Source organism: Arthrobacter sp. SIMBA_036 (assembly GCF_046535135.1).
Lineage (GTDB): Bacteria > Actinomycetota > Actinomycetes > Actinomycetales > Micrococcaceae > Arthrobacter.
In genome coordinates, this window is sequence record NZ_JAWRXG010000001.1 from 341,685 (window position 1) to 399,355 (window position 57,671).

The window sequence follows — 57,671 nt, forward strand, 5'->3', positions numbered from 1 at the left end:
TTGCGGCAGGGCCGTATCGCGATGAGCTCGCGCAAGGCTTGCTGTCTTTCAAGCGGCTCGGACAGTGGCGATTGGCCGGCGTATTGGCCGGTTGCCTTAGCAAGGCGGTGCGTTCGGCAGTGGCCGCGCAGCCCGGTTATTACCTTGTACCCGTTCCCACCAGCGGCAAGGCGTATCGCAAACGTGGATTCAGCCCGGTTCACCTTATTCTCCTCAGCATTCGCATGCGGCACTTACTACCCGATTACCCCACGTTGCCCGCATTGAAAAAGGTGACGAACACCCATGCCGCTAGCACCCCCGCATGGTGGACACGGGGCATTGCAGATATGGCCCTTGCCGGAGCAACCGGCCAATCCGTGCGCAAGCGCGCAACCGGACAGAAGGGGTTGGGCCGGGGCGAACGTGCCCGCCGTGTCAGGGGGACGATTAAAGTTCGCTGGTTGTGGACCGGGCGGCTGGCGGGCAAGAGATGCCTCCTGATCGACGACGTTCTCACCACTGGAGCTACTCTGGCCGAGGCGGCGCGTGCGGTCACGGCGGCTGGTGGGGTTGTCTGCGGTGCAGTTGTCCTCGCAGCCACGAGGCCACCAGCTTACGACTCCACGCTTCCTCCGGCCACTTATTCGGTTCCGAGGGACTCAATCAAAAAATAAGGGTCTAAAGGATGAATAACTGGTGGCAATGAACTAACGTCGGGTGTGGGTACCGTGAACAGATGTACCTGTCGATAGCGGCTCGGAAAGGGGCTCGACTGTCCGCCAGACCAGCCCCCAACAGAGTCGTTGTCGTGTCACCTGAGTTATTTGGAGGGCACTATGGATTTCATGATCAGCGGACGAAATCTGACAGTTTCTGACCGCTTTCGGGAATATGCCGGCGAGAAGATCTCGAAGATTGAATCGCTCGGGGACAAGGTCCAGCGAGTTGACGCGAAGGTTTCCAAGGAAACCAATCCCCGGCAGGCGCCGGGCCAGCTCACCGTGGAAGTGACCGTCCTGGGCCGGGGCCCCGTTATCCGTGCTGAGGCAACCGCCGACGACAAGTTCGCTGCTTTCGATCTCGCGTACAACAAGCTTCTGGAAAGACTTCGTCGCGCCAAGGATCGGAAGAAAGTACATCATGGACGCCACACACCCAAGGCAGTGCGTGAGGCCACCGCAACGCTCGAGCCCGCCAGCACCACCGAGCCGATTTACGTCGAGGCCAGCAACCACCAGGAGGGGTCCTCTTCCGAACCCGATGAGCGTTCCCCCTATGAGATCGAGAACGACATTCCAGCGGGCGACTCGCCGGTCCTTATCCGTCGCAAAGTGTTTCCCGCAGCATCCCTGACGCTTGACGACGCCGTAGACAACATGGAACTCGTCGGCCACAATTTCTATCTGTTCATGGATAAGGAAACGAACGCACCCTCTGTGGTCTACAGGCGCAGTGGCTGGACCTACGGCGTGATTACGCTTGACTCCACCTGCGAGCCCGGTGAGGAAGCGGTCGAGGAAAAGATTCACGCTTACCGATCCGACGACCAAGCCGCAACCGCAGAATAAGGCAACCGCACACACGAAAGGGCTTCAATGGGCACACCGGTGAGCCTGTCCCAGGCTCGGCGGATAGCCTTGGCAGCCCAGGGATTAGCAAGAGTTCGGCCTACTGGCCCCGCAACCGCACGGGCAGTGGGCCGAACCTTTGCCCAACTCCACCTCGTCCAGATCGATTCCGTGAACGTACTGGCGAGGAGCCATTACCTGCCCTTTTTCTCCCGGTTGGGGGAGTACGATGCCGGGATTCTCCAGACCATGGCCAGCCGGAAGCCCCGCAGGATGATGGAGTACTGGGCGCACGAGGCGAGTTTCATTCGGCCGGAACATTTTCCCGACCTGCTCGTATGGCAGAAGCGATCGTGGGTGGGGGCCCATCACTTGGAACCCGCACTCCGACGGGACCTTGAGGAGCGTATCTTGGCGGTACTCGCCGTGGAAAGCCCTATGACTGCCTCCGAGCTCACTCAAAAACTGGGGCACGTGCCGGAAGCGGAGCGCGTCAATTGGGGCTGGAACTGGAACATCGTCAAGCGCGTCTTGGAGCACCTCTTCGAAGAGGGGCGCGTCTCTGCGGCCTCGCGGACACCGCAATTCGAACGAAAATATACGCTGACGTCAAGAGTTGTTCCGGAGGCGCTTTCGGATTTCGCCGGCGGGAACGCCGTCTTGGACCGGGACGCTTCACTCGATCGGCTGATGGAGGCAGCGGCGAGAGCCCACGGCATCGGAACCGTTCGATGCTTCTCCGACTACTTCCGGACCCCGCTCAAGGCCGGATCTGAATCGGTGCAACGTTTAGTGCAGGCCGGTCGACTGATACCAACGCCGGTCAATGGCTGGAACCGGGAAACATACATGCACGTGGAAGCGGCAAGGCCGCGGAAGGCCACAGGAAGGGCATTATTGAGCCCCTTCGATTCCCTGGTTTTTGAACGGCGGCGGCTTGAGGAGTTGTTCGGCTTCCATTACCGGCTCGAAATCTATACTCCTTCAGCCAAACGCAGGTTCGGTTACTACGTATTGCCCTTCCTTCTCGGGGAAAACATCGTCGCCCGGGTGGACCTGAAAGCCGAGAGGTCCGAAGGTCGCCTCTTGGTTCGCTCCGCGTTCGCTGAGCAGGGCGCGCCGGGGGACACCGCCGTCGAACTTGCAGCCGAACTGACGTTGATGGCGCGGTGGTTGGGGTTGTCCGACGTCGTGGTTTGGCCGGTGGGCGACCTCGCGCCGTCGCTGTCAGAAGCGGTAGCCCGCCAAGACGCATACGTTGTGTGAGGCTTCCTGCATCGGTGTCAGGAGGACGTGCCGTTCCTCAGTCCGCTCAGAGGGAAACCCGGCAACGTGGTGGTGGTCTCTCCCGTAGACTGAAACAGCCAGAATTCGGCAGCATGAGACTGGGAGCAATTTCACGTGGCATCAATAATCGAAAAACTTCTCCGCACGGGTGACAAAAAAACACTCAAGCAACTGCGGAACTATGCCGATTCCATCAATGCCCTGGAAGAGTCTTTCAAGTCGTTCACGGACGCCGAACTGCGCGAGGAAACGGACCGCCTCCGCGCCCGTCACCAAGACGGCGAAACTTTGGAAGCGCTTCTACCTGAAGCTTTCGCAACGGTGCGCGAGGCCTCTGCCCGCACGTTGGGCCTGCGGCATTTTGACGTCCAGCTCATGGGTGGCGCAGCGCTTCACCTGGGCAACATCGCCGAGATGAAGACCGGTGAAGGCAAGACCCTCGTAGCAACTGCCCCGGCTTACCTTAATGCCCTCACCGGCAAGGGCGTCCACGTTGTCACGGTGAACGACTACTTGGCCGAGTACCAGTCCGAGCTCATGGGCCGTGTTTACCGCTTCTTGGGCCTGACCAGCGGTTGCATCTTGTCCAACCAAGACCCGGCGTTGCGCCGTGAGCAGTATGCAGCGGACATCACTTACGGTACGAACAACGAATTCGGGTTCGACTATCTCCGCGACAACATGGCATGGGATGCCAGTGAGCTTGTACAGCGGGGCCACAACTTTGCCATCGTGGATGAGGTGGACTCCATCCTCATCGATGAAGCCCGAACCCCATTGATCATTTCCGGGCCTGCGCAAGGTGACACCAACCGCTGGTTCAGCGAGTTTGCCAAGGTGGTCCTTCGTCTCAAGCCCGAGGTTGACTACGAAGTTGACGAGAAGAAGCGCACGGTCGGTGTATTGGAGGCGGGCATCGAGAAGGTCGAGGACTACCTTGGTATCCAAAACCTTTATGAATCCGCAAATACTCCCCTCATTGGCTTCCTCAACAACGCCATCAAGGCCAAGGAACTGTTCAAGCGCGACAAGGACTACGTCATCCTTGACGGTGAGGTGCTGATTGTCGACGAACACACAGGCCGAATTCTCGCCGGACGGCGCTACAACGAAGGCATGCACCAAGCCATTGAGGCTAAAGAAAACGTCGAGATCAAGGCCGAAAACCAGACGCTTGCCACGGTGACCCTGCAGAACTACTTCCGCATGTACTCCAAGCTTGCCGGCATGACCGGTACGGCGGAAACAGAAGCCGCAGAGTTCATGAGCACCTACAAGCTCGGTGTTGTTGCCATCCCCACCAACCGCGATATGCAGCGAATCGATCAATCGGACCTTGTTTTCAAGAACGAAGTGGTTAAATTCGACGCCGTGGTGAAGGACATCGCCGAGCGACACGAAAAAGGCCAGCCCGTTCTTGTGGGCACTACCAGCGTGGAGAAGAGCGAGTATCTTTCCAAGCTGCTGTCCAAGGAAGGCATCCGACACGAGGTTTTGAACGCGAAGAACCACGCGCGTGAAGCATCCATCGTCGCCCAGGCGGGACGTAAAGGTGCAGTCACGGTGGCTACCAACATGGCTGGCCGCGGCACGGACATCATGTTGGGCGGCAACGCCGAGTTCACGGCCATCGCTGAGCTGGCCAAGCGTGGTTTGGATCCGGAGGAAAACTCCGAGGAGTACGAGGCCGCATGGCCTGAGGCCCTCTCCGCTGCGAAACAGGCTGTCAAGGACGAACACGAGGAAGTGCTGGACCTTGGCGGACTCTACGTCCTCGGTACGGAGCGCCACGAGTCGCGTCGCATCGATAACCAGTTGCGGGGACGTTCCGGGCGTCAGGGTGACCCAGGAGAATCCCGGTTCTACCTCTCTCTGACCGATGACCTCATGCGGTTGTTCAACTCCGGTGCTGCTGAACGCCTCATGAACAGCTCCGTGCCGGACGACGTCGCTCTGGAGTCCAAGCTGGTTTCCCGGGCGATTGCCTCGGCCCAGGGCCAGGTGGAGAGCCGCAACGCTGAGCAGCGCAAGAACGTTCTGAAGTACGATGACGTTCTTAATCGCCAGCGCGAGGCGATCTACGGAGACAGGCGTCGGATTCTTGAAGGGGATGACCTGCACGAAAAGGTTCAATTCTTCCTTGAAGACACCATCAATGCGCTCATTGATGCCGCGACGGCCGAAGGCAATGGCGACGACTGGGACTTCAACCAGCTGTGGTCCACTTTGAAGACGCTGTACCCTGCGACCGTCACTGCGCAGGACATCATCGAGGAGGCCGGGGGCAAGGCGAATGTCACCGCCGAGTTCCTGAAGGATGAGATCCTGTCCGACGCGAGGCTTGTTTACCAGGCCAGGGAAGAAGCCATCGGTTCCGAAAGCATGCGCGAGCTGGAGCGACGCGTCGTCTTGTCCGTGATTGGGCGCAAGTGGCAGGAACACCTGTATGAGATGGACTACCTGAAAGAGGGAATTGGCCTTCGGGCCATGGCCCAGCGTGACCCGTTGGTTGAATACCAGCGAGAAGGTTTCGTGATGTTCCAGAGCATGATGGAAGCGATCCGCGAGGAGAGCATCGGGTTCCTCTACAACCTCGAAGTCGAGGTCACTCCCGCCGAAGATGTGGTGGTAGCTGACGGCTCGGCGGCCGGTGGACACACCGAACATCACGATCCGCAGATCAAGGCCGCAGGCTTGCAGGCGCCCGAAAAGCCCGCCCAGTTGCAGTACACCGCACCAGCGGAGGACGGCGGAACGCAGACACGCATTGAGAGCCGTTCGTCCGGCCGCTCAGGGAACCCTGCGAAGGCAGCGAGCCAGGAGCAGCGGAAACCTGCAAAAAGGAAGCGGCGCTAAGTAGGTCAAGTACTTCCCTATATGCGCCCGACCCTATAGGCGCACGACGGAACAACCCCGGACAATTTGTCCGGGGTTGTTCCGTTTGGCGGCTAGCGGTCAGCCTATCTCCAGGGCGGTGACCCGCCACGTACCGTCCATGCGTTCCAGTCGCATGGCGACGGCGCGGGTCCGTTGCTCTTCTGCTACCACGATGCTGGCTTCACAGATAAGTTCAGATATATTGCATGCTCGCACGGAACGGACGGTGGGGCTTGCATGCAGGGTATTGCGCCCGCGATTGAGTTTCATGTGCTCACGTGTAAGGGCGGCACGATGTTGGAGCGACAAGTACGTATTCGGGTCAAGTGATCGCGACAGTTGTTGCACGGGCCGCGTTCCGGCCAGAACCTCCATGGCTGCCTGCGCAATGGTTCGGGCCACCAAGCGGACGTCGATGTCTTGCCCCGGGGAGCCGGAAACGGCGGCTGTACGTTTTATTCGCGAACGGTTAGCAGTTGCTGTGGTCACGGTCATACCTCTGGAATCACAACTTGAGCCGGACGCGGGGGTTCGCCTAGCTCGGTGGCTTCTGCTGGGAATGACTCTGGGATTGTTTTCGGGGATTGGACCTGGCCCCTGAGCGGGCTTGGTCCGGTGAGTCGGAAGATAGCGACGCTGTTGGCGCCTTGCTAAACGGTCAACCGTATGCGGGCGGCCGAAGTACTTGGCCTGGCAGCAGCACCGCCGGGTTGTCGCCGATGGTGGTGCGGTTGGCCGCGTACCATCTGGGCCAGGCCCGGGCGATGTCCACATCCGAGGCCATGGGTCCAAGCCTCGCAGCGACGATCGACCAAAGGGAGTCGCCGGCCTTGACGATCACCTCAAGGTCGTCCGTCGGGGCTCCGGACCGAGAGGCCTGTTTGCCTAAAAGACCAGGGTCAACCAAGGGTGCTTGAGGTTTCCAGCGTGGGTCATGAGCGTCGCTGGCAGAATCCACGGTTGCTGTGTCTGCCAGCTGTTCGTACGGGCCCCTGGCCCACGGCAGGGCAGGGGACTGGACCGGGTTCGAATGGCCCGCCTGCCATCCGGGATTTGGTGGGGCGGAGGATGCGTGAGCCGCCCCACCTCCGAGGAGGTCAAGGCTCATAAGGGCGACCGTGAGTCTCAGCATGAAGTTCGGGCTGAATTTGGCCACCACGGACGCGCCGTTGAGTCGTCCTGCCCGTTGTAAAGCTGAGGACACCAGTGCCAGCGACAAGGAAATGATCCACCAAGCCATGATCGCGGTGCCGGCACCGTACGCTGCAAAACCAAGCGCCCTGGAGAAATCCAGTTGCTGCTTATGGCTGACGGTGCTGAGCAATTGACCGAGGAGGACTTGTCCGACAAGGATCAAGAGTATTGCCAGGGCCAAGATGGACAGCGTAAGTGCTACATCGGTTTTTCTCTTACGCGCCATCCCGAAGCCCCCAAGCTTACATTTGATGAATTTTGATGCACTTTACTGCAATTGAGATCATTCTGACCACACCCGAGGTAGTTTGTCCAATCCTTACGCGTGCTGGGTGCAAAGGCTGGCGCACCTCCATCCTTGCACCTAGTCTGGCTTCATGAGATGGGACTCTCTCTTTGCGGATCTGGAATCACAGATGTGGGCTGACCGTGCACTGGCCATCGAGGCAGAGATTACTGACCGAGCGAGGGTGGAGGCCGCCGGAATTGAACTGGCCGACCGCCTGCGCGGCGCGGTCCTCTCGGAGGTAACGGTCGCCTTGAACGACGGCGGCGTTATCGCAGGGCGATTAGGGCACGTTGGAAGTGGTTGGCTGGTGCTGACCGAGGGCACCCGCCAGTGGCTCGTGCCGACGACGGCGGTCAGTTCCTACCGCGGGCTGGGGCGTCTCGCGCGTAAGCCACAAGCGCGCTTCGTTCAGCCGCTGGGGATAGGAAGCGCACTCAGAGTCTTGGCACAGAACCGAACGGACCTCACTATTCACCTGGCTGTGGCCGGAAGCGCTGGCCAACAAATCCACGGTGTCATCGACAGGGTTGGCCAAGACCATTTCGATGTTGCTGCCTATCCCGGCGGAGACGCACGGCGCTCCGGTAGGGTGATCTCCCTTGCCACAGTCCCTTTTGGAGCGCTCTCCGCCATCTCTTCCCGAGGTAATCAGCAGTTTTAGGCCGACCGATCGCGGCTTAGCCCTTGGCGGTCTTGGTCTTGGCCTCCTGAATTGCGCGGTTGGCTTCTGCATACCGGTCTTCGATGTACTGCTCGAGCATCTTTTCCTCAATGCGCCATTGGCCGCGCCCTCCTACCTGAATGGCTTTCAGTTCGCCGCTTCGAACGAGGGCGTATGCCTGGGGTGAGTTAATTTGGAGTTGTTCGGCGACGTCCGCCAGAGTCAAAAATCGGGGCATGGCTCTATTTTGCCACCCAAAAAGGCCGTTTGATGCACTTATCCACAGTTTTACCGCTTTTGTAGTCGTTCGGTTTGAAGAGACCGGGACCCTCAATGAAACTGATGGGGCAGGTCCACTGGACGAGTCGTCATTCTTTGGGGGAAGAAATAAATGGTTTCAAACTCACCCGTCGTAGCCAGCAGGCTGAAGAGGCCATCGTGGAAGGACCCACGCCTTCTGATGGGCATCCTTCTTGTCCTATTGGCCTTGGCTGGTGTGATTGCCCTAGTGGGGGCCGCTGACCACACCGCGCAGGTGTACATCGCGCGGGAAGACATTTCCGTCGGCCAAGTCATCACCGAGGCTGACCTGAGCGTAGCCAAGGTTCGCCTCAACGATGTCGCATCCAGCTACGTCAGCGTTGAGGATGGGTTGGCTTCCGGGAAGGTCGCCCTGCAAAGGATCGCCAAGAATCAGCTTCTCCCCAGGGCGAGCCTTGGGCAACCCGACGCATTGGACCGTAAGCCAGTCGCTATCACCATAGAGGAAACGCTTCCTTCACAGGCAGTGCCCGGGGCTCGGGTGGACGTCTGGGTCGCGATGCCGGGTGTGAAGAGCGCGTTCGACGAGCCTGAATTGTTGCTTCCGGGGGCTGAGATAGCGCAGGTGACCTCCGCTTCTGCCTCCCTTGGTGGGTCGAAGTCGACGGTGGTCCTGGTCCTGGTGACTGACGAACAGATGCCAAAGCTCCTCGGGGCGCAGGCGAACAAGGCCAAGGTGTCGGTGGTCTGGAATCCGTCAGGTTCCGTCCGATGAGTATTCCGGTCATAACGGTGGGCCCGCCCCACATCGATGTTGTCGGGGCACTTGAACGGTTACATGGCCCGGTGACCGTGGTTCGTCGCTGCTCAGAGCTTGCCGAGCTCATGGCTGCATGCCAAAGCGGACTCGCGTTGGCGGCGGTCGTAGCGGAGGGGTCGGAGGAGCTGACCGTCACGCTTGTTGACAGGCTAGGCGCTGTAGGTGTTTGCGTGGTTGCCCTCACAGACGATCCCCAGGAGGCCGGCCGCCTCCAGTCGATTGGCGCCGTGCCGGCTACCCCGGGTATCGAGCCCGAGGCGTTGGCGGAAAAGATCGCCGACGCCGTAGATCGGGTCGACGGGTCGGGGCGAGGGGCGGCGCATCGGGACGTCGGATTCGCGGACCCTGCTGCGGCCTTGCCGTTGCGGTCCGCCATCGAATCTACAGGTGCTGCCGAGGACCTGCCGGACGAATCAGGCCGAATCATTGCCGTGTGGGGACCGGCAGGCGCACCGGGAAGGACTACGGTCGCGGTTAATATTGCAGCGGAATTGGCGGCGGAGGGTAAGTCGGTAGTCCTCATTGACGCTGACAGCTACAGTGCCAGTGTGTCGTCAGTACTGGGGCTATTGGATGAATCTGCCGGCATCGCCCAGGCCTGCCGGCTGGCAGACCAGGGCCTCCTTGACGTAGATGCCCTGAAGGCCACCGCATCGGAGGTCCATATGCGCGCCGGCAATCTCAGGGTACTAACAGGGACCACGCGCGCTGACCGGTGGACTGAACTGCGGGCCGGGGCCCTCTCGGTCGTCCTACAGCGAGCTCGTCAGTTGGCGGAGATCGTCGTAGTGGATACGGGGTTTTGCTTGGAATCCGACGAAGAACTGAGCTTCGACACCATGGCGCCACGGCGGAACGCCGCAACTCTTCGAAGCCTGGAGCTTGCCGACGTCGTTTTCGCCGTGGGTGCAGCCGATTCCATTGGCATTCCCAGACTCGTCAGAGGGCTCGCCGAGCTCCGGACAGCCGTTCCGCAGGCCTCCCCGAGAGTCGTCCTGAATAAAACCAGCGCGCACTCCGTCGGGCGTGCGCCCAAGGAGCAGTTGCGGGATGCCTGGTCGCGGTACGGCCCCGATGTCGCAATAGATGCGTTCCTTCCCTTTGACATCGCAGTGTGCCAGGAAGCTCTGCTCCGAGGTTCTGTGCTTCTGGAGACGGCACCGGACTCAGCCCTGCGTCACGGCATCGCTCAACTCGTATGTGCGTCCGACCAGCGAAAAGCCAAATCCTTTGGCCGGTACACCAGAGCTCGGAGGTCCCTAAAGCGCTAGGCTCGGATTGTGGGCTGCAGAGTCGCAGCAATCAACTTGTGATGGAGGCGTTTGTCGATGTCGTCAGGATCCAGCGTGGAGGATCGGTCCGATGCAGCAGTTGTCCGTGAAGGGTTCTTCGGTGACTATTATGAGCATCTCGCAGAGGAGGACTCCCGCGGATACTCGCCCGAGCAGCTGATATCACGGGCGACACATCACCGGCAGGTTGCGCAGTCCCGCCGTCCCGGTCACGCGCTTGTGCAGATCGACAGCGAAGCGGACCGTAGCGTGGTGTACATCGTCACCGACGACATGCCGTTCTTGGTGGATTCCGTCAACGCCGAGCTAGTCCGTCAAGGCTGTGCCATCCGATTAGTGATGCACCCCTTGTTCGTAGTCAGCCGGGACCAGGCTTCCGGGGAACTCGGCAGTATCTCCAGGGTCCCGTCAAACGTGGGAATTTCCAGTGGTGATACTGCGGCACTTCCCAGCATCGCGCATCTTCTCGGCGACTCAACCAACGTCCCGCACATGGAGTCATGGATATCGGTCGAGATTGATCGGGTAAGCGATGAGGCCCGTGCGGAATTGATCGACGGTCTCCAGCGCGTCCTGGGCGATGTGCGTACCGCCGTCGAGGATTGGCCGAAGATGCGCAGCAAGGCGCTTGAGCTCGCTGAAGCGCTGGACAAGGTATCCCACCCAGAGCAGATTGCCGAGCTCCGCCAGGCGCAGGATCTTCTGCGCTGGCTGGACAAAGGTAACTTCACCTTTCTGGGATACCGGGAATACGACCTCGTTGATGTCGACGGCGAGGACGTCTTGGAACTCCGTGAGGACAGCGGCCTTGGGTTGCTTAGAACGGGCGACGACACCCGCCAGATCCAGCACCTCACGGACGCGGGTCGCAAACGTGCTCGTGAAAAGCGCGCTTTGGTCATCACAAAAGCGAACTCTCGATCCACCGTTCACCGGCCGGCCTATTTGGACTACATAGGTGTCAAGAGCTTCGACGCCTTGGGCAACGTGAACGGGGAACGCCGTTTCATTGGCTTGTTCGCCACGAGCGCCTATACCGGTTCAGTCCGAAGCATACCGATCGTCCGGGACAAAGTAGATGCCGTCCTCCGCAACGCCGGATTCCCTATCGATTCCCATTCAGGGAAGGACCTGCTCGGTATTCTGGAGACGTATCCGCGCGACGAGCTGTTCCAAATCGAGATTCCGGATCTGGCAGCAACCGCGACTGGAATTCAGCGCTTGCAGGAGCGTCGCCGCACCAAACTGTTCCTCCGGCCGGATATCTACGGACGCTTTATGTCCGCCGTCGTCTACCTGCCGCGTGACCGCTACACCACAAGCGTCCGCCTCCGGATTGAACAGGAGCTCCGCGAAACGTTCCAGGCGGAGAGCATCGACTATGAAGCTCGTATAACCGAGTCAGCATTGGCCCGCGTGTTCTTCCGAATCAGGTTGCCCCGTGCAGCGGAACTGGCAGAAGTGAACGTGCAGGAGCTTGAACATCGGTTGATGCGTGCTTCGCGGTCCTGGAGCGAAGGCATCGCGGAGGTTTTGCGGGAAAACCTTCCGAGTGAAACGGCGGAGGCTTTGTCCGGTCTTTGGGCCGAAGCGTTCCCCGCCGGGTATCGGGTTGACTACGAAGTTGAAGATGCCCTGCAAGATATAGAACGCTTTGAAAAGTATGGTGCGCAGGCAGTCCAGGAAGGTGTGAACCCGAGGGAACTGAAACCCGGTGTTCACGTCTACCTGCCCTCGGGTGCCGGTGAGGCACTGGAAGAAGACGCCCGCGTCAAGCTGTACCTGATGGAACCTAAAAGCCTCAGCCAAATCCTGCCCTACTTCCACAATCTCGGTTTGGAAGTGTTGGATGAGCGACCTTTCGAAATTGAAACCGCAGACCACCGGGACTTCTTCCTGTACGACCTGGGCCTGAAGTACCCGGCCGACGTCGACCCGCTCACCACAGGCGACCTGCTGGCCGATTCCTTTGGTGCTGCCGTTACGGGGATGGTGGAGTCGGATAAGTTTGATCAGCTGGTGCTTCGGGAAGCTATGCACTGGCGTCAGGTAGTGGTGCTCAGGGCGTACGCCAAATACATGCGCCAGATGGGCAACACGAACTCCTTTGGGTTCATCGCAGATACCCTTCTGGCTAACCCGGACGTTGCGCGCGGGCTCAACGCCCTCTTCGCTGCGCGCTTTGATCCCTCAATCGCGGAGGACCAGCGCCAAGAGAAGCAGGCGTCGGCACGGGCAGGGCTTTCGGAGTCAATCGAGCAAGTGGCCACCCTCGACGCGGACCGTGTCCTCAGGACCTTCGTCAACCTCATTGAATCGACGCTTCGCACCAACTACTACCAGGGCAAGGACTACGTCAGCTTCAAACTTGACCCGACCTCCATTGACGGGTTGCCCTTCCCGAGGCCGATGTACGAGATCTGGGTCTACTCCCCACGGGTCGAAGGCGTCCATCTCCGTTTCGGCAAGGTGGCTCGGGGCGGTCTCCGCTGGTCGGACCGGCGTGAGGATTTCCGGACCGAAATCCTCGGCTTGGTCAAAGCGCAGACTGTAAAGAACGCCGTCATTGTTCCCACGGGTGCCAAGGGTGGATTCTTTGCCAAGAAGTTGCCCAACCCGTCGGTCGACAGGGCGGCATGGATGGCTGAAGGTATCGAGAGTTACAAGACCTTCATCCGTGGTCTTCTGGATATAACGGATAACTTGGTTGCGTCGCCGGACGGCGAACGGCTCGTACCGCCGTCGAACGTGGTCCGCCACGACGGCGATGATTCCTACCTTGTGGTGGCAGCAGACAAGGGCACCGCTACGTTCTCAGACACAGCTAACGGGCTGGCGGCAGAATATGGGTTCTGGCTAGGCGATGCTTTTGCTTCGGGTGGATCGGTCGGATACGACCACAAGGCCATGGGAATCACGGCTCGTGGTGCCTGGGAATCGGTCAAGCGCCACTTCAGTGAATTGGACCTCGATACCCAGACTGAAGAGTTCACGGTTGTAGGCGTCGGCGACATGTCAGGCGACGTCTTTGGCAATGGCATGCTGCTTTCCAAGCACATCCGGCTTTTGGCAGCTTTCGACCACCGCCATATCTTCCTGGATCCTGCTCCGGATGCGGCGACGTCCTTCACTGAAAGGCAGAGGCTCTTTGAGCTGCCGCGATCCTCATGGGACGACTATGACCGATCGCTTATCAGCGAAGGGGGCGGGGTCTACCCTCGTCAGGCGAAAGCCATTCCAGTCTCGGACCAAGTACGGAAAGCGCTCGGACTGCCGGACGGGACCACCCAGCTCAGCCCTCCGGAGCTGCTCCGGGCGATCCTGCTTGCCCCCGCAGATTTGCTCTACAACGGCGGTATTGGCACTTACGTGAAGGCCAGTACCGAAACGCATGCGGTTGTCGGCGACAAAGCCAACGATGCGATCCGTGTCGATGGTCGGGACCTTCGCGTGAAAGTGGTTGGCGAAGGTGGCAACCTTGGACTCACCCAGCGCGGACGCATTGAGGCGGCATTGCAGGGGGTCATCCTCAACACCGACGCTATTGACAACTCGGCCGGTGTGGATTGCTCGGACCACGAGGTCAATATCAAGATCTTCATTGACCGCATGGTGGCTGCGGGCAAGCTTGAGCCGTCGGAGCGGGCTTCCTTCCTGGCCGATATGACCGACGAGGTTGGACGCCTTGTCCTGCAGGACAACATCGATCAAAACATCCTGCTTCTCAACGATCGCACGCGTGTTGCGGAATGGAGCCCGAGCTACGAACGGCTCATGGACTGGCTCGAAAAATCGGCTGACCTCAAACGTGAGCTTGAAGCGCTGCCCACTACTGCGACGCTTCGCGCGCGGCTGGAACAGGGGCAGGGCCTGACCTCCCCGGAGCTTTCGGTGCTTGCCGCTTACGCCAAGATCGAACTGGGATCTGCCCTCCGTGACAGCAATCTCGCCGACGATCCGTGGTTTGCGGAAACTATCCGGAACTACTTCCCGAAGCAACTGCGGGAACGGTTCGACGCCGAGCTGGACACCCACCCCTTGAGGCGGGAAATCATCGCCACCGTGGTAGCCAACGACATCATCAACCTCGGCGGAATCACGTTCGCGTTCAGGGCCATCGAAGAAACCTCAGCCAATGAAGTAGCTGTGGCCAAGGCGTTCATAGCACTGCGGGAAATCTACGAGCTCGACTCCATGGTGGCTGAGCTGAATGCACTACCGGCTTCGTTCCCAACCGAACACTGGAGCGAAATCCACCTTGATATCAGGCGGCTTCTAGACCGGGCCGTCCGCTGGGTGCTGGGCCAAGGCGTCACCTCCCAGCCGATTGCCGAGGTGGTAAACGCCTTCAAACCCATGATGACGCCCCTCCGGGCAAAGCTTCTCGAGTACCTGCGGGGCGAGGACAAGGTCAGGATCAGCGCGTGGCTGGAGCAGGCACGCAGTTGGGAACTGCCCGAACACCTGGCGCACAGGTGGGCGGAACTCTTCGAGAGCTACGCACTCCTGGACATTGCGCGGATTGCCCAAGGCGGGACCGGTGGCGTGGAAGACATCGCACACGTGTACTACACGGTCTTCAACCGTTTCCACGCAGACTCCTTGCTGGAGCGGATCAGCTCCTTGCCGCGCGATGATCGGTGGCAGGCACTGGCCCGTGCTGCACTCAGGGACGACCTCTACTCAACGGTCGCAGACATGACGACGTCGGTGCTGGAGTCGACAGAGCCGGGGAGTAACGCAGAGGACCGGCTGACGGCCTGGGAGGCACAGAACGCGGAGCAGCTCGGCCGCGCCAAGACAATGTTTGACGAGGTGAATGCCCTCGAGGCCGATGATATGGCATCACTGTCGGTAGCATTAAGGCTCTTGAGGTCAATCGTTCGACGCTAGGGACACTTCCCGGCGCCGCAAATGGAGGTGCAGTGGCAATCTTTACAGACCCCATCAGGGAACACGCTGATTTCGGGCCTGGCGATGCCGAATGGCTGCACCTCCTTGTGGGCGATTGGCAGATGGTGTCCGATCTGGCTTTTGCGGACCTGGCACTTTGGTTTCCCCACCCGGAGCTGGGCTATATTGCCCTCGCCCACGTTCGTCCGTCGACCTCTCATACGGTCTTCCATGCGGACTTCGTGGGTGAGGGCATTCGCTCCGATCTGCGGCCGCTCGTGGAAAAAGCATGGAACAGCCGCTCCATCGAGCGTTCCAGCGAAACCAACTGGAGCAGCGAGATGGCGCTCCGGGTTGAGGCGGTGCCCATGGTCCGCAACGGACGGACCCTGGCAGTCGTCACATCCCATATGGATCTGTCCAGTTCCCGCATGCCCTCCAGGCTAGAACTGACCTACCGGCAGTGCGCCTATGATCTGTTGCGCATGGGGACCTTGGGGTTGTGGCCGGACTTTGCCTCCCCGACGGGGTCGCGCCGGGGAGCGCCCCGTGTTGGTGATGGCCTGATCAGGCTCGATGCTGAGGGCGTCGTGCAGTATGCGAGCCCGAACGGCGTTTCAGCGTTCCGCCGGCTGGGCGAAGTCGAGTCGCTGGAAGGGCGCTCGCTCGCGGAAGTTACGGCGGGCCTACTCAAAGACCGGCGAATGGTGGACGAGACCCTGCCCTTGGTGGTGACTGGTCGAATGCCTTGGCGAAGTGAGATTGAGTCCAGGGGCGTCAGCCTTTCGCTGCGAGCCATTCCATTGCGGGACGAGCAGCATCGTTTCGGCGCCCTCGTCCTGTGCCGGGATGTCTCGGAACTACGGCGCAGGGAAATGGAGCTGGTTACCAAGGACGCCACCATCAGGGAGATCCATCACCGCGTTAAGAACAATCTCCAAACCGTGGCTGCACTCTTGCGGATGCAGTCACGCAGGATGGTCAGCGACGAAGCCAAGCAAGGACTGGAGCAGGCAATGCGCCGGGTGGCTACCATAGCGCTCGTCCATGAAACCTTGTCCCAAGGACTGACCCAAAGCGTCGATTTCGATGAGTTGATCGGGCGGCAGTTCCGCTTGTCGGCCGAAGTCGCCTCGCCCTCCCAGCATGTGCGAACAGAACGAGCAGGCAAATTCGGTGAGTTGCCCAGCGACTTCGCCACACCCCTTGCCCTCGTGATCAACGAACTGGTGACCAACGCCGTCGAGCATGGGTTGGAGGGGCGGACGGGAACAGTCTGGTTGCTGGCCGACCGCAGCGACGGTGAGGGCAATGACGAGTTGCTGACAGTGACCATCGCTGACGACGGCGTGGGACTTCCTGACGGGCCGTACAACGAGGGCTTGGGGTTGCAAATCGTCCGCACCCTTGTGACAAGTGAGCTCGGTGGGTCCATTAAGTGGTCGCACCGCGAGGGAGGCGGAACGGCCGTGGAGATCGTCCTCAACCTGGCGCGGCCGTAGCGCCGCGAGCGAGGTATGGAGCCGCGGCGAAGGCTCGACCGCATGGGCAAATATAAGGGCCGCGAACCGAATCGGTCCGCGGCCCTTATATTTGATATTTTGCTGAGCGTTTATGCCGAGGTGTGAGCTGGCCTCAAGAGGCCCGACGTGCTCGGGCGGCGCGACGCTTCAGGGCGCGGCGTTCGTCTTCGCTCATACCACCCCAGACGCCGGCGTCTTGTCCGGATTCCAGCGCCCATTGCAGGCACGTGTCAACTACGGGGCAGCGACGGCATACGCTTTTCGCTTCCTCGATCTGAAGAAGTGCTGGTCCGGTATTGCCGACTGGGAAGAAGAGCTCCGGGTCCTTGTCGAGGCAGGCTGCGCGATTACGCCAATCCATGCTGATCAGTCACTCCATTCGTGAGAACTAGGAAAGCCTTTTGTGAAAAACTTCACGAGAGGCTACAAAGGAAAGGGGCCCGCATGGGCCCCCTTGGTCGTCTGAGTCAAGCGTTTCATGTTAACGCCTTGTAAACAAGGGGTGTTGGTGGTTGAAATGCCCGAAATCCGTGAGCGATGCATCACATCAGTTGCCCAGGCCCTCACTGCTAGACGACTATGTCCGGTAGTGTGCCAGTGTGTCAAGACCTCCTGCAAACCCCGACCAACCGTCGTCGGATCCCGATAAAAGCGATTCGACCGGCTCCCGCGTGCCCGCCGCCGCTCGTCCTGCGGACCGAAGCCGTCGACCCCGTGGCGTGGTTTTTGCCGCCGTCGTGGTCGCCCTTGAAGCTACAGCGCTTCTTGCAGCTGCTGTTTGGTACGCGTTCGAATTGTTCAGTGGAGCGCCTGTACTGACATTTTGGGGAGCGGTTTTTACTTTAGCGTTGCTGCTGGCGTTCTCCGCCTGGTTGTTTGCCGTGGGCCACTTCCTGTTCCGAGGCTACCGTTGGACGCGCGCTGCCGCACTTGTGGCACAGCTATTCGTGCTCATCATCGGAGTGCCGACAATGACCGGCGGCCTGGTGCTGCAAGGCGCGGCTATGGCCATTCCCGCGTTGGCAGTTGTCGTTATTCTTTTCAGGAGGGACGTCATAGCTTATGCCTCTCAGACTGCCGGAGCGTCGGCCGCACTCTAGCCGGTGACAACGGATTACCGGATCAACGGGAAAGCCGGGAACCGTCCGGGGAACTGGCCGCGAGTGCAGCTTGAAATGGCGTGGCTGCAGCCGCCTCGATCAAGAAACCGCGGCCACGCGGCGCTGGATCGTCAACGATCAGCCTGACCCCTAACGGGTCTCCATCAAAGGCTGACTTCGGTGTCAGGACAATACCGGTGCCGCTCCCTTGTACCTCTCTTGCCAAGGGAAGCTGTCGCAACACTGTGGGTCCTGAGCTTGCCGCCATGACGATACCGCGGACATTCCCTGCCAGGGCAGTGATGGCACGTTGTCCACCAAGGTCCAAGAGGTCGGCGTCGTCTACAAGCAGCACGCTTTGTGGGTCTAAGAGCCCAGCCTCAGAAGCCTCTGCTGCCTGTATCCAAAATGCACTCAAGGGTGTTCCATGACTCGGGAACACCCATGTTTGGCGGGGATTAAGAACACGGAGCGTCTCCAGGATCGAAGTCTTTCCTGAACCCCGGGGCCCAAGTATGGCACTCACTCCGGACTCGGGGAGGGGGAGCGCAACGGGCAAGCACTCATCTCCACCGACTCCAATCCACAAGGGCGGAATTGCTCCCTCCGGCTGGGTAGTTTCTTTGAAGCGCTCCCTAAAGTCCTCCACGGTGAGGAACTCGGGGATCGGTCTGACGCGAAAAGGCGGATTCGTCGAGGTGGTTGAACCGTACGGCCACGGTCCTTCCTCGGGAGACGCACGGAACTGAGCGACCGCCCCTTGCTCGGGCGCAAGGCCGCCAAAGACGACGGCGCGTCCCGGTATGGACTCAACGCTTGGCAGCCGCGGCCAGTGGTACCTCGACTCCTCGCTCGAACCCAACGGAAAGTACGCACGGTTGCTGATCAGGCCCATGAATCTCGCGCTGACCAGTTCACGTTCACCCGAAATCAGAACCGTAATACCCAAGGAGATGCCGTCCCGGATGATGTCGTGCACAGTGCTCTCCGCCGACGCAAAGGGTCCGCCACGCAGTGCCGATACCCATGAGCACCATCCGGCAATGATCAGTACGAGCGGGGCCGTGTTTTGCGACGCGTGGGCCACCGTGCGTCGGCGGTCCATCTCCGCCGAGAGGAGCGTCAGAATACGCGCAGCCAACGGCATTTGGTGCAGACCTGCGACGGATCTGTTCGCCGGGAGGTCAGAACCGGCAGCCATACCCGTCGCGTCCAAGATATAGAGGTGTGGTTTTGGTTCCTGGGTAGCAACCATTGCCGCGGCTGCCATGAAGCAGGCCTGCATCCCGCTGGAAGCGCCTCCGATCATTGCGAGGTGACCGTGTCCACGTGGGGACCATAGCAGAGGCTCAACTCGCTGCCGCTTAGGCAAATCGAGCAGCCCTAGCGGTCCGACGACCCAGCTGCCATTTGGTTCTACTACATCACCGAGCCGGCGCGGTTGGCCGTCCAAAACGCCGCCCCATTCCACGATGTCGTCCCATTTCACCGTCTCGTGCCATTCCACGGATACGGGCAGCGGGGGCGGAACGGGTCGTCTCGCGTCAGCACGACCGAGTCGGCCCCAAGCCTCCTTGATAGCCGAAACGGCCGCATAGGTGCCGGAATCCGGCAGCATCTCTTCTTCGGCAGGCCCTCTCGACTGCTGCCGAGGTTGTTCCAGTGACTCGACGGCACTCTTGACTGCAGGTTCGCCCGATGTCAGCGGATTCAGCGGTGTTTCGTCTCCGATTTGAGCGGCCAACGACGCTGTTTGAAATTCCACGGGGCTGCTTGACGCTCTGGCCAGATAGGCCCGACCGGGGGATTCTACACTAATGAATGCGGCCGACTTGGCATTGATAATGTCTACTGATTCCATTTCTGTTTGTACGCGAAGAGCGATGCTTGATGTCACGTTTGCTCGGATATCGGCAGTCAAGGCACCTTGCGGTCTTTGGGTGGCCATCACTAAATGGATGCCGAGCGACCGGCCAACGGTTGCGACTCGCATGAGCTCGCGGAGAGCGCCGGGGGCCTCGTCCACAAGCATGCGAAATTCGTCAATGACAACAAAGAGGTGGGGGATTGATTCGTTGGAAGGGACCCTTGCCTGCTGATAGGCAGACAGATCGGATGCGCCGACCGCTTGGAACCTCTCCTCCCGATACCGGATCTCGGCCCGGAGGGAAACCAGCGCCCGATCCAGTTGATGTTCAGACAGATCGGTGAGCAAGCCAAGGCAATGGGGCAGCCCGGTCAGCGGACGCAAACCTGACCCGCCCTTAAAATCGAAAAACAAGAACGTAACGTGTTCTGGTGGATGGTTCAGAGCCAGCGATACCACCAAGGATCGAAGCAGCTCGGATTTTCCCGACCCCGTGGTCCCTGCTACCAAGAGATGAGGACCGTCCAAGCCGAAATCGAAATCCATGTGCCCTTCGATGCCCCATCCCAGAACTGCTTGGAGCCTTTTCTGCAGGCCCACGGCATCCCATCGTCGAAGAATGCTCCGCTGCCCATAGGAACGAAGCTCTACCAACGAACAGCGTCGGGGGATGCCGTCTTCGGCGGGGGACGGTACTTGGCTAGTTAAGCCCGATATCCGGCAGAATCCATCGAACACTTCGCCGGGGAGCAGATCCGGAATGAAAGCTTGGTGATGGCCACCGGCATCCAACGTGGCCGAGATACCTGACGTTGAGATTTCTATGACGGCCGGTCCTTCGGCGGATTGGACGTCGGAACTGCTTGGACTGCCGCCACGAATGACCCTCCACTTTGCTAAGTGTGCGCTGTCCAGAAGCGTTGCAAGCCCCTGGTTGTCCTCCAGGGAGGCGTCATCGAAAAGGATAAGATGCCCGCTTTCCCCGTTGCGCAGTCGGTGGAGGGTGGCCAGCGCCGCCGACGGGGAGGCGGCAAGGTACGTGCCGGGCAGGAATCGGGCGGGCAGCGGTAGCCGGTCCACGGGCCCAAGGAGAATGATCGGTGACAAGGCAGATGCCTGAAAACTAACAAGCTGCATCACGATGAACCGAATCATGGCGTCAACATGTTCCGAACGCCCTCGAAGGATGACTAACGGAAGCCGCGGGTCAAGGGTAAGTGCTGCGGATCCGATAGTTGGAGCTTGGAAGTGCCGAACACCCGGGACCAAGCAGACATTGGCCTGCGCATGCCGCACACCCAGCCGTACCCACACCGCGGATTCCTGAGCCACGCTTCCACGCAGAGCGCGACTCTGGTTGGCCGTTGTTCCCCTTCCACGCTGCGCGGGCATCGCACTCCCGGCTTTCCAACGGCCCCGCTCGGAGTGCAGTGCGACCAATATGCCCGCTGCAGATGGCGCCGTCCGCCGTCGTCGCTGGGTGTCATCCTTTACTCCCTCAGCCAACGCTGCCTTGAACTCCCGTCGGCTCTTTAGACCGGAGAACATAGGGATCAAAAGACTGGCAGCGGACATGGCAGAGAGCCCTAAGTACAGCCACATCCCCGACACGACTGCCAGCCCAATGCCCATGACCAGCGGCATTCCCGCAGCCAAGGTCACGGCGAGCACGTTGCGTGATGCCGGGGCATGGGCAACCTCGATTGGCGTTTCTACCGACTGGCCGGCCTCCTTGGGAAGCCCGGGGGTTGGCCCGTTGTCCGTGATGACACTAAAAAGGGTGCTACCGCACTGGAACGTAGTCTCAGGGGTAAGCCGTGCTTGCCCGGCAGGCTGTCCATTTACCAGCAACGGCGTCGACTTGTCGCGTCGAGTGATGGTTACCGAGGTGCTGGAGACGTCAATGACGGCATGCTCACGGGACATTCTTGGATCAGGTACGGTGATGTTGCCAATGCCCCTGCCCACCCGATACCTGCCCCGGTAAAGAGGAAAGACCATGCCGGCAGCGGGACCTGAGTGAACCAATAAAAGCAGGGGAGAAGACTTCGGGCTGTTCTCGTGCCCTGGCACAAATCCGTCCACCAGTACGGCACCTGCCACCAAGGGGGGACGCCCGACCGTGAGCAGGGAGATGTCTTCACCTGCAACGTAGATCCGCCCGCTACCTCGGGCTTCTTTCAACAGCGACTGGACGTCAGTTCCGGGCGTTCCGTCGGGGACGGATATAGACAATTCCTCAGGCTCATGAGCAGCTGAAGCTCCTGGTCCAACTACCAGCGTGCATTCCAAAGTCATCTGCCATTCCCTCCGTGCCCGTCGGCGTCCTGTCCTGACGCTATTGGTGCGATGAACGGATTTGTTTACCGTGCACGCTCTATGTGGACAACTTTCGTGATCACGCTTCCGTCGCCCCCGGGTGACTGGTCTCAGCTAAGATGAATCTCGTTGTCGCGTGTGCTCAATGAGGAAGGACCTTCACCGGTGATAGTGGTTGCAGAGAGTGCCGATGTTTCAGACCAGGCTGTAATTGGCGATGGGTCGAAGATTTGGCACCTGGCCCAGGTGCGCGAGCAGGCCGAATTGGGCGTCAACTGCATCGTGGGACGAGGCGCTTACGTTGGTACCGGGGTCAAGATGGGGGATAACTGCAAAGTTCAGAACTATGCCCTTGTCTATGAGCCAGCGGAACTGGAGGCTGGAGTCTTCATAGGCCCGGCTGTTGTCCTGACGAACGATACTTATCCCAGGGCCGTCGCTCCGGACGGCACCTTGAAAAGCGCGCACGATTGGGAACCCGTGGGGGTCACCATTCGGGAGGGTGCCTCGATAGGTGCCCGGGCCGTTTGCGTTGCACCCGTGACGATTGGACGGTGGGCCACAGTGGCCGCCGGAGCCGTCGTCGCGAAGGACGTTCCCGATTTTGCCCTGATGGTCGGCGTCCCGGCCAAACGTGTCGGTTGGGTCGGCAGGGCCGGTTTTCCTCTGAAGCGAGACGGCGACAACTGGGTCTGCCCCGAAACAGGCGCTACATATGTTGAACAGAACGAGACTCTCCGAGAGGTACAGGCATGAGCCCAGAATTCATACCCCCCGCTAAGCCCATTATCGGCGAGGAGGAACGCCAAGCCGTCGACGCCGTTTTGGCATCAGGCCAGCTCGCCCAAGGCACGGAAGTAGCATCCTTCGAACAGGAATTCTCGCAGGTTCTCCTTGACGGCCGCGGTGCCGTGGCCGTCAACTCCGGCACTTCGGGACTGCACCTTGGCCTGCTGGCAGCCGGGATCGGCCCCGGAGATGAAGTTATTGTTCCCTCGTTCACGTTTGCCGCGACAGCCAACTCCGTCGCACTGACCGGGGCGACCCCGGTATTCGCCGACGTCGATGCCGACTACTACACTCTCGATCCGGCTTCGGTCGAGTCGAAAATCACTGACCGTACCGCGGCAATCATGCCCGTTCACCTCTACGGCCATCCGTTCGACGTCGATGCCATTGGGGCGGTCGCTGCCAAGCACAACGTCAAGGTTTTTGAGGACGCTGCGCAGGCGCACGGTGCTGCCGTCAACGGCCGCAAGGTGGGTACGTTCGGTGACTTTGCCATGTTCAGCCTCTACCCCACGAAGAACATGACTTCGGGCGAGGGCGGCATGGTCAGCACTGGCTTGGCCGACGTCGAGCGTCGCTTGCGCCTGCTCCGCAACCAAGGCATGGAGCGCCAGTATGAAAACGAACTTGTTGGATTCAACTGCCGCATGACCAACATCCATGCAGCTATCGGTCGGGTGCAGTTGACCAAGGTCGAGGCGTGGACGAAGACCCGCCAGGAGAACGCGGCCTTTTTCGACGCCAACCTTGAAGGTGTCATCACTCCGAAGGTCGCCGAGGGCTACGAGCACGTCTACCACCAGTACACCATTCGCATTGGTGACGATCGCGACGGGTTCGCCAAGGCCCTGCGCGAGGAGTACATGGTCGGCTGCGGCGTTTATTACCCGATCCCCAATCACCGCCTCGCCCCATTCCAAACCTCGGACGATCTGCCCGTCACGGAGGACGCCGCCGCCAGTGTCCTCTCGATTCCAGTCCATCCGTCACTGAGCCAAGATGATCTAGAACGAATCGTTTCAGCGGTCAACGCAGTCGCGAAGGCAGGCAGCTAGTGGCGAATTTGCGTGCCGGACTCATCGGTCTGGGCATGATGGGCCGCCACCATGCCCGCGTTATCCGGGAGCTTGATGGGGTCGACCTGGTTGCCGTGGCGGATTCCTTCGGCGATCCACACAACGTCGCTGACGGGCTGGAGGTTTGCAGTTCCGTCGAACAGTTGATCGCGCAGGGCATCGACATGGCCGTGGCAGCCGTGCCGACGATCCTTCACGAAGAGGTTGCTTTGCAGTTGGCCGAAGCGGGCATCCATTGCCTCGTGGAAAAGCCGATCGCCAACGACTCGGAATCCGGTCGTCGTATCGCCGAAGCCTTCGACTCACGAGGCCTGATTGGAGCGGTGGGGCACATTGAGCGGTTCAACCCGTCTCTGCAGAGCCTCCGCGAACGGCTTGGTAATGGCGATCTGGGAGAGGTCTACCAAATCTCGACCCGTCGTCAAGGCCCTTTCCCCGCCCGGATCGCCGACGTCGGGGTCGTTAAGGATTTGGCGACGCACGACATTGATCTCACAGCGTGGTTGGCACAGAGCAACTTCGTCAACGTCGTTGCGCATACCACATGCAGGAGCGGCCGCGAACATGAGGACATGGTCACCGCTATCGGCCATCTCCGCAGTGGCGTGGTGACCAACCACATCGTGAACTGGTTGTCGCCTATGAAAGAGCGGACCACCGTGGTGCTTGGCGAGCGTGGGGCGTACATCGCGGACACCATTTCAGCGGATTTGACGTTCGTCGAGAACGGAACGTTCCAGACTGACTGGGACTCTGTCGCAGCGTTCAGGGGTGTGTCCGAAGGTTCTTCGACGAGGTTCGCGCTGGCCAAACGCGAACCCCTGAAGATGGAACACGAAGCCTTCCGGGACGCAGTCCTCGGAAAGTCCATGAACATCGTCACAATGGCAGAGGGCTTGGAGACACTTCGCGTCGCCGAGGCTGTTCTTCAGTCGGCGAGCACTGGGGCTGTCGTCACGCTCTAGTTGCAAAGTTTTGCACAAAACCGGGAGCGGGAGGCTTGGCCACGGGCCAGGCCTCCCGTTCCCTTTTCGGTTCCAAGTCACGCCGAGTCCGGGCCCCTCGAATCGGGGAACCGCTGGAACGTCGGGTAGCCTTGAGCAGTAGACGTGGGCATTTTGTGTGCCCGCACGCCAATACACAGGAGAGTTTGTGAACGCTGATCTCGTCGTCGTCGGCTCGGGTTTCTTCGGCCTGACCATCGCAGAACGCGCCGCTACCGAGTTGGGGCTGAAGGTCGCGGTGCTTGACCGCCGCCACCACATTGGAGGAAACGCCTACAGCGAAAACGAAGAGAAGACGGGAATTGAGGTCCACCGCTATGGTGCGCACCTCTTCCACACCTCGAACGAACGGGTTTGGGAATACGTCAACCGATTTACCCAGTTCACGAGCTACCAGCACAAGGTTTACACCAGCCACAAGGGCGAGGTGTACCCGATGCCCATCAACCTGGGCACCATCAACCAGTTCTTCCGCTCTGCCATGAGCCCGACCGAAGCCAAGGCCCTGATTGCCGAGCAGGCAGGCGAACTGGCGGGGACGGATCCCCAGAACCTGAATGACAAGGGGATTCAACTGATCGGCCGCCCCTTGTATGAGGCGTTTATCAAGCACTACACGGGGAAGCAGTGGCAAACGGATCCCAAGGATCTGCCGGCCGAGATCATCTCTCGCCTTCCGGTCCGCTACAACTACGACAACCGGTATTTCAACGACACGCACGAGGGACTGCCTGTTGACGGCTATACCGCGTGGATCGAACGCATGGCGGATCACCCAAACATCGAGGTGATCCTGAACACTGACTTCTTCGACGACGGCGAATATGGCCGGTCCTCGGTCCTCGGCCAGGTCCCCGTGATCTACACCGGCCCTGTGGACCGCTACTTTGACTATGCTGAGGGCGACCTTTCCTGGCGGACCATCGACCTCGAAGAGGAAGTTGTTCCCATCGAGGACTTCCAGGGGTGTGCGGTGATGAACTACCCCGACGCCGATGCGGCTTACACACGGATCCACGAGTTCCGGCACTTCCATCCGGAACGCGACTACACCAAAGACGCTACGGTCATCATGCGGGAGTTTTCCCGCTTCGCCGAAAAGGGCGACGAGCCGTATTACCCGGTGAATACCAGCGACGACCGGCAAAAGCTGCTCGCCTACCGGGATTTGGCTCGTGGGGAGAAGTCGGTCCTCTTTGGTGGTCGACTCGGAACTTACAAATACCTTGACATGCACATGGCCATCGGGTCTGCGCTGTCCATGTTCGACAACAAGATCAAGCCGCACTTCACGGGCGGCGCCAAGCTTGAGAGCGGTGGAGTGGACGCGTGACCACGACAAAAAATGAAGGCCAGGAGACTGCTGTGACGGCTGAAACCTCCCAGGATGTCTCAGTACTGACCGAAGAGAGCCTGCGGATCGTTCAGCGGGTCGTCTTTCCGGCTAACCGCGACTTGGACACGCTGCCGCTGTATGTCGACCCTGATACCAGCAAGGTACGCAAAGAAGGTGACAGCGGCGCCGTCGTTCAGGCTGTCGGCATTGAGCGCAAATTGCACCCCGAAGACATCCTGGGCCGCGGTTCGGTCCAGGTCAGGCGCGGTGAGCGGCTCTCCTTCGGTTCCTATTTCAACGCTTTCCCGGCCAGCTACTGGCGCAAATGGACCATCGCAACCAAGACGGTGCTTCACCTGGAAACAGAGGGTGAAGGAACGGTTATCGTTTACCGTTCGAATGCCCGCGGTGCTGCCCAGCGTGTTGACTCCGTGTTGGTTGATGGCTCAGCCGTCAATGACTTCGAGCTGACGCTCGCTCCGTTCGGCGACGGCGGCTGGTACTGGTTTGACCTGATCGCCGGGGGCGACGGGATGACCCTGAAGAGCGCACACTGGGCTGTTCCCGACGAAGGCCGCGCACAAGGTCGGGTAACGCTCGGAGTCACAACGTTCAACCGCGCTGACTACTGCCTCGAAACAATCAAGGCCATTGATGGCGATGCCGGCCTCCGTGAGATCCTGGCTGAGCTGATCATCGTGGACCAAGGCAACAAGAAGGTCGCCGCCGAGGACGGATTCGACGACGTCGCGGCGTCCATGGGGGATCAGCTTCGAGTGATCAACCAGGGCAACCTCGGTGGATCCGGTGGCTTCGCGCGCAACATGTACGAGATGGTCGTGTCGGACAAAAGCGACTACGTCATGCTGCTGGACGACGACATCGAGCTTGAGACCGAAGGTGTCCTGCGCGCAGTAGCTTTCGCAGACCTCTGCCGCAAGCCCACAATCGTGGGCGGACATATGTTTGACATGTACAACAAGTCTGTACTTCACGCATATTCTGAACTTGTTAATTTCTATCGCTTCCTGTGGGGACCGGTCGAAGGCCTCGGTAACCACGACTTCTCCGCTGCGGGCCTCCGCTCCACTCCCCAGCTGCACCGCCGGTGGGACGCCGATTACAACGGCTGGTGGATGTGCCTGATCCCCAAGGCAGTCGTCGAGACCATCGGACTCTCGCTCCCTGTCTTCATTAAGTGGGACGATGCCGAGTATTCGTTGCGTGCACGCGCCGCTGGCTTCCCCACGGTCACTCTTCCGGGTGCTGCAGTATGGCACGTCTCGTGGGCCGACAAGGACGATTCGGTGGACTGGCAGGCGTATTACCATGAGCGCAACCGCTTGATCGCCACCCTTCTGCATTCGCCGTTCCCCAAGGGCGGCCGGATTCTGCGGGAAAGCGTTAATACCGACGTGAAGCACTTGGTATCGATGCAGTATTACCCTGAGCAGGCTCGGATCATGGCCCTTCGCGACGTCCTCGCCGGACCAGGGAAGCTGCACGAGCAACTGCCGACGACGATGCCCAAACTCCGTGCCATGCGAGACGAGTTCCCTGACTCGCAGGTCAAGACGGACCCCGCGGCTTTCCCCGAGGTGTTCCGCAAGCGCCCGCCGAAGAAGCCACAGTCTTACAAGCAACCCGGCGCACTTGGACTGCTCCCTTGGGCAGTGAAGACCGTACTGAAGCAGTCGCTCGCCCCTGTGCGGGATTCCGCAAAGGTACACCCGGAGGCCCAGGTTGCCCACCAGGACGGTAAATGGTGGAGCCTGGCGCACTTGGACAGCGCAATTGTTTCCAATGCTGACGGCACCGGGGCGTCCTGGCATTTGCGCGACCCCAAAGTGGCACGTCAACTGTTGGTTGAGTCCGCCAAGCTTCATGCTCAGCTCTTCTCCAATTGGGAGACGCTCCGGGCACAGTACCGCGAGGCTCTTCCGGAGATCACGTCCATGGAGTCATGGCGCAAGACCTTTGACGCCTCGGAGCCCGCTAAGTAACGATGTCGAATTCCACAGATACTTATGCTGTTCCCGGGGTCGGCGCCGGGCTGCTTGACGTTTATCGCCGCCGTTATTTGCTCAAGCTGATTGTTCGTAAAGAGCTCCGGGTGCGCTACCGCGGTTCAGTGCTGGGCTTGGCGTGGTCTTATGTGAAGCCGCTGGTTCAGTATGTGGTCCTGTTCTTCGCGTTGGGCATAGTCCTGCGGGTAGGGGACCAGATTCCCAACTACGCGTTGTACATGTTCTCCGGTGTTATCGTCATCAACTTCTTCACCGAGGCATTCTCGAACGCCACGCGGTCGATCGTCTGGAACGCGGCGCTGGTCAAGAAGATCTATCTACCCCGGGAGCTTTTCCCGGTTGCCTCGGTGTGGGTGGCAGCGGTTCACTTCCTCCCGCAATTGGTGGTCCTGATGGCAGCGGCCTTACTCACTGGCTGGCACCCGGACGTGATGCAACTCTTCGGAGCGGTCTTGGGCTTTATCATCGTGGCGGTGACGGCCACGGGGCTCGGTCTGTTGGCCGGGGCCATCAACGTGTTCTTCCGTGATGCGGAGAACATCGTGGACATGCTAATGATGATCGTCACATGGACCTCCCCGGTCCTGTACGACTGGACGATGATTCGCCGTCTTGCAGCCCCTTGGGTGCTGACGGTCTACCAACTCAACCCCATCACGGTGGCGGTGGAACTTTTCCACTGGGCATTCTGGTACCCCACCGTGACCAGGCCGGTGGAATTGCCGCCGCATCTTCTCCTGACAGGCTTTGCGGGACTGGGAATGGCGGCAGTATTCCTTATCATCGGTCAGCTCGTGTTCCGACGGCTCGAGGGCCACTTTGCGCAGGAGGTCTAGATGGGCGCCGCAGTGATAGTCAAAGGTTTGAAGAAGACCTTCAACCTCCGACACTCCCATTCCATGAAAGAGACGCTTGTTTGGCTCGCGAAAGGCCGAAAAGGAGATCTCACCAAGAGGTTTGACGCCCTCCATGACGTGAGCTTCGAGATTCAGCCGGGCGAAACCGTGGCCTTGTTGGGCTTCAACGGCTCGGGGAAGTCCACACTCCTGAAGCTCATCTCCGGAGTCATCCTGCCGGATAAGGGAACAGTGCGAACCAAAGGTCGCGTAGCGGGCTTGATCGAGGTCGGAGCCGGCTTCCACCCCGACCTGTCGGGTAGGGAGAACGTCTATCTCAACGCCGCGATCCTTGGGATGTCCGAACAGGAGATCAACGAGAAATTTGACGACATCGTTGCTTTCTCCGAGATCGAGCAGTTCATCGATACGGAGGTGAAGTTCTATTCCTCTGGAATGTTCCTTCGTTTGGCCTTCGCAGTCGCGGTCCATACGCAACCCGATATCTTTCTCGTCGACGAGATCCTTGCTGTTGGCGACGAACCCTTCCAGAAGAAGTGTTTGGCCAAGATCAAGCAGCTCTCTGATGAGGGACGGACGTTGGTGGTGGTTAGCCACGACCTGGATATGATCTCGCGGATCTGCGACAGGGGAGTGGTTCTTTCCTCCGGCACTGTCCAGTTCGAAGGTCCCGCAGACCAGGCTGTGGCCTGGCTTCGGGAACGCAACTAACCGGTATTCAAATGCAAGAGTCGTCTGTCAACGGATGGCTGGTGTAAGCATCTAAGAAAGGCGATCGTGGGAATGGGTATCGGCCCCCTGCTGTTGTGTGTACTGCTGATCGTCCTGTTGTGGTGGGGTCCCGGTTGGCTCCTCGGGGAGGCGCTTGGTGTCCGGCGCATCCTCTTGCCCGTGGTGGCACCCTTGCTTGGCATGGGAGTCTTGTCAGTTATTGGAGTGCTGGGGCACTCGGTAGGAATGAGCTGGCAGTTGCTCCCGGTGGTGGCGGTCCTGCTTGTTTTGTGCGCTGTTCTCTTCGCCGGACGCATGCTGTTGCGTCGATACTTCCCCGATAAGTTCGGTCGGCCCGGAGCGGCTCGAGCGAGCATTTTCGGGAAGCAGCGTATGGCTGGATCTTGGTGGATACTGCTGGCGGGCCTCGTCGCCGGAGGCGTGGTGGCAGGCGTTTCCTGGACAGTCGGGACAGAGGGCCTCCTGGGGATTAACCAGGACTGGGATATTCCTTGGCACGCAAACATGATCCGGTTGATATCGGTAAACCATGAGTGGGACCCGAGTGTTGCCGGCAATTTCGCTTATTACGACACCTCCATCGCTGATGCTCCCATTCGGAGTTACCCTATAGCTTTCCACGCTGTTCTGAGCCTGTTTTGGCCGCTGAGCAACGTAAGTATCCCGGTCTTCCTCAACGTGTTCGTCATGGTGATGATGGCCGTGCAGTTGCCACTGAGCACCATGGCCCTGACGATGGTGGTAACCCGCAGGCCCTTTGCCGTCGCGGCGGCGGCAGCTGTATCCGGCTGGTTCACCGTGTACCCGTACGACTTGCTGTGGCGCGGCCCCCTTATTCCCTTTTTCGCCGGCATGGTATTGGTTGGACCGTTCGTGCTCCTCGCGGTGAAGGGCGCGTTGGAACGTCAGAAGTTTTGGGTGCCTGGCATCGCATTCGGAGCTGTGGGCCTGATCGCCGTGCATCCCTCGCTCGCGTTCGTTGTCCTTCCCGTGCTGTTCTTCTGGTTGCTGGCCGCCCTGGTGCGCCGACGGGGCAGGATTCTGGGCATTGTCGTCTACCTGGCCGTTTCCGGTGTGCTCGCGGCCATCATCGGGTGGCCGATCATCGCGGAGATGCTGGGGGAATCCGCCCGTGTCTCCAAGCAGGTGTGGGCGGCGGACACTGATCGCAACGGTGCCATTCAGAACATCATTTTCCTGAACCACGGTTCCATGGCCATGCCGATTCTCACGGCATTTGTAGCTATCGGTTGCCTCGCCGCGATAGTCCGGATCCGCATGTGGTGGTATTTCGGTCCCGTTCTCGCATTCGCATTCCTGTCCGTCTACACGATGGGTAGCAACAACCCCCGTTTCTTGACCTTGACGGCTCCTTTCTACGATGACCAATGGCGCGTTTTCGGGATCCTGGTCATGCTGTTGGTACCGCTGGCCGGGCTGGGCATTGCCCAAGTGGCGGAAGCCGTTGAGTGGATTGTCTGGAGGATTCGAAGCCGTCGCCGCTCGACTCCCGAAGCTGGTGAAGGTTCACGACGGCGGCCGAGTCACGCCGTCGTCGCTGGCGCGGCCGCAGCGGTGCTGTTGGTGACCGGCATTGCCGCCGTCCCGTACTTCAAACAGAACGCGGAACGCATCAACATCAACACCAAGGTCAGCGGCGCTACGTTGAGTTCTTCGGAAGTGGATCTGCTGACCAGGATCGGCCAGTATGTGCCGCAAGACGCCACCGTCCTGAATGATTCCTGTGATGGGTCGGTCTGGATGTACGCGCTGGGTAACCGTATGCCAATGATCCGGCACTTCGAGATCCTGCCCACCAACCGTCAACTCTTGGTCCTCCAAAAGCTTCCGGAACTGGCCACGGATCCCCAAGCCCGCGCAGCGGCGTCCGAACTTGGAATCGAATGGGTCTATATTGCCGATGGTCGGATTCGGGCATGGGACGAACCCAAAGCAGGGTTGACCCACCCGCAATCCATCCCCTATCTGAATCTCGTGGTGCGCGAGGGCAACGCTGCGTTATACAAGATCGACTGGTCCAAGCTGCCAGGCGGCAAGACTGCATTCGACGCCGATGCAAAGGATCGCGTGCAGATGGATGGAGTTGCCGGGATCCTGGAGAACAAGAACCCCGATGGCATTGCTCCACTCGGAAGGATTTGCTAGGCATGAAGACTTTCATTACCAACTTTCTTTCCTCGAGTCTCTTCAGGTTCCTGGTGATCGGCGGCTTGAGTTTCCTCTTGGACCTTGGGCTCTTGACGCTCTGCTTCCAAGTGTTCGGGTGGCCCCTTTGGTTGGCCACCGGAGCTGGCTTCTGGGGGAGCTTCTTCTTCAATTACTTCCTCCAGCGATACTTTGCCTTCGGTGGCGGTGGAACTGCACTCGGTGGAGTCCTCCGGTACTCGGGTCTCCTGGCTTTCAATACCGTAGCCGTCATGGGCATCGTTCAACTGTTCCAGTTCATGGGCCTCGGATTCGTTGCCGGTAAAGTGGTGGCGACGATCGTGACCATGGGATGGAACTACTTCATCTATAAGCACTGGATATTTCCGCAAAAGAAGCAGCCGAAGAGCGCCCACGAACAGTCAGACGGCGCGTCGGGCACGGGCTCGCCGGCATCCAAACTCACCCCTAACAGCAGCGAAGGATAATCGATGTATCGAGGCGTTCGAATTGCCGCGGTAGTACCGGCCTACAAAGAAGAAAACCACATCGCGCAAGTCATCGAAACGATGCCTGATTTCGTCGATGACATTGTCATTGTTGATGATTGCAGCCCAGATGATACGTCCGGAGCCGCGATGCGCGCAGACGACGGAAGGGTGACCCTGATCCGGCATGAAGTCAATCAGGGTGTCGGTGGCGCGGTTCTGACCGCACACAAAGCGGCAATGGAACTGGGCTCGGACATCAACGTGGTCATGGCCGGCGATGCGCAGATGGACCCTGAGTACCTTCCCCAGCTTCTGGATCCGGTGGTGGAAGGGTACGGCTTCGCTAAGGCAAACCGCTTCTTCTCCGGTGAGTCCTTTGCAGGCATGCCGGGCTACCGGATCTTCGGAAACATCGTGTTGTCATTCATGACCAAGCTGGCATCCGGTTACTGGCACATCTTCGATCCCCAGAATGGCTACACCGCAATTCGGACCGAAGTTCTGCGCCGTTTGCCGATGAACAAAGTAGCAGCGCGTTACTCTTTCGAGAACGACTTGCTGATTCACCTGAACATCCTCGATGTCCCGATTGTCGATGTCCCGATTCCTGCTGTTTACGGCAATGAGGTCTCGAGCATCAAGCTCCGTAAGGTTATTCCCGAGCTGCTCGCGATGCTTTTCGGTGGTTTCTGGCGCCGGGTGTGGTGGAAGTACATGGTCTGGTCCTTCTCGGCCGTGGCCCTTTTGCTGATTGCCGGGCTCGTTCTCATCGTCATGGGCCTCGTTGTTGGCGCATGGGTTCTCGCTGCGAGCGTTGGATCTCCGACGGCAGGGTCGGTGATGTTGGCTGTGGTGCCCTTTGTGCTGGGCGTCCAAATGCTTTTGGTATCCCTGCAGTTGGATATCCAAGCGAGTCCCAATACGCCAAGCATGCATCCCTTGCGTGAACGAGCCTAGCGGGTTCCAACAGGCGGGCCGCAGTTAAGCCGCAGTTAAAGAGACTGCAGCAGGAACTTGCTTACGGGGAAGGGTCCGAGCGCCACGGCGCTCGGACCCTTCCCTTTTTGCTGCGTACCTAGGGGAGCGAGGTGAACCCTCCCCAGCCCCATCCCACTTGGCTTCGTGGCAACCAGCCTGAGGTTCCGTTGCCTGGGTAAAGGAACAGGTTTCCACTGCCGTCACGGGCCAAGACATCGTTCTTTCCGTCGCCATTGAAGTCGCCGGGCCCAACGATTGCGGTCATTGCGCTCCAGCCGCTTCCAACCTGGACTCTTGCGAGCCATCCACCCTTTCCGTTACCCGGATAGAGCCACAGGATTCCCGTTGTATCCCGGGCGAGGACGTCCGTCTTGCCGTCGCCGTTGAAGTCCCCCGTGCTGAGGATGGCCGTCATCGAGTTCCAACCGGTCCCCGCTTGGGTCACGGAAGAGAAGCCGCCCGTCCCGTTCCCGGCGTACAGCCAGAGGACTCCGGAGGAATCCCTTGCCAGAAGGTCGCTCTTGCCGTCGCCGTTGAAGTCACCCGGTGCCACAACCATGGTCATTGCGGTCCAGCCGGTTCCGGCCTGCACTCGTGTCTGCAGCCCTCCTGCTCCGTTTCCGGGGTACAACCACAAGACGCCGCTGGTATCACGTGCCAGGATGTCGCTGCGCCCGTCACCGTTGAAGTCCTTGGTGGGAACAATGAGGTTCAGCGTATTCCAGCCGGTGCCCATCGATCGCTGCGTCAGCCACCCGCCCGTCCCACTGCCGGGGTAGAGCCAGAGGGTCCCGCTGTTATCGCGGGCAACGACGTCGTTCTTTGCGTCCCCGGTGAAGTCCTTCCACGTGGCGACCTGGGGCGCTTGCACCGTGTACGCCTGTGTGAGGACGGCCGAACTGTTGTTCGACGCGTCGACGGCAAAGTACTTCAAGGTCATCGCCGCTGTCAGGACGATGGGCGTCGAGTACTTGTTCGCCGCGGTGGCGGTGGGGGTAGTGCCGTTGGTCGTGAAATAGATACTGGATCCGGCCTCGTTGGAGGTAAGCGTGATCTGTTGGTTGGCAGGGTACGCACCCGCCGGCGGCGTCACGGTGACGACCGGTGGGGTGGTATCGAGGACGGTATACGCGTTGGTGGTGATGGCAGAGGCGTTTCCGTAGTTGTCGATTGCCAGTGCCTTGACGGTGGTGTTGCCGGTTAAGGCGAACGGAGCCGTGTAGGCCTTGGTACTTCCGCCGGCGGCTGTGCCTGGGGTTGTGCCGTCGGTTGTGTAGAGGATACGCCCCGCCTCCGTGGAGGACATGGTGACCAACTGCCCGGATGCGTATGCGCCGGGAGCTGGAGCAACCGTCAAGGTGGGAGCCGTGTTGTCGAGGACGTAGGTTTGGCTGGCTACCGCTGACGTATTCCCGGCCGTGTCTTGGCCAAGATACTGCAGGGTCATGGACGCCATCGGAATCGGCCCCGAGTAGACCGGGCTCGACGTCGTCGGCGTCGTGCCGTCCGTTGTGAAGTGGATCGTCGCCGGTTCATTGGCGTTGAGGACGATGGACTGGTTGCCGCCGTATGTTCCGCCAGCTGGTACAGCGGTGATGAGTGGTGGGACGGTGTCTTGTACCGCCACGGTCACATTCCGGGTGGCAGTGGAGGTGTTTCCGGCTGTGTCCGCAGCTTCGACGGTGAACGTGGCCGGCCCGTTGGGCACGTTGTCGTACGACTTAGGCGAGGTACAGGCCGTGAAAGCGTTGGAACCAAGCTTGCATCGATAACCCGCTACGTCCGTGGACGTCGAGGAGAAAGCGAACGACGGCGTTGCACCGACGGTCGCGCCTTCGGCGGGTGAATCTATTGATACCGCAGGCGGAGTAAGGTCAGCGGTTACTGTCACGGACGCCACGGTGCTGACGTTCCCCGCCATGTCGGTGGCCCGGACCCTAATGACGTGCTGGCCCGCAGTAGTCAGGTTCAACGTTTGGCCATCGCTGCAAGCCGTGAAGCTCGTGGTCGAGTCCACCGAGCAGGACAGGACAGAGCCAGGATCAGTGGTGACTCTCAGTACTGGAGAGCCGTTCACCGTCGCTCCAGCAGCAGGCGAGGTGATGACCGGTGCATTGGGTGCGGTGAGGTCCACCGTGAATGCCCGGGAGACCGGAGTCCCTGACGGCGCAGCGCGGACAGAGAAGGTGTACGCCCCGTTTGCCAGTGCCGCAGCAGGAGTGAAGGTGCCATTCGTGCAGCTCTGCCACACAGGCGCTGCGGTGCTGAGCTGCAGGCTGCAATCCAGGGCGCCCCCTGGCGGTGTGGACGCCACGGTGAAAGTCGGCGTCGAGTCGTTGGTGAAGGCCGGGTTGGGGGCAGCGGCACCGCTAGCGGCTGTAGGTCCGCTGACGATGGAGGGAACCACCCCGCCCAACGAAAAGAGCCTGCCTTGTTGCGTCGGTTTGGCTGGATCGAGCTGGCCCGGGTCATCTGTAACCAGTAAGTTGCCGTCCCGCATTGACAGCCCACCGATCATGCTGAAGCCCAGCGCCCATTGGTTGTTGACCTGGTCATTACTCAGGTCGATGCGCGAGATCGTGTCCTTGCCTGCATCGGCTGTACTGGTCCCGTTGCTGGTTCCGGTGTAGAGGACCAGGGGCGATTGCCAGTCGTAGTAGATGGCGGTCGGCTTGCCCACGTTGTAGAGCGGCGCCGGAATAACGTTTGCCAGAACACCGTCATCCGGCGCCGTGAAGACCGTGAGGCCTGAGGTTTCGGCGATATACACCACAACGTTGCCCGCGCTGTTGCGGTGTGTGGCTGCCAGGCCGAGAGAGCTTGACTGGACTGAAGCGATCGACTCGATGCTCGGGTTTTCCGATGTGGGATCCACAACCTTCACGATCGAGCGGGCATTAGCAAATGACAGGTAAATGTTGCCATCCGGACCGTCGCTGGCAGCGTTTGGTCGGAGGTCGCCATCGAAGATGGTCAGGGCGCCGTTGTAGTCGAAAACGCCGCTGGCAGGATTCCACCCAGCACGCACGACGTCGGAACTTCCGACGGCGGCATCCGGAATGAACGCGATCTCATCGCCACTGTTGGGGCTCCCGGGCGAAGGATCAATCATGGCGGGCGCCCCTGCTCGGGCGGGTCCATCTTTATGTCCTGCCAAGGTTCCGCCCAGGCAGGTGGCGGCTTCTAAACCGCCGGCAGTGCTTCCGGAGGCCTCGGTCACACGGCAGAATCCTGCACGGGTATCGGAAACCCAAATCCGACCCTTCGGATCCACGATCGTCCCGGCAGCTTCCGTTAGCCCCACCGCCACCGTTTGGCGGGCTTGGTCAGCCAAGGCAGCCGGTGCCGTGAGCACTCCCGTGAGCGCTGCCGTCGCAAGACTGGCGGTAGCTACGAACACCGTGACTTTGTTCTGCCTGCGTCGGCTTGGTGTCCCCGCAACGGCAGAGGACTCAGAGTTGTGTTGAGAGGTTCTTGAGCGACCGGCGACGGCAAAAAACGCCAAACCATGCTGAAGAACACTGCGATTGCGCGTGTCCACCGAGGAATCCCCACTTCATTCGGATGCTCCCCAGCTCCGCATGCATTGGTTATTCGCCCCAAGCCGTCTCCGGCTGCGTCTACCTACATCTTCCACCAAATCTGGAATTTGTCACTAGCAATCTTTTTATCGCTCCATGAAGATCCAGGTTTTCCACACTCGGCCAAGGAGCCTTGACCGGAGAACCCGCCGCTTGCACGATTGGAGTGGAGGTACCAAATGCGCAGATTTTTTCCACTGTTTGTGGCGATCGCATTTTCTTTGGTTGCCTGCACCCCCTCCACGGCCCAGCCGTCCGACGGGAAGAGCAATCCGCCGTCGAGCGTCATTGCCACACCGTCTCATGTGGCAGGAACTCCGTCGGGTGCCCCCAGCGTAACAACTGAACCCAGCCAGCCGCCGTCGTCCGCTGTTGAGAGCAGCGATCCCGCTCAGAGTGGAGAGCAGACCGGAGACGGTGATGAACCTGGCCGCTACGCGTATGACTGCACCAGCTTGGACAATTCACCTGAAGTGCAGTTGTCGAGCCTCGCAGAGGTGTGGGCAGCGCCGAACTACACCAGAATGGCGTCGTGCGATGTCGCCTATCAAGGCACCAAACCGTTTCAGCCGACGCCACGGGAGTCGGATTCGATCTCATTGGCTGCACCCCAAGGTGCGGGCGAAGACAATGGCCTTGCTGTGATGCTCGGTGTTCTTCGGCTTTGTACCAGGATCAGCGATGAGACAGGTCCGGGTGGATTCAAGGATGCGAGTCAGGGCATGTTGCAAGGTGCGGCGTTCTTCTGCCCGGACGCTCCGCAGGGAAAGATTATCGCTGGGTGGGCGAATCGGAGCAGAGTGGGGGACGGAAGCTACATCGTCGGTGACACCATCCAAGCGGGGTCCTACCAGTTGGTCCGGCCGGCACCTTCAGCCAGTCAGTGTTCGTGGTCAATCTCAGATGCAGGAGGGGTTCTTGTCTTCAAAGGAGGGCTGCCAGCGGCAGGCGATACGGTGGATTTGACCACCGGCCACAAGTTTACTAGTGACAAATGCGGAATTTGGGGGAAGATGTAACCAGACGCAGCCGGAAACGGCTTGGGGCGAATAACCAAAGCATGCGGAGCTGGGGAGCATCCGAATGAAGTGGGGATTCCTCGGTGGACTTGCGCAGGCGCAGTGTTCTTCAGCTCGGCGTGGCATCAATTGCCTTGGCCGTTTGCTCAGGAGCCAAAATTAGTACTTCCCAACCATCCGCCGTGAATATGGCGCCCGCCGCCCCAATCGATGGCGAAATCCCGAAGGAGCGCCCGGAGCCTTCGATCAGATACCAGTTCACCTGCACGGGCAGGGACGGCAGCCTCATTGGCAAGTTTTCGAGCTTGGAGGAACTCTGGGCGGCTCCACGGTACCTGCAGGCGACAGACTGCCAGGTTGCCTACGTTGGCAGTGGTCCACTCGTGCTCACTCCGGAGGAGGCCGCTGCGGTCAATGCCGCCATAGCCGCCGGGGCCACCAGAGGACAGGACGCCGCCCTGTGCCTGCAGATCGTCAAGGCGTGTACAAGGACCGACCCAAGGAATCTCCCAGCTGCCCTTGCTTCGTACGGAATACCCGTGGTCAAGGGTGCCCTCACCTTGGCTCCGATGGCACCGCAGGCGGCCGTCTTTACGAGGTGGCTCAAGACCGCGGTCTAGGGACGCGAGTGGGGAATCAATATCAGCTGTGCCACCACAAACGTTGGCAATAGCATGAAAGGGTGCGGACCACATTGGTCCGCACCCTTTTTGCTGCTTCTGCTGCCATCGGATCAGGCGAGCATGGCGTTCATTGCATTGATCAGCGTTGTTTCCACTCCATTTGCGCCGGCTTTGAAGTGACCTAGATGGCCATAAACAGTCATGGCGCCACCGGCAATTCCAGGGTAATCGGGCTCCCAGCCGCCTTCGTAGCTTCCAAGAGGCATGTTCGGAGGAAAGAATTCATTGCTGGGTATGTAACAGCAGGACTCGTTGGCGTAGCCGCCGATGATGATTCCGTTGCTCCCACCGTTCTGGTTCCGGAAGTAGGCACCGTAGCCACTGACGAGTTCCCCTCCGACCAGGGCAATTTTCAGTTGCGGGCTCCCATTGAATTTCCAGACTTGGAACGGGGACGGCACGGACTTGCTGTAACTGTTGCTGTCGATCCGGGCGATCATGACCTGGGCGTGGCGCTGGTACCACTGCGGCTGGCCGTCGGGATTAGGCAGTCGCGCTACGTAGTCCGCGCGCACTGCGGCGAGGTTGGCCGGCGTGGCCGTAATCTCCAAAGGCAGCTGGACTTCCTTGTACTGCGTGCTGATAGGGCCTGTGAGTGCTCGTCCCGCGGTCTGCATGTTTGTACTGACGGTTGCGCCTAGGGCATCGGCGTGTTGGTCACGGAGCGCCCAGCTGCGGACGCCCCCGGGGTCTTGGTCCCCAGCCGGTCCTTGGAGGAACATGGCGAAGCAATTTGGGTTGTTGTTCTCGATATAGTTGCATGCTCCGGCCGCGAAGTCGCCGTCGAACAAAGTGCGCAGCCCGGCGCTGATCGGGTGGCAGCCGTAGCTGAAGATCACGGCCACAGGCTTTCCGTTGGTGCCTCTGGCAACGAGAATCGGAACTGCGGTCTCCGTGTACGGAAGGCCCGCTCTGTTGGCGGCGATGTTCTGGCTTGACACCTTGTAGTCAAAAGTCACCGCCACTTCGGTGGCATTAAGTGCATCCTGCGCAAGATTGACGATGGTGTCTTCGAGGTCTGCGCTGTAGGAGCGGATAAGACCGAGATCCGAAATACCGTAAGCCATGTATGGGTGCAGGGTGTCAATCAGCGCGGGCCCGTTGTGGGTGTGGGTTGCCTGGAGGATGATATCGCTGCTCGCCCAATCCGCCAGGTCAACAATGCGGCTCCGGATCCGCTGATGCATGGCCCTCGGTATTGCCAAGACATCCACGCTGATGATGAGTTGGGGGCTGGCGTCTTCCCATATGAGGATCGCGCGGGCGTAAAGCGGCTCATACGGTGAACTGCTGGTCGCCACGCGGCCGCCGTCGGTGGTTCCATATCCGGCCATATACGGATTGGTGCTTAGCGACGGCGTGATGTCAGCGCTCGCGGTTCCAACTCTAAACGCCATAAAAGATCACTCCTTGATTGCGTGCAGTGGATGACCTTCGCTTACCCCTAAACAAAGTCCGATTCCCGGATGCACTGAACAGCCAATACGTGAGACCAACTTCATTAGACCATGTGGGGCGGCCATTTAGGGCCGGTAACCCGCGAAAAAAATAGTCACGGTGTACGGGAATCTGCTGCGAAAAGACCGAAGGCCTGCCCTCCCGGGAAGTCCAGGGGAACAAGCCTTCGATCGATGAAAGCGGCGCCGAGCGCCACAGTAATTACTTCGCTGCTGGTGCCAGTATTTTCAAGCCGTTCCATCCGGTGCCGATCGGCGTCGGCGTACCCCATGCCTTGTTCTGTCCGACGGGGTAGTAGCGCAGCTCGCCGGTGGTGGTCCGGGCTACCAAGCCAGTGGAACCAGGGTTCGAGAAGTCACGGATGGCTCCGAAGCTTGAAATGATGTTCCACCCGGTTCCAACCACCGCGGGCGTTTCCGGGATGAAATTACCCGCACCGTTTGAGCGGTAGAGCTTCAGGTCACCTGTTCTGGTCTTGGCGAGGAGGTCAGGCTTTGAATCCTTGTCGAAGTCCATCTGTACTATGTCCAAACCTGTCCAGCCGACACCGATGGCGATACCAGCGCTGACTGTTCCACCGCTGAGGTTATTGAAGTAGAACAAACGGCCGGTGGAGTCGTACCCGACTATCCCGGGGTGGCCGTCCGTTGTCTTCCAGGTCCCGACCGTCAGTGTCCATCCGGCCCAGTTGGTACCCAAGCTGATCGGAGCTCCGAAGCCTCGGCCGTTCCTGCCCGGGTAGACGCTCAAGCGGCCGTCAGACCATTGGGCCACCACATCGAGCGTGCCATCGCCGTTCCAGTCGGTCACAAATCCTGCTTTGAGGCCAGCCCAACCGGTGCCGACCAGCTCTTGGGGAAGGAGGCTCGTGGAACCGGAACCGGGGTAACGATAAAGGTTCGCGTCGGGCCTGATGGCCAAGACGTCCCGCGGGTCGACGCCGAGTGTTGACTCGACGTCGACCGGCGCCCCGCTGATCAGGGTGGCATCGTTCCAACCCAATCCAATGAGACTCTGGCTACCCCATGATCCGGAAACAGCCGGGTAGTAGTTCAGGTCGCCATTGGCCGCCCGCGCCACAAGCCCTTGGGATGCGGCGCCGCTGAAGTCGGTTGAGGAACTGACAGCGGTCATGCCGTCCCACCCGGATCCGATGACGCGAGCAGGCTCGGTGAGGAAGTTGCCCAAACCGTCTGACCGGTAGAGCCGGAGGGTGCCGTCCGTTGTTCGAGTGACGAGGTCCTGGCTGCCGTCTCCATCAAAGTCAATCTGGTTGATCTGGTGGCCGGTGAAACCTGAACCGATCTTGACTCCTGCCCCGAGTGCGCCGCCCCCTGCGTTTGAGTACCGGTAGATATCGCCGAAGGGGTCCTGCCCGATGACCCCGGGATATCCGTCCCCGGCGTTCCACCACCCCACGGTCAGGGACATCTCCTGCCAGCCCTTCCCGACCTGAATGGGAGCATAGAAGCCGCCACCGGGTGCACCTGGGAAGACCTTGAGGGATCCGTCCGGCCATTGCGACAGGATGTCTTGGACGCCGTCCTGGTTCCAGTCCACGACGTAGATGGATTTGGCGCCTGCCCAACCGGAACCAATGGTTACGGGTCCGGTGATATTGCCTTGGCCGTCGGCAGGAAAGTTGTCCAATCGTCCAGAGGCGTTAGTGACGACGATGTCGGCCTCGGACTTGATGGACGGGTTGGAGGGATAGCCGACTCCGCGGGCATACGTCCTCAGTTGGTCGTAGCTGCCGTTGAAGATATTGGAATCGCCCTCAAAGGGTCCCGTGCTGCTGTACTGCCACATCGTGTAGCCGTTCCAGCTGGTAGGCAAGGATCCGGGGGAGTTCGTCGGGTTGTTCCAATAGGAAGCGATCCAGAGGGGATAGCTCCCAAAGGTGGAGTTGCCGACGCACGTGTTCCACCAGTCTGTGGTGCTGTAAATGACAGGGAAGCGCCCAGTGAGCGCTTTGACGGTATTTCCGAAATCTGCCGCCCACTGGCCAAGTTGCGCCTGGGACATGTCGTAGCACGTGTTGCCGAAGTAAAAGCCGTTGATGGTCCGTCCGGCGTACGGGTTGTACTCAATGTCCAGAACGGGAGGCAATGTGTAGCCGTCGGCTGTCCATCCTCCGCCATTGGCCACGAAATAACGAGCCTGGTCTGCACCGGATGACCAGTTCGGGATAGCGAAATGGTAGGCACCCCGGATCATGCCGGCATCTCGGGAACCGTTGTACTGCTGGGTGTAGTTCTCGTTGACGTAGTAGTTGCCCTCAGAGGCTTTAACGTAAGCCCAACGGACGCCTTGGTTCCACTGGCCCTGCCAGTCCACGTTGCCTTGGTGCGCGCTGACGTCCTGACCCTCGACCCCCACGCTTGGCCGCCAATGCGAGGTGTCCGCCGTCATCGGTACGGTGGCATTGACAGCTCCGCCAACCGCCCGCCCACTCGCAGGCGCCGCAGTGCCGTCCTGCTTGGTGGCGAGGACCCGTGAGGAGCGTTGTCCCATTTCGGCGCCGCCAGCGGGAATCGATGACCGCATTGCGGCTTTCTTCGTCTCCGCATCGGGCGCATTTCCCGGCATGGGTGCGCTGCCGGAGCCTTGAATCGATGCATCGGGCGCCGGGCCGGCTGCCGCGGCCGCCGGGTTCGGCGCGACGGCGGGGGCCAGCTCGTGCTGCTGGTTGGGCAACTCGTTGGTTTGCGGTTTGGTCTTGGCCGCAGGCCTGGGTCCCTGACCGGGCGCCGGGAGCGGTGCTGACGGCCCCACTGCAGGGCTATGTTGGGGAGCCGAAGATAGTGCCATGGCAGGCACGCCAACGAAGCTTCCCGAAATAAGGGCGATGGAAACCGCGATTCCTGCCCGAGCCAAGGACCTCAGGCGGGTACGTTCAGTTGGACTCTTACTTGTCATCATCACATCCGGCCCTGCGCCGCGGGTCAGCGGCGCATGGTGTGGCTTGCGGACAAGCTCCGGGGCGGGCGCCTGCGCATGGGACCAAAGGCCAGCTCCTAACGGCCTTTACCCTAACATTCTGTGACTGGAGTGACTAGTGGGAAGCAAGATGCAGCAGCAACACGTGGTACGCCTTGCTCCAAGGCGGTTATCCACATAGGTCCTTGGAGGACTTTGTTCCCCACTCGGGCTCGCCTAGCGTAAATCCAGCGGGAGTGCCTCCCGCTATAAGCTGGAAAGCACTCTTTGGGGGAACCGTGGACGCTGTAAAAATCGTGGAAGGAGAAGTCCGCGAGCTGATCAGGCGGCGCGGATTGGATCCGTTGGAGCAATCCGTGGACGTGCGGAGCCTCGTTGATGCTGCTATCAGCGATTACGATGAACGGGCCCTTCTGGCACCGCTTCCTCCGCTGGGCCATCTCGACACGGCCCGCCGCCACATCTTTGACGCCATTGCCGGATTCGGACCCCTTCAACCACTTCTGGATGATCCCTCGATAGAAGAAGTGTGGATTAATACACCCCAGGAAGTTTATGTGGCTCGAAACGGAGAATCGGAGCTCACGGGCATAGTACTGAGCGACCAACAGGTTCGGGACTTGGTCGAAAAGATGTTGAAAAGTTCCGGCCGCAGGCTGGACCTATCCTCCCCATTCGTCGATGCTGCATTGCCCGACGGTTCCAGATTGCACGTGGTCATCCCTGATATCACCCGGAAACACTGGGCCGTCAATATCCGAAAGTTTGTCGCGCGAGCTAGCCGGTTGGAGCATCTGGTGGACCTCGGCAGCCTGACGCCCCAGGCGGCCAGGTTCTTGGGAGCGGCCGTCGCCAGCGGACTCAATATCCTCGTCTCTGGAGCGACGCAAGCCGGAAAGACCACGTTGCTGAACTGTCTCGCCGCGAGCATTGGTTCGCGTGAACGTGTTGTCACCGTAGAGGAAATCTTTGAACTGCAGCTTCCACTACGTGATGTCGTGGGACTCCAGTGCCGTCAGCCAAATCTTGAAGGGGGCGGGGAAATCCCCTTGCGCCGTTTGGTGAAGGAAGCACTTCGAATGCGACCGGATCGCCTTGTGGTGGGGGAAGTCCGTGAGGCCGAAAGCTTGGACATGCTGATTGCTTTGAACTCAGGCCTTCCTGGTATGTGCACCGTACACGCCAACTCTGCGCACGATGCCGTAACGAAGATATGCACCCTTCCTCTCTTGGCGGGGGCGAATATATCAAGCGCCTTTGTGGTGCCCACCGTGGCGTCGTGTATTGACCTCGTGGTCCACTGTGGCCGCCATCCCAACGGCAAGCGGCAAGTCACGGAAGTGCTGTCCTTGGGTAGAAGGGTTGAGAACGGGATCATTGAATCGTCCGGCGTTTTCGGGCTGATGGATGGCCGGTTGCAACCACGGGCAAACTCCATGCCTGCGGCCGAAAAGTTTGCGCGGGCAGGATTTGATGTTTCGGCGCTCCTGGAGCTCAACTGATGGCGCCGTTTCTCGGTCTGCTGCTGGGCGTTGGTGGATTCCTCGTATGGTGGTCTGCCTGGGACGAGCCGCCCAAACAACCGAAAGAACCTAAAGTCGGCCGCCTGAAACTTTTGCTGCAGGCTGCAGGAATCGAGAGGGTGTCCGCCGCGGGACTCGTGCTCTCCTGTGCATGCTTCGGAGTAGTTACAGCCCTTGTCTTTCTCCTTCTGACACATTCGGTGCCAGTTGCCGCATGCTTCGGGCTTTTCGGCTCCTGGCTGCCCTTCGGAGCTGTTCGCTGGCGGGCGAGGAAACGGCGGGCTACATTGCGTCAGCTATGGCCCGACGTGGTGGACCACTTGCGCTCTGCCATACGGGCTGGACTGGCCTTGCCGGAGGCGTTGATTCAACTAGGGCACAACGGACCTGAGGAACTGCGCGAATTATTTCTGGAGTTTGGTGCCGACTATAGGTCCGGCGGTCACTTCGAAGCCGCCTTGAACAAGCTCAAAGCCCGGTTGGCGGATCCGGTAGCGGATCGCATCATCGAGGCACTCCGCATGACACGTGAAGTTGGTGGTTCGGACCTCGGCAAGATGTTGGGTACCCTCGCTGAATTCCTACGGGAGAGCGCGAGAACGCGAAGCGAACTTGAGGCGCGACAATCGTGGACGGTCAATGCGGCCCGTCTTGCCGTAGCGGCGCCGTGGATTGTCGTGGTGGTCATGGCCGGTCGTCCCGAAGCGATGCTTGCGTACAACTCGGGGCTCGGAGCCGTAGTGCTTCTAGGCGGCCTAGTAGTGTCCGTTCTCTGTTACACCGTGATGCTCCGGATCGGTGCCCTGCCCGAGGATGAGCGGGTGCTCCGATGAATACTTTGATGGTTGCAGCCGTTCTTTGCGGCCTGGTGCTTGGAGCTGGTTTTTGGCTAGTGCTGGCCCGCTTGCCTTTCATGCGAGGAACCACCTTCGCCGATCGGATCGCTCCCCAGCTCAGATCACATAACTTGGAATCACGCCTCTTGCGTTCCCCGGTCCATAACTTGACACCGTTTGGGCCTCTGGAACAGATCGTGCGTCCGATCATCGGTGACGCTGTATCCCATTTGTCGCGATACAACCTGGGCGCGGCCTTGCTGGCAAAGCGTCTCTCTCGTGCTGGCTCATCAACGTCGACCACGGACTTTCGGGCTGAACAACTGTTGTGGGGGGCCGGGGGTTTTCTGCTGTCCCTCATTGCAGTGTCGCTGGGCGCCGCGTCGGGCCGGTTCAACATTCCCTTTGCACTCGTCTCGGTGGTGGGCGCTACACTGTGTGGCTTTCTGCTTCGGGATTTCCTCTTGAGCCAACGGATAAAGCGCCGTGAATCCCGGATGCTCTCGGAGTTTCCCAGCCTTGCCGAACTGATGGCGCTCGCGGTGGCTGCTGGCGAAAGCGCGATGGGAGCCATGGACAGGGTATGTCGAACCTCACGGGGAGAGCTGGCGGCAGAGTTTGCCACAGTTCTCGCGGACACAAGGTCGGGCAGACCGTTGACGGAGGCTCTCGGTGCGTTTTCCGGAAGGACCGAGTTGCCGCCGCTCGTCCGGTTTGTTGACGGTCTCGTGGTCGCCGTGGAACGGGGGACTCCACTCGCGGATGTCCTTCGGGCCCAGGCTTCTGATGTCCGGGATGCTGCCAAGCGCGAGCTTATGGAGTCTGCGGGACGGAAGGAAATCGCGATGATGGTGCCGTTGGTTTTTGGGGTTCTCCCGCTGACTGTCGTCTTCGCGGCCTTTCCCGCTATTGCAGCGCTGGAGATGTCCTTCTAGACCGTCGCACGCCGGACCACGGCTACAGCCATAAAAGCTCGTGAAATACGAAGTGTATGTAATTCAAGTAAGCGAAACATTGGGGGAAAAATGAAAACAATCGCTCGCCTCGGGGGTCGCCTGCCCGCTCTGCTGCAGCAGTCGTGTCTGGGCCTTAACCTCTTAGTGGTAATCCGGTTAGCGGTACTCCGGGCGCTCCCTACCGAAGAAAGGAGGGAGCGTGGTGACGTGCCCGGCTGGGTCATGATCACCTTGATGTCGGCGATATTGGTTGCAGGTCTTCTGGCGATTGCATCGCCCGCCTTGGCGGACTTGTTCAACCAAGCAATGGCGAAGGTGGGCAAGTAGGCCATGGGGGCGGCCCGGATCTTCATATGTAGCGCCATTGTGACTCTGCCGTGAAAGACATCGACGAGCAAGGATCAGCAGTCGTTGACTTCGTTTTGGTGGGCGCGTTATTGACCATGTTTTTTGTGTCCATTGTTCAGCTAACACTGATTCTTCACGTCCGGAATACCCTCATCGATGCTGCTGCGTCCGGCGCCAGGTATGGCGCTTTGGCTGATCGAACATCCGCTGATGCCAGTGCCAGGGCGGGGACTCTCATTGCCGCTGCATTGAATCCGGACTATGCCCAGGACATCGAGTCCAGCGAGGTGACGGTGGGGGGTGTACGCACCATCGAGGTCACTGTGCGGGCACCCCTCCCTGTCATTGGCTTGCTTGGCCCAAGCGGGACGCTGGAGGTGAAGGGGCATGCCGCGCTTTTGGTTTAGGGAGCTGAGTCGCGTGTTGCGGAGGCTCGGGAGCCACCTGAGCAGACGACTCGGCGAGGCGGCGTGCCTGCCCAGCGGCACGTCATCGAAGGCGGCTTTAACAACGGACGCCGATAACCCGGAGGGCGGCAGCGCCGTCGTCGAATTTACGTTTTTGGCATTACTGCTCATGGTTCCGGTGGTCTATTTTGTGGTGTCCGTCGCCCAAATCCAAGGCGGCGCCTTCGCCGTCGTGGGTGCCGCCGATCAAGCGGCTAAAGTCCTTGTCCTTCAAGATGATTCGGGCAGGGGACGGACTGCGGCCGAGCAGGCCGTACTCGTTGCGCTGGAAGACTATGGTTTCGAGGCTGACCAGGCACGCGTGGACATCAGCTGCGACGGAAACGACTGCGCCGTGCCCGGAACGAAAGTGACTGTCAGCGTGCGCCTCGCCGTTCCGCTGCCGATGGTGCCGTTCGGGGATGGGCTTCAACTGAACGCAGCCCGGGTGAGTGCGTCCGCTACTCAAGTGGTGGGACGGTTCCGATGACTGGATTGTTGACGCCAGTCTCCTGTCGGCGGAGTGATGGACCGGGTGTGGTGCGAGCCGGCGAACGAGGCCAAGTGACGGTGCTGATTGTTGGTTTTGTCCTGCTGTCGCTGCTACTGGCGACCGTGGTGATGGCAGCCTCAGCGGTCTACCTTGAGCAAAAGAGGCTCCTGTCCTTGGCCGATGGCGCGGCCCTCGCCGCTGCTGACTCTTTCATCGTGGGGGACATAAGTGGTGAAAGTGCTCCCGCAACGACGCTGGTGGACGAGCGCGTGGCCAGCTCTGCGAATTCGTACCTCGCATCCGTCGATGCGTTCGCAGCTCATGACCAGCTGAAAATCGGCCCGGGCACCGGCAGTGAGCCCGGCGGGACGGCCGTTGTGGTGCTCACGGCTGTCGCCCACCCGCCGGTAGTGAGTTTCCTCGTCCCCGATGGCGTTGTCGTAGAGGCAAAGTCGACAGCTCGATCCCGGCTGACACAGTAGCGACCGGCCAATAGCGTACGCTGGAACAACCATGGCTGAAATAGATTTTCCCGCAGAAATCCGCGCGCTTCGCGGCACTTACATGTCCATCGAGAACGTCACGGATGTTGATGCTTTGAAGGCGGAGATTGCCGAACTAAGCGAGCAGGCAGGCGCTCCGGATCTCTGGGATGACCCTGCTTCCGCTCAAATAGTTACTTCACGTTTGTCCCATCGGCAATCAGAAGTAGAGCGGCTTTCCAAGCTTGCTGCGCGGATCGATGACCTTGAGGTACTCGTGGAGTTGGGCGAGGATGAAGGCGACGAGGCGTCAATGGCCGAAGCCGCGAAAGAACTCACGTCGATTCGAAAAGCGCTGGCCGAGCTTGAAGTTGTGACGCTGCTCTCGGGTGAATATGACGAACGAGAAGCGGTAGTTACTATCCGTGCTGGAGCCGGTGGAGTCGATGCTGCCGATTTCGCCGAGATGTTGATGCGCATGTACCTGCGGTGGGCCGAGCGCCATGGTTATCCGACCACTGTTATGGATACCTCCTACGCCGAAGAAGCGGGCCTGAAATCGGCTACTTTCGAAGTCAAAGCGCCCTACGCTTTCGGAACGCTAAGTGTGGAAGCAGGGACGCACAGGCTGGTTCGGATCAGTCCTTTTGACAACCAAGGACGGCGCCAGACCTCGTTCGCGGCTGTGGAGGTCATCCCCCTGATCGAACAAACGGACTCGATCGAGATCCCCGATAACGAAATTCGGGTGGACGTCTTCCGTTCCTCGGGACCAGGTGGCCAGTCGGTGAACACCACCGACTCCGCCGTACGTTTGACGCACATTCCCACCGGCATTGTGGTGTCGATGCAGAACGAAAAATCCCAACTGCAAAACAGGGCGGCGGCCATGCGTGTGCTTCAGTCCCGATTGCTGCTCGTCAAGAAAGAGCAACAGGACGCAGAAAAGAAAGCCTTGGCTGGCGACGTCAAGGCATCTTGGGGCGACCAAATGCGTTCCTACGTGCTCAACCCGTACCAAATGGTCAAGGACCTGCGGACGGAGCACGAAGTGGGGAACACGTCAGCCGTGCTGGACGGTGACATCGACGATTTCATCGATGCGGGCATCCGCTGGCGCACCGGCAACCGCAACGCTGCAGCCAACCAAGACTGACTCGCCGGCGGCGTTGCGTACGGACCCGATTACGCGACACGCTGCCGAAAGCACCCAAAACCCGGATCACCCGTGCGTATAGTCGAGAAGCCGGTGCCCTCACTTCCCCCAACGAAAGCCCGCGCTCCGGCTGTTGGACTGGGCACTCATGTCATGTCCGGCGGGGTTCCTAAGGGCCATGATCAGATTTGAGAATGTCACCAAGGTCTACGAGCAGAATGCCCGCCCGGCACTCGACTCCGTCAGCCTTGAGATCAACCGCGGCGAATTCACCTTCCTGGTGGGTGCATCGGGCTCAGGCAAGTCGACCTTCCTCCGCCTGATCCTGAAAGAGGATAAAGCCTCGTCCGGCTCCGTGTACGTCGCGGGCCAGAACGTCGCCAACATCTCGAGCTGGCGTGTCCCGAAACTTCGCCGCGGAATCGGCGTCGTCTTCCAGGACTTCAGGCTGCTGCCGCAGAAGAATGTGTTCGCAAATGTCGCCTTCGCGATGCAGGTCATCGGCAAAAGCCGGTCGATCATCCGCGAGACAGTCCCTGAAGTGTTGAAGACCGTGGGCCTGGAGGGCAAGGAACGCCGGATGCCGCACGAACTCTCCGGTGGTGAGCAGCAGCGCGTGGCGATCGCGCGCGCCGTCGTCAATCGGCCAGGCATTCTTCTTGCTGATGAACCAACCGGAAACCTCGATCCCATTACGTCGATGGGCATCATGGGGGTCTTGGACAAGATCAACCAGAACGGGACCACTGTGGTCATGGCAACACACGATGACGACATCGTCAACGAAATGCGACGCCGTGTGGTGGAGCTCAAAAATGGCAAGGTCATCCGCGATGAAGCCAAGGCTCTCTACACGTCCATGATCCCGGTAGTGGGGGAGTCTCGGCGGTTGAAGGATGCCAGTGGCGAGGAACTTAACCGCGCGCAAGGGGTCCAGCTGTGAGGTTCTTGTTTATCCTCGGCGAAATCGGCAGCGGCCTTCGGCGCAATCTGTCGATGGTGATATCGGTGGTCCTGGTGACCTTCATTTCATTGACGTTCGTAGGCGCCGCCGGAATGCTGCAAATGCAGATAAACCAGATGAAGGGCTATTGGTACGACAAAGTCCAGGTGGCGGTCTTCTTGTGCAATGACGGTTCGACGGCGGCTGGTTGCGCCTCCGGCCCGGTGACAAAGGAACAGCAGGCCAACATTCGGGCCTTGCTGGACTCGCCTGCGGTCAAGCAGTACATCAACGACTACCAGTTCGAATCCCAGGCTGAGGCGTACACGCACTTCAAGGAGCAGTTCTCCAACTCTCCCATTGTTGATTCCGTGTCCCAGGACCAGCTGCCGGCGTCGTTCCGCATCAACATGAAGGACCCCCAGAAGTACCAGATCATTAGTGAAACATTCTCAAGCCAGCCCGGGGTCGAGACGGTCAGCGACCAGCGGCAAGTGCTGGAGCGGATCTTCTCATGGATGAACGGCGCCTCGGTGGCTGCTGTAGGTGTTGCTGCGGTGATGATTTTCTGTGCGGTGCTGTTGATTACGACCACCATTAGGCTTTCGGCCTTCAGTCGACGGCGCGAAACCGGCATTATGCGCCTGGTTGGAGCCTCCAAGATGGTCATCCAACTGCCGTTTATCCTCGAAGGCGTCATTGCCGCCGTCGTCGGTGCCTTGCTTGCCTCGGTCACGCTATGGCTGATGGCCCATTTCTGGCTCAACGGTGACCTGTCCAAGCAGTTCCTTAATACTCCGTTCATTTCTTCGACCCAGGTCTTGGTGATCGCGCCTGTGCTGATTGCGCTGGGTGGCGGCTTGGCCGGGATATCATCCTTACTGACCCTCAGGCGTTACTTGAAGGTTTAGACGCGAACGCTTGGATTGTGCACGTAAAGATGCTGATATGCGAAAAGGACTCCTGATGACCACAATGGAACCGGCACTGGCGCGTCGACGCGCTGCCCTGGGGCCAGCCCGGATGGTCGGCGTCGTGGCTCTCGGTCTCGCCATCAGTCTCCTTACGGGCGCACCGGACGCGCGGGCGGATAATCTTGACGACCAACAGGCGGCACTTCAAGCTGAGTCCGACCGGGTGCAGGCGTCCCTCGAGTTTGTCGACTCCGGAATTGCGAAAGCCGCCGGTGATTTGGTGATTTACCAGGGACGCCTTCCCGGCGCGCAACAGGCCCTCCTCGAAGCGCAGGGCAAGGTTGCCAGCGCCGTAAAGGATGTCGATGCTTTAGCCGCCAGGGTTGAGTTGGCCCAGCAGAACAAGGCAACGATCACCAGCCAGTTGGAGAGCGACAAGCAAAAGATCACGGACACCAAAAAGCTGATTGGCCAGATCGCTTCGCAGGCCTATAAATCAGGCGGCGTTCCGACAAATGTGGCTTTGTTGTTCGGGTCCAATGAAACCGGAAGCCTGACCGAGTCAATGGATTTGGCAGACCAAGCAATGCGCAGCCAAAACGCTGCGATGACCAAATTGACGCAGCAAAACGCGACCAACGTCAATTCGCAGGCCCGGCTCGCTGCCGTGGAGCAGGAAATTCAGGACCTTAAGGCCAAGGCGGACGCTGCCCTTGAGCGGGAAAAGGCCGCTCGGGACGATGCCGCCAGCAAGAAGGCCGACGTCGATAAGCTCATCGATGACACGACCCGCCTGAACGGGCAGCTCCAGGCTGCCAAGCCTGGGATCGAAGCCAACCTCGCGAAGGTGAAGGCTGCACAGGATTCCGTTGCTGCCGAGATTCAAGACCGCGACCGAAAGCTGCGGGAAGCATGGGAAGCCGAGCAGCGCCGCCTCGCGGAACAAGCTGCTGCCGCAGCCCAGGCCGCAGCGGCTGCGCAGGGGAGACCGGCGCCTCCGCAAGCCCCGTACGTCGCACCTCCGGCGGGGTCGCCGTCGGCGTTTGGGCTGATTCATCCGTTCGCCGGCCAGGTTCCCATCACGTCGGGGTTCGGATGGCGGGCAACGCCTCCGGGCACCATCGATTTCTATGGCACGGGTGGCTACCTGCACACGGGTATTGACTTCGGCGTGGCATGTGGAACGCCGGTCTACGCGGCAGCGGCCGGCACGGTTTTCAACTCGGGTTGGAATTCGGCCGACGGCGGCGGGTGGCGGGTTAAGTTGTCCCACGGCGTCAACCAGGGCAATTCGCTGACAACCATCTACTACCACAACAGCAGCATCGTGGTGGCCAACGGACAGCAGGTTGCCCAAGGCCAACTCATCGCGTACTCCGGAAGCACAGGCAACTCGACCGGCTGCCATGCTCACTTCGAGACGTGGCTCAACGGCGTCGCTGTTGACCCGATGACCCTCCTCTAGGGCGGGAACCGGCTCCGGGATTGACGTAGACTAGTTCGAATCCGTATACAACATTCGCATCTAATGAGGAGTTCTACCGTGCCTAAGGAAAGTGGCCGTAAGGTAGTGGCCACCAATCGCAAGGCCCGGCATAACTATCTGGTATTGGATACCTATGAGGCGGGCATCGCTTTGATGGGTACCGAGGTCAAGTCGCTGCGCGAGGGTCACGCCTCGATGGTTGATGGGTTCTGCACCTTTTACAACGATGAGTTGTGGATGGAGGGGATCCATATACCTGAGTATCACCAAGGCAGTTGGACCAACCACGCCGCCCGTCGTCGTCGTAAGCTCTTGCTGCACCGGGACGAACTCGACAAGATCTCGCAGAAAATCCGCGAGTCGGGCTTCACCGTGGTACCGCTCCAGTTGTATTTCCTTGACGGCAGGGCCAAAGTGGAAATCGCGATTGCCCGCGGTAAGAAGGATTACGACAAGCGCCAAACGCTGCGGGAACAACAGGACAAACGCGAATCCTTGCGCGAGTTGCGCGAGCGGAACCGCCGCTAAAGGCGACCAGCCACTGCGCCGGCTGGCGGCCGGCAGGCACGCGTCCGACGTCGTGGATCGCCCAGGTGGGTTGGGGAATGCATGCCCGTCCCCATGCGTTATGATTAATAGTCCGGTGGCCATCGACCGCATGATTGGGTAGGTAGCCATCGGGTTTGATAACAAAATACGGGGATGATCGGTTTCGACGATGTTAGTCGCGACAGGTGAAGCGGGCCGAGGATGCAGAATTATCTCGTAAACGCTGTCTGCAAACCAATAAGTGCCGAATCTAAGCGCACTGACTTCGCTCTCGCTGCCTAAGCAGTAAGACAGTCCGTCAGCCCGGGGTTGCTATCGCCCCGGTTCCTGGCGTCATTTAGATAGCCACTGCTGTTTGCCTTCGTCACCGAGGTAAACGGGACTCTTAGATGACTGGGCCCGGATCAGCTACCTGTTTGCAGGATAGCTGGGGCCGAGAAAATCCGACGCAAACTGCGCCCGGAGAAGCCCTGACAACACGACATCGGACGGGGGTTCAATTCCCCCCATCTCCACTTTTGTGATGAGTCGAGACATCCTTCACGGATGAGTCGAGTCATCGGATACACCCCGGTCTTCGGACCGGGGTGTTTTTCTTTGCCCGGATTCTCTAGGTTGGTAGTTTTTGGCACCAGGACCCTAGCCATCCGGAGCCTTTACGCGTTCACCCACGGCGTACCGAAATCCGGACTAGCTGCTCCCACGTGATCGTTGTACTGGGTAAGCGCAGGCCGACAAAGACCCGGCGGCTTGGCCAACGGTGGCAGGAGAAATGTGATGAGCGTGGAGCCGGAGTTCACAGAGCCGGAGCAGGACGACGATCTCGCTTTGGACGCGTATTCCCGCATAGTCATTCGTGTGGCAGAGACTGTAACCCCCCACGTCGCGGCGATCGAGATGACCAGGGTTGGCCGCCGCGGGGAGATGCGCGTAGGAAGCGGCTCCGGTGTCGTCTTTACGAACGACGGGTTCCTGTTGACCAATGCACACGTGGTCGCCGGCACCCGATCCGGCCGGGCCGTGTTCGCCGACGGGAAGCACACAGATGTGGAGCTTGTGGGAGCGGACCCTCTGTCCGACCTTGCAGTGCTCCGTGGCCACAAAGCCACTCCACCGCCGGCATTCCTGGGAAACGCCGACACTTTGCGGGTCGGCCAGTTGGTAATCGCCGTAGGCAACCCTCTCGGGCTCGCCGGATCGGTGACAGCCGGAGTAGTGAGCGGCTTGGGTCGATCGATCCCGGTGCGGGCAGGAGAGCACAGGCGGGTCATTGAGGACGTCATCCAAACTGACGCCGCCTTGAACCCGGGAAACTCAGGCGGAGCATTGGCCGACACGCGGGGCCGCATCGTCGGGATCAATACCGCCGTCGCTGGCCTCGGGCTGGGACTGGCGGTGCCGATCAATTCAACAACACAACGGATTATTGCCTCGTTGCTGAAGGATGGCCGGGTGCGCCGCGCATACCTTGGTCTGGTGAGCACCCCTATACCGCTGGATGCCAGCGCGGTGGTTCGGACCGGCCAGAAGGAGGGCTTGCGGGTGGTTGAGGTGATTCCCAATTCTCCGGCGGAACTCTCCGGACTCCAGCCGGGCGACCTCGTACTCCGCGCCCAAGGCCGGGCGGTGTCAAGCGCAGAGAGCCTTCAGAAGCTTCTGTTTGAAGACGCAATCGGCGAGCCGTTCCCGCTAACTGTGCTGCGGGACGGCAGGAACCTGCAACTTGTAGCTGTTCCGTCAGAGATGGGCCCGATCGGCTAGGCCCGGCTTTCAGGAACGTCCACGACGCCGACGAAACGGCTACCGATGCCCTCATATTCACTGCGCACTTCGCCGCGGAACAGCTCGGGCAGTTCACTGTTGCGGTGATGGCCGCAGAACACAAAGGAAAATTCAGGCCACCACTTTTTAGGGCGTGCGGCCTCTGAGTAGCCACACACGGCACAGGTTAACTGGACCCAGACCGGCCGCTTGCCGGTACGGTTGGCACGTGACTGCACCAACCAAGCCGGGGGATTGTCCTGAAGATCCCGCAGCTCAGCCTCGGTAAGCCTGGAGGGGATGCCGTGGCGCTGGGCCATTTCCATGGGTATGTCGAGGGCCAAAGCGGCGTCACGTCTGCTAATCACCATCCAACGATACGGGACTGCGGCGGCGTAGGCTGTGCACATGACAGACGCAGCGGCCGTGCTGCCGAGGACCCCGCTCCAAAAGCGCGTACTCGTCGTGGCAATTGTGGCCTCATTCATAGCCATCCTGGACGGTTTTGTGGTCAACCTCGCTTTACCCGCGATTGGCCGGGAGCTGGGGGGCGGCTTAGTCATTCAGCAATGGGTTGTGGACGCTTACCTGCTGTCCTTGGGGTCGCTGATCCTCGTGGCCGGTTCCCTCTCTGACCATTTCGGGAGGGCGCGAATTCTTGAATGGGGTTTGGGGGGCTTCGCCCTGACATCCATGATGTGCGGCTTTGCATGGAACGGTGAAGTCCTTGTGATTTCCCGGGCACTGCAAGGAATCGCCGGCGCCCTTCTGGTTCCCAGTTCGCTGGCCATGATCATCACCTCCTTTGCCGGGCCCGCTCAATCGAAAGCAATTGGTCAATGGTCGGGGTGGACCAGCGCGGCAGCCATCGTGGCACCCCTGATCGGCGGGGTCTCCGTGGACTTGGTGTCTTGGCGGGTCATTTTCTTCATCAACGTCATTCCTGCGGCTGCCATCTGGCCCGTGCTCGTTCGACTCCGGGCATCGGATACCGCACGGGACAAACACACGGGAATCGACTACACGGGCGCAGTCTTGGCGATGATCGGACTGGGCGGCCCTGTGTATGCGTTCATTGAACAGGGCCGTTTGGGATGGGGGAGCTGGCAGGTGTGGGGGCCGCTCCTGGTGGGAGCCATAGCATTGGCGTTCTTCCTGGTCCATGAAGGGAGAACAACCGACCCGATGCTGCCCCTGAGGCTCTTCGCTATCCGGAACTTCGGCTGGGGAAACCTCGCCACCTTGGCTATTTATGGCGCCATTTCCCTCGGTTTCTTCGTGCTGGGCATCTACCTCCAGCAGGTGGGCGGCCTGAAGGCCACAGTGGCCGGCATCGCTCTGCTCCCGGGCACGGTCATCCTGATGCTCACTGCATCCTATTTCGGCGGGCTGGCCGGAAAATATGGCCCGCGGTGGTTCATGACCGCCGGCCCCGTGTTGTGCGGTATCGGCTTCCTCTTGTGTTTGTCGGTTCAGGAACCACTCAATTACTGGACCCAGGTCCTCCCGGGACAGATAGTCTTCGGCGTCGGTTTGGCAACCCTTGTGGCTCCGCTGACGGCGGCGATCCTCGGCGCTGTGCCTTCGGAAGAGGCAGGAATAAGCTCGGCCGTGAACAACGCGGTGGCCCGCATTGCAGGATTGATCTGTATCGCTTTCGCCGGACTCATTGTGGGGCCGGTCTTCACGCGGCAGGGCCTCCTCAACGCGTTGGTTGTGACTGCCGTGCTGTTCTTCGTGGGAGCTGCGGCTTCCGCCGTCGGGATACGAAACCCAGCTCCCGGTCCGGTGACTGCCGACGGCGGTGACGCCGCTGCCGCCTGAGCGCCGGACGTCCGACGTCGGCAGCGCTCAGCGAGCGGGAAGAACGCATCCTTCGTGTGGCTCAAGGCTTTGGACCCAGAGGGCCGAGGTTACCTCATCTGCCAAATCGAACTCGGACCGCTGCGCGCCGTCACCGATGCGCACCACCATAGCGCCACCGAAGGGTTTTCTTCCCACCACTTCGACGCGTGCGTCCAAGGTGATCCCCTCGGCTGCCAGGTAACGCAGCAGATCGGGGTTCTCATCGCTGATCCTGGTGATACGGCCCGTATGCCCATGGTCTAGTTCGATCATTCGCATGGCAGAGGGGAGTTCAACGGAGCCGTCCGGCCCCGGAATCGGGTCACCGTGCGGATCCCGCGAAGGGTGGCCCAGCTTGGCGGACATGCGCTCAATAAAGGTATCCGACACCGCGTGCTCCAGCAGTTCGGCTTCGTCGTGTACTTCGTCCCAGCTGTACCCGAGCTCCTCCACCAGGTATGTCTCAATGAGCCGATGCCGGCGAACCATTGATAAGGCCAAGCGCGTGCCTTGCGGCGTTAGAGTGATCGCACTGTAAGGCTGGTGGTCCACCAGGCCTTGGTCTTTGAGCTTCCGGACCATTTCCGAGACTGAGGAGTTGGCCACGCCCAGACGCAGCGCGAGCTGCGAGGAAGTGATGGGGGTGTCCTGCCACTCCGTGTAGGAATAGACCACCTTGACATAGTCCTCGATCGAGGAGGAGGGCGCACTGGTCTTCACGCATCCAGCCTACAGCGGTCGCGTGCTGTCCAGCCTGTGCGCCCGCCACGAGTGGGTGAGGTACGGCAGCGGTAACGTCTCTTCCCGCCGGTGGCCCAGGTGCTCGTAAAGGTACCACTCAAGGTTGGCCATCACCTTTGCAC

General features: G+C 60.1%; 47 protein-coding genes and 1 other RNA gene (1 of these 48 only partly in view). 37 read left to right on the top strand and 11 right to left on the bottom strand.

Annotated features, from left to right (window positions below):
• Positions 1–329 precede the first annotated feature (329 nt).
• The 4 genes from SB659_RS01615 (at position 330) to secA (ending at position 5,693) form a co-directional block, all read left to right on the top strand.
• Positions 330–656, top strand: coding sequence for a ComF family protein (locus tag SB659_RS01615; protein ID WP_284979794.1), 327 nt, complete (start codon positions 330–332; stop codon positions 654–656).
• A gap of 162 nt (positions 657–818) precedes the next feature.
• Positions 819–1,550 carry a ribosome hibernation-promoting factor, HPF/YfiA family gene (gene hpf, locus SB659_RS01620; RefSeq protein ID WP_410549278.1) on the top strand — a complete coding sequence of 244 codons (732 nt, stop codon included), beginning with the start codon at positions 819–821 and terminating at the stop codon, positions 1,548–1,550.
• A gap of 27 nt (positions 1,551–1,577) precedes the next feature.
• Positions 1,578–2,816, top strand: a complete 1,239-nt coding sequence (locus tag SB659_RS01625; RefSeq protein ID WP_410549279.1) for a winged helix-turn-helix domain-containing protein — start codon at positions 1,578–1,580, stop codon at positions 2,814–2,816.
• Between the two features lie 135 nt (positions 2,817–2,951).
• Positions 2,952–5,693 (top strand): preprotein translocase subunit SecA, encoded by a 2,742-nt coding sequence (secA, locus tag SB659_RS01630; RefSeq protein WP_410549280.1) that lies wholly within the window; start codon positions 2,952–2,954, stop codon positions 5,691–5,693.
• 99 nt (positions 5,694–5,792) lie between these two features.
• On the opposite strand, the gene SB659_RS01635 is transcribed toward secA, so the two are convergent.
• Positions 5,793–6,209 (bottom strand): Rv3235 family protein, encoded by a 417-nt coding sequence (locus tag SB659_RS01635; RefSeq protein ID WP_284979753.1) that lies wholly within the window; start codon positions 6,207–6,209, stop codon positions 5,793–5,795.
• A gap of 163 nt (positions 6,210–6,372) precedes the next feature.
• A complete protein-coding gene (locus tag SB659_RS01640; RefSeq protein ID WP_410549281.1) occupies positions 6,373–7,089 on the bottom strand; it encodes a LysM peptidoglycan-binding domain-containing protein in 717 nt (238 codons plus the stop codon).
• Positions 7,090–7,285: 196 nt separating this feature from the next.
• On the opposite strand from SB659_RS01640, the gene SB659_RS01645 reads away from it, so the two are divergent.
• Positions 7,286–7,858, top strand: a complete 573-nt coding sequence (locus SB659_RS01645) for a hypothetical protein (protein WP_410549282.1) — start codon at positions 7,286–7,288, stop codon at positions 7,856–7,858.
• A gap of 16 nt (positions 7,859–7,874) precedes the next feature.
• On the opposite strand, the gene SB659_RS01650 is transcribed toward SB659_RS01645, so the two are convergent.
• Positions 7,875–8,096: a helix-turn-helix domain-containing protein gene (locus tag SB659_RS01650; RefSeq protein WP_284977147.1), complete on the bottom strand. Its 222-nt coding sequence runs from the start codon at positions 8,094–8,096 to the stop codon at positions 7,875–7,877.
• 153 nt (positions 8,097–8,249) lie between these two features.
• Here SB659_RS01650 and SB659_RS01655 point away from each other — a divergent pair, with 153 nt between their 5' ends.
• From SB659_RS01655 to SB659_RS01670, 4 genes are read left to right on the top strand one after another with little or no spacing between them, the layout of a single operon-like run.
• Positions 8,250–8,894 carry an SAF domain-containing protein gene (locus SB659_RS01655; protein ID WP_410549283.1) on the top strand — a complete coding sequence of 215 codons (645 nt, stop codon included), beginning with the start codon at positions 8,250–8,252 and terminating at the stop codon, positions 8,892–8,894.
• A complete protein-coding gene (locus SB659_RS01660; RefSeq protein ID WP_410549284.1) occupies positions 8,891–10,210 on the top strand; it encodes a CpaE family protein in 1,320 nt (439 codons plus the stop codon). The genes SB659_RS01655 and SB659_RS01660 overlap by 4 nt, the downstream gene beginning before the upstream one ends.
• 57 nt (positions 10,211–10,267) lie before the next feature.
• Positions 10,268–15,124: an NAD-glutamate dehydrogenase gene (locus SB659_RS01665; protein ID WP_410549285.1), complete on the top strand. Its 4,857-nt coding sequence runs from the start codon at positions 10,268–10,270 to the stop codon at positions 15,122–15,124.
• Positions 15,125–15,156: 32 nt separating this feature from the next.
• Positions 15,157–16,626, top strand: coding sequence for a sensor histidine kinase (locus SB659_RS01670; protein ID WP_284979746.1), 1,470 nt, complete (start codon positions 15,157–15,159; stop codon positions 16,624–16,626).
• 133 nt (positions 16,627–16,759) lie between these two features.
• Here SB659_RS01670 and SB659_RS01675 read toward each other — a convergent pair whose 3' ends face one another.
• Positions 16,760–17,008, bottom strand: a complete 249-nt coding sequence (locus SB659_RS01675) for a WhiB family transcriptional regulator (RefSeq protein ID WP_003804966.1) — start codon at positions 17,006–17,008, stop codon at positions 16,760–16,762.
• Between the two features lie 238 nt (positions 17,009–17,246).
• Between SB659_RS01675 and SB659_RS01680 the strand changes: the two genes are divergently transcribed.
• Positions 17,247–17,747, top strand: coding sequence for a hypothetical protein (locus tag SB659_RS01680; RefSeq protein WP_410549286.1), 501 nt, complete (start codon positions 17,247–17,249; stop codon positions 17,745–17,747).
• Positions 17,748–17,769: 22 nt separating this feature from the next.
• Here the strand turns inward: SB659_RS01680 and SB659_RS01685 are convergent, their stop codons facing one another.
• Positions 17,770–21,849, bottom strand: a complete 4,080-nt coding sequence (locus SB659_RS01685) for an FtsK/SpoIIIE domain-containing protein (protein ID WP_410549287.1) — start codon at positions 21,847–21,849, stop codon at positions 17,770–17,772.
• 222 nt (positions 21,850–22,071) lie between these two features.
• Here SB659_RS01685 and SB659_RS01690 point away from each other — a divergent pair, with 222 nt between their 5' ends.
• From SB659_RS01690 to SB659_RS01735, 10 genes are all read left to right on the top strand, one after another.
• The gene (locus SB659_RS01690; RefSeq protein WP_410549288.1) at positions 22,072–22,689 is read left to right on the top strand and encodes an acyltransferase; all 618 of its coding nucleotides are present in this window, start codon (positions 22,072–22,074) and stop codon (positions 22,687–22,689) included.
• Complete coding sequence (locus SB659_RS01695) at positions 22,686–23,777, top strand: DegT/DnrJ/EryC1/StrS family aminotransferase (protein WP_284979742.1); 1,092 nt, start codon at positions 22,686–22,688, stop codon at positions 23,775–23,777. Before SB659_RS01690 ends, SB659_RS01695 begins: the two co-directional genes overlap by 4 nt.
• Entirely contained in the window at positions 23,777–24,763 is a 987-nt protein-coding gene (locus tag SB659_RS01700; protein ID WP_284979741.1) for a Gfo/Idh/MocA family protein, read from the top strand. Before SB659_RS01695 ends, SB659_RS01700 begins: the two co-directional genes overlap by 1 nt.
• A 187-nt stretch (positions 24,764–24,950) precedes the next feature.
• Positions 24,951–26,135: a UDP-galactopyranose mutase gene (gene glf / locus SB659_RS01705; RefSeq protein WP_284979740.1), complete on the top strand. Its 1,185-nt coding sequence runs from the start codon at positions 24,951–24,953 to the stop codon at positions 26,133–26,135.
• Positions 26,132–28,141: a glycosyltransferase gene (locus SB659_RS01710; RefSeq protein ID WP_284979739.1), complete on the top strand. Its 2,010-nt coding sequence runs from the start codon at positions 26,132–26,134 to the stop codon at positions 28,139–28,141. The genes glf and SB659_RS01710 overlap by 4 nt, the downstream gene beginning before the upstream one ends.
• A gap of 2 nt (positions 28,142–28,143) precedes the next feature.
• Positions 28,144–29,001: an ABC transporter permease gene (locus tag SB659_RS01715; protein WP_284979738.1), complete on the top strand. Its 858-nt coding sequence runs from the start codon at positions 28,144–28,146 to the stop codon at positions 28,999–29,001.
• Positions 29,002–29,733 (top strand): ABC transporter ATP-binding protein, encoded by a 732-nt coding sequence (locus tag SB659_RS01720; protein WP_284979737.1) that lies wholly within the window; start codon positions 29,002–29,004, stop codon positions 29,731–29,733.
• A 72-nt stretch (positions 29,734–29,805) separates the two neighbouring features.
• Positions 29,806–31,920 carry a DUF6541 family protein gene (locus SB659_RS01725; protein ID WP_284979736.1) on the top strand — a complete coding sequence of 705 codons (2,115 nt, stop codon included), beginning with the start codon at positions 29,806–29,808 and terminating at the stop codon, positions 31,918–31,920.
• A gap of 2 nt (positions 31,921–31,922) precedes the next feature.
• On the top strand, positions 31,923–32,408 hold the full coding sequence (locus SB659_RS01730; protein ID WP_284979735.1) for a GtrA family protein: 486 nt from the start codon (positions 31,923–31,925) through the stop codon (positions 32,406–32,408).
• Between the two features lie 3 nt (positions 32,409–32,411).
• Complete coding sequence (locus SB659_RS01735; RefSeq protein WP_284979734.1) at positions 32,412–33,368, top strand: glycosyltransferase family 2 protein; 957 nt, start codon at positions 32,412–32,414, stop codon at positions 33,366–33,368.
• A 118-nt stretch (positions 33,369–33,486) separates the two neighbouring features.
• Here the strand turns inward: SB659_RS01735 and SB659_RS01740 are convergent, their stop codons facing one another.
• Entirely contained in the window at positions 33,487–36,789 is a 3,303-nt protein-coding gene (locus SB659_RS01740; RefSeq protein ID WP_410549289.1) for a chitobiase/beta-hexosaminidase C-terminal domain-containing protein, read from the bottom strand.
• Positions 36,790–37,149: 360 nt separating this feature from the next.
• Here SB659_RS01740 and SB659_RS01745 point away from each other — a divergent pair, with 360 nt between their 5' ends.
• Both SB659_RS01745 and SB659_RS01750 read left to right on the top strand, forming a co-directional pair.
• Positions 37,150–37,989, top strand: a complete 840-nt coding sequence (locus SB659_RS01745; RefSeq protein ID WP_410549290.1) for a hypothetical protein — start codon at positions 37,150–37,152, stop codon at positions 37,987–37,989.
• A gap of 188 nt (positions 37,990–38,177) precedes the next feature.
• On the top strand, positions 38,178–38,609 hold the full coding sequence (locus SB659_RS01750) for a hypothetical protein (RefSeq protein WP_410549404.1): 432 nt from the start codon (positions 38,178–38,180) through the stop codon (positions 38,607–38,609).
• A 113-nt stretch (positions 38,610–38,722) separates the two neighbouring features.
• Here SB659_RS01750 and SB659_RS01755 read toward each other — a convergent pair whose 3' ends face one another.
• Positions 38,723–40,069 (bottom strand): neutral/alkaline non-lysosomal ceramidase N-terminal domain-containing protein, encoded by a 1,347-nt coding sequence (locus SB659_RS01755; protein ID WP_410549291.1) that lies wholly within the window; start codon positions 40,067–40,069, stop codon positions 38,723–38,725.
• 262 nt (positions 40,070–40,331) lie between these two features.
• Positions 40,332–43,052 (bottom strand): GH25 family lysozyme, encoded by a 2,721-nt coding sequence (locus tag SB659_RS01760; protein WP_410549292.1) that lies wholly within the window; start codon positions 43,050–43,052, stop codon positions 40,332–40,334.
• Positions 43,053–43,348: 296 nt separating this feature from the next.
• Between SB659_RS01760 and SB659_RS01765 the strand changes: the two genes are divergently transcribed.
• The 14 genes from SB659_RS01765 (at position 43,349) to SB659_RS01830 (ending at position 54,963) form a co-directional block, all read left to right on the top strand.
• Complete coding sequence (locus tag SB659_RS01765) at positions 43,349–44,572, top strand: CpaF family protein (RefSeq protein WP_284979792.1); 1,224 nt, start codon at positions 43,349–43,351, stop codon at positions 44,570–44,572.
• Positions 44,572–45,426, top strand: coding sequence for a type II secretion system F family protein (locus tag SB659_RS01770; protein WP_410549293.1), 855 nt, complete (start codon positions 44,572–44,574; stop codon positions 45,424–45,426). The genes SB659_RS01765 and SB659_RS01770 overlap by 1 nt, the downstream gene beginning before the upstream one ends.
• Positions 45,423–46,364 (top strand): type II secretion system F family protein, encoded by a 942-nt coding sequence (locus tag SB659_RS01775; RefSeq protein ID WP_284979729.1) that lies wholly within the window; start codon positions 45,423–45,425, stop codon positions 46,362–46,364. Before SB659_RS01770 ends, SB659_RS01775 begins: the two co-directional genes overlap by 4 nt.
• 165 nt (positions 46,365–46,529) lie before the next feature.
• Complete coding sequence (locus tag SB659_RS01780; RefSeq protein WP_410549405.1) at positions 46,530–46,712, top strand: hypothetical protein; 183 nt, start codon at positions 46,530–46,532, stop codon at positions 46,710–46,712.
• Between the two features lie 50 nt (positions 46,713–46,762).
• The gene (locus tag SB659_RS01785; protein WP_410549294.1) at positions 46,763–47,140 is read left to right on the top strand and encodes a TadE/TadG family type IV pilus assembly protein; all 378 of its coding nucleotides are present in this window, start codon (positions 46,763–46,765) and stop codon (positions 47,138–47,140) included.
• Between the two features lie 13 nt (positions 47,141–47,153).
• Positions 47,154–47,669, top strand: a complete 516-nt coding sequence (locus SB659_RS01790; protein WP_284979727.1) for a hypothetical protein — start codon at positions 47,154–47,156, stop codon at positions 47,667–47,669.
• A gap of 74 nt (positions 47,670–47,743) precedes the next feature.
• Positions 47,744–48,154: a pilus assembly protein TadG-related protein gene (locus SB659_RS01795; protein WP_284979726.1), complete on the top strand. Its 411-nt coding sequence runs from the start codon at positions 47,744–47,746 to the stop codon at positions 48,152–48,154.
• Between the two features lie 31 nt (positions 48,155–48,185).
• Entirely contained in the window at positions 48,186–49,310 is a 1,125-nt protein-coding gene (gene prfB, locus SB659_RS01800) for a peptide chain release factor 2 (RefSeq protein WP_284979725.1), read from the top strand.
• Between the two features lie 178 nt (positions 49,311–49,488).
• On the top strand, positions 49,489–50,253 hold the full coding sequence (gene ftsE, locus SB659_RS01805; RefSeq protein ID WP_284979724.1) for a cell division ATP-binding protein FtsE: 765 nt from the start codon (positions 49,489–49,491) through the stop codon (positions 50,251–50,253).
• Complete coding sequence (gene ftsX / locus SB659_RS01810) at positions 50,250–51,164, top strand: permease-like cell division protein FtsX (RefSeq protein WP_284977171.1); 915 nt, start codon at positions 50,250–50,252, stop codon at positions 51,162–51,164. The genes ftsE and ftsX overlap by 4 nt, the downstream gene beginning before the upstream one ends.
• 55 nt (positions 51,165–51,219) lie before the next feature.
• Entirely contained in the window at positions 51,220–52,632 is a 1,413-nt protein-coding gene (locus tag SB659_RS01815; protein ID WP_410549295.1) for a peptidoglycan DD-metalloendopeptidase family protein, read from the top strand.
• A gap of 78 nt (positions 52,633–52,710) precedes the next feature.
• On the top strand, positions 52,711–53,181 hold the full coding sequence (smpB, locus tag SB659_RS01820) for an SsrA-binding protein SmpB (protein WP_284977173.1): 471 nt from the start codon (positions 52,711–52,713) through the stop codon (positions 53,179–53,181).
• 170 nt (positions 53,182–53,351) lie between these two features.
• Positions 53,352–53,720, top strand: a transfer-messenger RNA (tmRNA) gene (ssrA, locus tag SB659_RS01825).
• Positions 53,721–53,979: 259 nt separating this feature from the next.
• Positions 53,980–54,963: a S1C family serine protease gene (locus tag SB659_RS01830; RefSeq protein ID WP_410549296.1), complete on the top strand. Its 984-nt coding sequence runs from the start codon at positions 53,980–53,982 to the stop codon at positions 54,961–54,963.
• Here the strand turns inward: SB659_RS01830 and SB659_RS01835 are convergent.
• The gene (locus SB659_RS01835) at positions 54,960–55,334 is read right to left on the bottom strand and encodes a hypothetical protein (protein WP_410549297.1); all 375 of its coding nucleotides are present in this window, start codon (positions 55,332–55,334) and stop codon (positions 54,960–54,962) included. The genes SB659_RS01830 and SB659_RS01835 overlap by 4 nt on opposite strands.
• Before the next feature lie 31 nt (positions 55,335–55,365).
• Between SB659_RS01835 and SB659_RS01840 the strand changes: the two genes are divergently transcribed.
• Positions 55,366–56,787 (top strand): MFS transporter, encoded by a 1,422-nt coding sequence (locus SB659_RS01840; RefSeq protein ID WP_410549298.1) that lies wholly within the window; start codon positions 55,366–55,368, stop codon positions 56,785–56,787.
• 27 nt (positions 56,788–56,814) lie between these two features.
• Here the strand turns inward: SB659_RS01840 and SB659_RS01845 are convergent, their stop codons facing one another.
• Positions 56,815–57,528, bottom strand: a complete 714-nt coding sequence (locus SB659_RS01845; protein WP_284979715.1) for a metal-dependent transcriptional regulator — start codon at positions 57,526–57,528, stop codon at positions 56,815–56,817.
• A 9-nt stretch (positions 57,529–57,537) separates the two neighbouring features.
• Positions 57,538–57,671 carry the end of a class I SAM-dependent methyltransferase gene (locus SB659_RS01850; RefSeq protein ID WP_410549406.1) on the bottom strand. Its footprint extends 598 nt past the window's final position, so 134 of the gene's 732 nt are visible here — the last part of the coding sequence; its start codon lies beyond the right edge, outside the window; the stop codon is at positions 57,538–57,540.

Bases quoted from the DNA above. Each gene is read 5' to 3' on its own strand.
- SB659_RS01615 (WP_284979794.1), top strand. From the start codon at position 330: ATGGCCCTTGCCGGAGCAACCGGCCAATCCGTGCGCAAGCGCGCAACC.
- hpf (WP_410549278.1), top strand. From the start codon at position 819: ATGGATTTCATGATCAGCGGACGAAATCTGACAGTTTCTGACCGCTTT.
- SB659_RS01625 (WP_410549279.1), top strand. From the start codon at position 1,578: ATGGGCACACCGGTGAGCCTGTCCCAGGCTCGGCGGATAGCCTTGGCA.
- SB659_RS01635 (WP_284979753.1), bottom strand. From the start codon at position 6,209: ATGACCGTGACCACAGCAACTGCTAACCGTTCGCGAATAAAACGTACA.
- SB659_RS01645 (WP_410549282.1), top strand. From the start codon at position 7,286: ATGAGATGGGACTCTCTCTTTGCGGATCTGGAATCACAGATGTGGGCT.
- SB659_RS01650 (WP_284977147.1), bottom strand. From the start codon at position 8,096: ATGCCCCGATTTTTGACTCTGGCGGACGTCGCCGAACAACTCCAAATT.
- SB659_RS01655 (WP_410549283.1), top strand. From the start codon at position 8,250: ATGGTTTCAAACTCACCCGTCGTAGCCAGCAGGCTGAAGAGGCCATCG.
- SB659_RS01660 (WP_410549284.1), top strand. From the start codon at position 8,891: ATGAGTATTCCGGTCATAACGGTGGGCCCGCCCCACATCGATGTTGTC.
- SB659_RS01665 (WP_410549285.1), top strand. From the start codon at position 10,268: ATGTCGTCAGGATCCAGCGTGGAGGATCGGTCCGATGCAGCAGTTGTC.
- SB659_RS01675 (WP_003804966.1), bottom strand. From the start codon at position 17,008: ATGGATTGGCGTAATCGCGCAGCCTGCCTCGACAAGGACCCGGAGCTC.
- SB659_RS01695 (WP_284979742.1), top strand. From the start codon at position 22,686: ATGAGCCCAGAATTCATACCCCCCGCTAAGCCCATTATCGGCGAGGAG.
- SB659_RS01715 (WP_284979738.1), top strand. From the start codon at position 28,144: ATGTCGAATTCCACAGATACTTATGCTGTTCCCGGGGTCGGCGCCGGG.
- SB659_RS01720 (WP_284979737.1), top strand. From the start codon at position 29,002: ATGGGCGCCGCAGTGATAGTCAAAGGTTTGAAGAAGACCTTCAACCTC.
- SB659_RS01725 (WP_284979736.1), top strand. From the start codon at position 29,806: ATGGGTATCGGCCCCCTGCTGTTGTGTGTACTGCTGATCGTCCTGTTG.
- SB659_RS01730 (WP_284979735.1), top strand. From the start codon at position 31,923: ATGAAGACTTTCATTACCAACTTTCTTTCCTCGAGTCTCTTCAGGTTC.
- SB659_RS01735 (WP_284979734.1), top strand. From the start codon at position 32,412: ATGTATCGAGGCGTTCGAATTGCCGCGGTAGTACCGGCCTACAAAGAA.
- SB659_RS01745 (WP_410549290.1), top strand. From the start codon at position 37,150: ATGCGCAGATTTTTTCCACTGTTTGTGGCGATCGCATTTTCTTTGGTT.
- SB659_RS01750 (WP_410549404.1), top strand. From the start codon at position 38,178: ATGGCGCCCGCCGCCCCAATCGATGGCGAAATCCCGAAGGAGCGCCCG.
- SB659_RS01755 (WP_410549291.1), bottom strand. From the start codon at position 40,069: ATGGCGTTTAGAGTTGGAACCGCGAGCGCTGACATCACGCCGTCGCTA.
- SB659_RS01760 (WP_410549292.1), bottom strand. From the start codon at position 43,052: ATGATGACAAGTAAGAGTCCAACTGAACGTACCCGCCTGAGGTCCTTG.
- SB659_RS01770 (WP_410549293.1), top strand. From the start codon at position 44,572: ATGGCGCCGTTTCTCGGTCTGCTGCTGGGCGTTGGTGGATTCCTCGTA.
- SB659_RS01775 (WP_284979729.1), top strand. From the start codon at position 45,423: ATGAATACTTTGATGGTTGCAGCCGTTCTTTGCGGCCTGGTGCTTGGA.
- prfB (WP_284979725.1), top strand. From the start codon at position 48,186: ATGGCTGAAATAGATTTTCCCGCAGAAATCCGCGCGCTTCGCGGCACT.
- ftsE (WP_284979724.1), top strand. From the start codon at position 49,489: ATGATCAGATTTGAGAATGTCACCAAGGTCTACGAGCAGAATGCCCGC.
- SB659_RS01815 (WP_410549295.1), top strand. From the start codon at position 51,220: ATGACCACAATGGAACCGGCACTGGCGCGTCGACGCGCTGCCCTGGGG.
- SB659_RS01830 (WP_410549296.1), top strand. From the start codon at position 53,980: ATGAGCGTGGAGCCGGAGTTCACAGAGCCGGAGCAGGACGACGATCTC.
- SB659_RS01835 (WP_410549297.1), bottom strand. From the start codon at position 55,334: ATGGTGATTAGCAGACGTGACGCCGCTTTGGCCCTCGACATACCCATG.